The sequence below is a fragment of the Pseudomonas sp. P5_A2_2 genome, assembly GCF_054177685.1.
Map to the genome: position 1 here is coordinate 1 of NZ_JBGCUL010000002.1, position 57,671 is coordinate 57,671.

General features: G+C 60.6%; 46 protein-coding genes, 1 pseudogene and 1 riboswitch (1 of these 48 running past the window's edge). Of the genes and pseudogenes, 26 read left to right on the forward strand and 21 right to left on the reverse strand.

Annotated features, from left to right (window positions below):
- Positions 1-112 precede the first annotated feature (112 nt).
- Together gbdR and ACXRVY_RS00355 are read right to left on the reverse strand one after the other, a co-directional pair.
- A complete protein-coding gene (gene gbdR, locus ACXRVY_RS00350) occupies positions 113-1,216 on the reverse strand; it encodes a choline metabolism transcriptional regulator GbdR (RefSeq protein WP_458236946.1) in 1,104 nt (367 codons plus the stop codon).
- Between the two features lie 538 nt (positions 1,217-1,754).
- Positions 1,755-3,131 carry an L-serine ammonia-lyase gene (locus tag ACXRVY_RS00355; protein ID WP_458236947.1) on the reverse strand — a complete coding sequence of 459 codons (1,377 nt, stop codon included), beginning with the start codon at positions 3,129-3,131 and terminating at the stop codon, positions 1,755-1,757.
- 435 nt (positions 3,132-3,566) lie between these two features.
- Here ACXRVY_RS00355 and ACXRVY_RS00360 point away from each other — a divergent pair, with 435 nt between their 5' ends.
- The 3 genes from ACXRVY_RS00360 to choV all read left to right on the forward strand — a co-directional run bounded on the left by ACXRVY_RS00360 (position 3,567) and on the right by choV (position 6,598).
- On the forward strand, positions 3,567-4,511 hold the full coding sequence (locus tag ACXRVY_RS00360) for a choline ABC transporter substrate-binding protein (protein WP_046039346.1): 945 nt from the start codon (positions 3,567-3,569) through the stop codon (positions 4,509-4,511).
- Positions 4,512-4,577: 66 nt separating this feature from the next.
- The gene (gene choW / locus ACXRVY_RS00365; RefSeq protein ID WP_223456786.1) at positions 4,578-5,423 is read left to right on the forward strand and encodes a choline ABC transporter permease subunit; all 846 of its coding nucleotides are present in this window, start codon (positions 4,578-4,580) and stop codon (positions 5,421-5,423) included.
- Entirely contained in the window at positions 5,420-6,598 is a 1,179-nt protein-coding gene (choV, locus tag ACXRVY_RS00370; protein ID WP_223456784.1) for a choline ABC transporter ATP-binding protein, read from the forward strand. The genes choW and choV overlap by 4 nt, the downstream gene beginning before the upstream one ends.
- 256 nt (positions 6,599-6,854) lie before the next feature.
- On the opposite strand, the gene ACXRVY_RS00375 is transcribed toward choV, so the two are convergent.
- Positions 6,855-8,795: a BCCT family transporter gene (locus ACXRVY_RS00375; RefSeq protein ID WP_458236952.1), complete on the reverse strand. Its 1,941-nt coding sequence runs from the start codon at positions 8,793-8,795 to the stop codon at positions 6,855-6,857.
- A 381-nt stretch (positions 8,796-9,176) separates the two neighbouring features.
- Between ACXRVY_RS00375 and betI the strand changes: the two genes are divergently transcribed.
- The 9 genes from betI (at position 9,177) to yccS (ending at position 22,976) form a co-directional block, all read left to right on the forward strand.
- Positions 9,177-9,770, forward strand: coding sequence for a transcriptional regulator BetI (gene betI, locus ACXRVY_RS00380; protein ID WP_223456782.1), 594 nt, complete (start codon positions 9,177-9,179; stop codon positions 9,768-9,770).
- Positions 9,771-9,832: 62 nt separating this feature from the next.
- Entirely contained in the window at positions 9,833-11,305 is a 1,473-nt protein-coding gene (betB, locus tag ACXRVY_RS00385) for a betaine-aldehyde dehydrogenase (protein WP_223456780.1), read from the forward strand.
- A 153-nt stretch (positions 11,306-11,458) separates the two neighbouring features.
- Complete coding sequence (gene betA, locus ACXRVY_RS00390) at positions 11,459-13,159, forward strand: choline dehydrogenase (RefSeq protein ID WP_223456779.1); 1,701 nt, start codon at positions 11,459-11,461, stop codon at positions 13,157-13,159.
- 284 nt (positions 13,160-13,443) lie between these two features.
- Complete coding sequence (locus ACXRVY_RS00395) at positions 13,444-14,886, forward strand: TldD/PmbA family protein (protein WP_223456778.1); 1,443 nt, start codon at positions 13,444-13,446, stop codon at positions 14,884-14,886.
- Positions 14,886-16,223 carry a TldD/PmbA family protein gene (locus tag ACXRVY_RS00400; protein WP_223456777.1) on the forward strand — a complete coding sequence of 446 codons (1,338 nt, stop codon included), beginning with the start codon at positions 14,886-14,888 and terminating at the stop codon, positions 16,221-16,223. The genes ACXRVY_RS00395 and ACXRVY_RS00400 overlap by 1 nt, the downstream gene beginning before the upstream one ends.
- Positions 16,224-16,369: 146 nt before the next feature.
- The gene (gene mdtD / locus ACXRVY_RS00405) at positions 16,370-17,797 is read left to right on the forward strand and encodes a multidrug transporter subunit MdtD (RefSeq protein ID WP_223456776.1); all 1,428 of its coding nucleotides are present in this window, start codon (positions 16,370-16,372) and stop codon (positions 17,795-17,797) included.
- Between the two features lie 105 nt (positions 17,798-17,902).
- Positions 17,903-19,240 carry an ATP-dependent RNA helicase DbpA gene (gene dbpA / locus ACXRVY_RS00410; protein WP_256589093.1) on the forward strand — a complete coding sequence of 446 codons (1,338 nt, stop codon included), beginning with the start codon at positions 17,903-17,905 and terminating at the stop codon, positions 19,238-19,240.
- A 153-nt stretch (positions 19,241-19,393) separates the two neighbouring features.
- Positions 19,394-20,572, forward strand: a complete 1,179-nt coding sequence (locus ACXRVY_RS00415; RefSeq protein WP_223456775.1) for a BaiN/RdsA family NAD(P)/FAD-dependent oxidoreductase — start codon at positions 19,394-19,396, stop codon at positions 20,570-20,572.
- 220 nt (positions 20,573-20,792) lie between these two features.
- Positions 20,793-22,976: a YccS family putative transporter gene (yccS, locus tag ACXRVY_RS00420; protein WP_223456774.1), complete on the forward strand. Its 2,184-nt coding sequence runs from the start codon at positions 20,793-20,795 to the stop codon at positions 22,974-22,976.
- A 157-nt stretch (positions 22,977-23,133) separates the two neighbouring features.
- On the opposite strand, the gene ACXRVY_RS00425 is transcribed toward yccS, so the two are convergent.
- Positions 23,134-23,871, reverse strand: coding sequence for a substrate-binding periplasmic protein (locus ACXRVY_RS00425; protein ID WP_223456772.1), 738 nt, complete (start codon positions 23,869-23,871; stop codon positions 23,134-23,136).
- 256 nt (positions 23,872-24,127) lie between these two features.
- On the opposite strand from ACXRVY_RS00425, the gene ACXRVY_RS00430 reads away from it, so the two are divergent.
- Positions 24,128-24,580 (forward strand): GNAT family N-acetyltransferase, encoded by a 453-nt coding sequence (locus ACXRVY_RS00430; RefSeq protein ID WP_223456770.1) that lies wholly within the window; start codon positions 24,128-24,130, stop codon positions 24,578-24,580.
- Between the two features lie 108 nt (positions 24,581-24,688).
- On the opposite strand, the gene ACXRVY_RS00435 is transcribed toward ACXRVY_RS00430, so the two are convergent.
- The 3 genes from ACXRVY_RS00435 to ACXRVY_RS00445 are packed head-to-tail and all read right to left on the reverse strand — an operon-like array spanning position 24,689 to position 27,680.
- A complete protein-coding gene (locus tag ACXRVY_RS00435) occupies positions 24,689-24,985 on the reverse strand; it encodes a winged helix-turn-helix domain-containing protein (protein ID WP_007894945.1) in 297 nt (98 codons plus the stop codon).
- A 37-nt stretch (positions 24,986-25,022) separates the two neighbouring features.
- Complete coding sequence (locus tag ACXRVY_RS00440; protein WP_223456768.1) at positions 25,023-25,511, reverse strand: YgjP-like metallopeptidase domain-containing protein; 489 nt, start codon at positions 25,509-25,511, stop codon at positions 25,023-25,025.
- 45 nt (positions 25,512-25,556) lie between these two features.
- The gene (locus ACXRVY_RS00445; RefSeq protein ID WP_458236948.1) at positions 25,557-27,680 is read right to left on the reverse strand and encodes a putative bifunctional diguanylate cyclase/phosphodiesterase; all 2,124 of its coding nucleotides are present in this window, start codon (positions 27,678-27,680) and stop codon (positions 25,557-25,559) included.
- Positions 27,681-28,001: 321 nt separating this feature from the next.
- On the opposite strand from ACXRVY_RS00445, the gene ACXRVY_RS00450 reads away from it, so the two are divergent.
- Entirely contained in the window at positions 28,002-28,667 is a 666-nt protein-coding gene (locus ACXRVY_RS00450) for a polysaccharide lyase family 7 protein (protein ID WP_223456763.1), read from the forward strand.
- A 106-nt stretch (positions 28,668-28,773) separates the two neighbouring features.
- Here ACXRVY_RS00450 and fba read toward each other — a convergent pair whose 3' ends face one another.
- The 6 genes from fba to tkt all read right to left on the reverse strand — a co-directional run bounded on the left by fba (position 28,774) and on the right by tkt (position 35,124).
- A complete protein-coding gene (fba, locus tag ACXRVY_RS00455; RefSeq protein WP_007981624.1) occupies positions 28,774-29,838 on the reverse strand; it encodes a class II fructose-bisphosphate aldolase in 1,065 nt (354 codons plus the stop codon).
- A gap of 262 nt (positions 29,839-30,100) precedes the next feature.
- Positions 30,101-30,433 carry an MliC family protein gene (locus tag ACXRVY_RS00460; protein WP_223456762.1) on the reverse strand — a complete coding sequence of 111 codons (333 nt, stop codon included), beginning with the start codon at positions 30,431-30,433 and terminating at the stop codon, positions 30,101-30,103.
- 56 nt (positions 30,434-30,489) lie between these two features.
- Positions 30,490-30,711: a hypothetical protein gene (locus tag ACXRVY_RS00465; protein WP_223456761.1), complete on the reverse strand. Its 222-nt coding sequence runs from the start codon at positions 30,709-30,711 to the stop codon at positions 30,490-30,492.
- A gap of 35 nt (positions 30,712-30,746) precedes the next feature.
- A complete protein-coding gene (locus tag ACXRVY_RS00470; protein ID WP_223456760.1) occupies positions 30,747-31,910 on the reverse strand; it encodes a phosphoglycerate kinase in 1,164 nt (387 codons plus the stop codon).
- A 12-nt stretch (positions 31,911-31,922) separates the two neighbouring features.
- Positions 31,923-32,975, reverse strand: a complete 1,053-nt coding sequence (epd, locus tag ACXRVY_RS00475; RefSeq protein WP_223456759.1) for an erythrose-4-phosphate dehydrogenase — start codon at positions 32,973-32,975, stop codon at positions 31,923-31,925.
- Positions 32,976-33,126: 151 nt separating this feature from the next.
- Positions 33,127-35,124, reverse strand: coding sequence for a transketolase (gene tkt / locus ACXRVY_RS00480; protein ID WP_223456758.1), 1,998 nt, complete (start codon positions 35,122-35,124; stop codon positions 33,127-33,129).
- 272 nt (positions 35,125-35,396) lie between these two features.
- Here tkt and ACXRVY_RS00485 point away from each other — a divergent pair, with 272 nt between their 5' ends.
- From ACXRVY_RS00485 to ACXRVY_RS00500, 4 genes are all read left to right on the forward strand, one after another.
- Positions 35,397-36,392 carry an ArsR/SmtB family transcription factor gene (locus ACXRVY_RS00485; protein WP_223456757.1) on the forward strand — a complete coding sequence of 332 codons (996 nt, stop codon included), beginning with the start codon at positions 35,397-35,399 and terminating at the stop codon, positions 36,390-36,392.
- Between the two features lie 18 nt (positions 36,393-36,410).
- On the forward strand, positions 36,411-37,601 hold the full coding sequence (metK, locus tag ACXRVY_RS00490) for a methionine adenosyltransferase (RefSeq protein WP_223456756.1): 1,191 nt from the start codon (positions 36,411-36,413) through the stop codon (positions 37,599-37,601).
- A 294-nt stretch (positions 37,602-37,895) separates the two neighbouring features.
- Positions 37,896-39,575 (forward strand): NAD-dependent DNA ligase LigB, encoded by a 1,680-nt coding sequence (gene ligB / locus ACXRVY_RS00495; protein WP_223456755.1) that lies wholly within the window; start codon positions 37,896-37,898, stop codon positions 39,573-39,575.
- A gap of 96 nt (positions 39,576-39,671) precedes the next feature.
- Complete coding sequence (locus ACXRVY_RS00500) at positions 39,672-40,067, forward strand: DUF1090 domain-containing protein (RefSeq protein ID WP_108217011.1); 396 nt, start codon at positions 39,672-39,674, stop codon at positions 40,065-40,067.
- A 79-nt stretch (positions 40,068-40,146) separates the two neighbouring features.
- Here the strand turns inward: ACXRVY_RS00500 and ACXRVY_RS00505 are convergent.
- Positions 40,147-40,398: pseudogene (locus ACXRVY_RS00505) on the reverse strand (cytochrome c); the annotation flags it as partial.
- A 128-nt stretch (positions 40,399-40,526) separates the two neighbouring features.
- Here ACXRVY_RS00505 and mltA point away from each other — a divergent pair.
- A complete protein-coding gene (gene mltA, locus ACXRVY_RS00510) occupies positions 40,527-41,711 on the forward strand; it encodes a murein transglycosylase A (RefSeq protein WP_108217013.1) in 1,185 nt (394 codons plus the stop codon).
- A 154-nt stretch (positions 41,712-41,865) separates the two neighbouring features.
- On the opposite strand, the gene ACXRVY_RS00515 is transcribed toward mltA, so the two are convergent.
- Together ACXRVY_RS00515 and ACXRVY_RS00520 are read right to left on the reverse strand one after the other, a co-directional pair.
- Complete coding sequence (locus ACXRVY_RS00515; protein ID WP_223456753.1) at positions 41,866-42,249, reverse strand: MAPEG family protein; 384 nt, start codon at positions 42,247-42,249, stop codon at positions 41,866-41,868.
- A 57-nt stretch (positions 42,250-42,306) separates the two neighbouring features.
- Complete coding sequence (locus ACXRVY_RS00520; protein ID WP_223456751.1) at positions 42,307-43,140, reverse strand: EamA family transporter; 834 nt, start codon at positions 43,138-43,140, stop codon at positions 42,307-42,309.
- A gap of 220 nt (positions 43,141-43,360) precedes the next feature.
- On the opposite strand from ACXRVY_RS00520, the gene ACXRVY_RS00525 reads away from it, so the two are divergent.
- Positions 43,361-44,530 carry an MFS transporter gene (locus ACXRVY_RS00525; protein WP_108217016.1) on the forward strand — a complete coding sequence of 390 codons (1,170 nt, stop codon included), beginning with the start codon at positions 43,361-43,363 and terminating at the stop codon, positions 44,528-44,530.
- 43 nt (positions 44,531-44,573) lie between these two features.
- Here the strand turns inward: ACXRVY_RS00525 and ACXRVY_RS00530 are convergent, their stop codons facing one another.
- A complete protein-coding gene (locus ACXRVY_RS00530; protein WP_218431183.1) occupies positions 44,574-44,978 on the reverse strand; it encodes an acyl-CoA thioesterase in 405 nt (134 codons plus the stop codon).
- A 198-nt stretch (positions 44,979-45,176) separates the two neighbouring features.
- A riboswitch (S-adenosyl-L-homocysteine riboswitch) is annotated at positions 45,177-45,279 on the forward strand.
- A gap of 23 nt (positions 45,280-45,302) precedes the next feature.
- Between ACXRVY_RS00530 and ahcY the strand changes: the two genes are divergently transcribed.
- The 4 genes from ahcY (at position 45,303) to ACXRVY_RS00550 (ending at position 50,846) form a co-directional block, all read left to right on the forward strand.
- Entirely contained in the window at positions 45,303-46,712 is a 1,410-nt protein-coding gene (ahcY, locus tag ACXRVY_RS00535) for an adenosylhomocysteinase (RefSeq protein ID WP_223456749.1), read from the forward strand.
- Positions 46,713-46,869: 157 nt separating this feature from the next.
- Positions 46,870-47,715 carry a methylenetetrahydrofolate reductase [NAD(P)H] gene (gene metF / locus ACXRVY_RS00540; RefSeq protein WP_223456748.1) on the forward strand — a complete coding sequence of 282 codons (846 nt, stop codon included), beginning with the start codon at positions 46,870-46,872 and terminating at the stop codon, positions 47,713-47,715.
- 214 nt (positions 47,716-47,929) lie between these two features.
- Complete coding sequence (locus tag ACXRVY_RS00545; RefSeq protein ID WP_223456747.1) at positions 47,930-48,745, forward strand: substrate-binding periplasmic protein; 816 nt, start codon at positions 47,930-47,932, stop codon at positions 48,743-48,745.
- Positions 48,746-48,968: 223 nt separating this feature from the next.
- Positions 48,969-50,846: a DEAD/DEAH box helicase gene (locus tag ACXRVY_RS00550; RefSeq protein WP_223456746.1), complete on the forward strand. Its 1,878-nt coding sequence runs from the start codon at positions 48,969-48,971 to the stop codon at positions 50,844-50,846.
- A gap of 244 nt (positions 50,847-51,090) precedes the next feature.
- Here ACXRVY_RS00550 and ACXRVY_RS00555 read toward each other — a convergent pair whose 3' ends face one another.
- The 3 genes from ACXRVY_RS00555 to ACXRVY_RS00565 form a co-directional block, all read right to left on the reverse strand.
- Positions 51,091-51,684 (reverse strand): YceI family protein, encoded by a 594-nt coding sequence (locus tag ACXRVY_RS00555; RefSeq protein ID WP_223456745.1) that lies wholly within the window; start codon positions 51,682-51,684, stop codon positions 51,091-51,093.
- A 32-nt stretch (positions 51,685-51,716) separates the two neighbouring features.
- Positions 51,717-52,268 carry a cytochrome b gene (locus ACXRVY_RS00560; RefSeq protein WP_223456744.1) on the reverse strand — a complete coding sequence of 184 codons (552 nt, stop codon included), beginning with the start codon at positions 52,266-52,268 and terminating at the stop codon, positions 51,717-51,719.
- 266 nt (positions 52,269-52,534) lie between these two features.
- Positions 52,535-54,295, reverse strand: coding sequence for a flavin monoamine oxidase family protein (locus tag ACXRVY_RS00565; protein ID WP_223456743.1), 1,761 nt, complete (start codon positions 54,293-54,295; stop codon positions 52,535-52,537).
- 223 nt (positions 54,296-54,518) lie between these two features.
- Between ACXRVY_RS00565 and ACXRVY_RS00570 the strand changes: the two genes are divergently transcribed.
- Together ACXRVY_RS00570 and ACXRVY_RS00575 are read left to right on the forward strand one after the other, a co-directional pair.
- Positions 54,519-55,925, forward strand: coding sequence for an adenosylmethionine--8-amino-7-oxononanoate transaminase (locus ACXRVY_RS00570; protein WP_223456742.1), 1,407 nt, complete (start codon positions 54,519-54,521; stop codon positions 55,923-55,925).
- A gap of 148 nt (positions 55,926-56,073) precedes the next feature.
- Positions 56,074-56,793: a 16S rRNA (uracil(1498)-N(3))-methyltransferase gene (locus ACXRVY_RS00575; protein ID WP_223456741.1), complete on the forward strand. Its 720-nt coding sequence runs from the start codon at positions 56,074-56,076 to the stop codon at positions 56,791-56,793.
- Between the two features lie 122 nt (positions 56,794-56,915).
- Here the strand turns inward: ACXRVY_RS00575 and ACXRVY_RS00580 are convergent, their stop codons facing one another.
- Positions 56,916-57,671, reverse strand: the 3' portion of a protein-coding gene (locus tag ACXRVY_RS00580) for a transporter substrate-binding domain-containing protein (RefSeq protein WP_223456739.1). Its footprint extends 147 nt past the window's final position; 756 of the gene's 903 nt are visible here — the last part of the coding sequence; the start codon falls outside the window, past its right edge; it ends in the stop codon at positions 56,916-56,918.

The window sequence follows — 57,671 nt, forward strand, 5'->3', positions numbered from 1 at the left end:
AGATCCAATCGCGAGCAAGCTCGCTCCCACAGGGCTTTGTGTCGAACACAACATTGATGTTCTGGCACAGAACCTGTGGGAGCGAGCTTGCTCGCGATGAAGGCGCTGCGGTCTAGAGCCTTACGCTGGCAAACGTCGACTCATTACGCGCCTGGCTCAGCGCCGACAACGGCCCGGACAACGGCGACAGCACCAGCGCTTGCGGCAGCGGCATCATCGCCACCTGCTGGGTAGTGTTGGACCCTACGCGCTCGTCTCGCGGTGGAATGCCGAAGTATTCGCGGTAGCACTTGGAGAAGTGCGGCGTGGACACGAAACCGCACACCGACGCCACTTCGATGATCGACATCGGCGTTTGCTTGAGCAATTGCCGCGCGCGGATCAGACGCAGCTTCAGGTAATAGCGCGACGGTGAGCAGTGCAGGTACTTCTGGAATAGCCGCTCCAGCTGACGTCGCGAAACGGCGACGTACACCGCCAGTTCGTCGAGGTCGATCGGCTCTTCGAGGTTGGCCTCCATCAGCGCCACGATTTCCTGCAATTTCGGCTGGTTGGTGCCGAGCATGTGCTTGAGTGGCACACGCTGGTGATCCTGCTCGTTGCGGATGCGCTCGTAGACGAACATTTCCGAAATGGCGGCCGACAGTTCACGCCCGTGATCGCGGCTGATCAAGTGCAGCATCATGTCCAGCGGCGCGGTGCCGCCCGAGCTGGTGAAACGGTTACGGTCGAGGGTGAACAAGCGGGTGCTCATCGCTACACGGGGGAAAGCTTCCTGCATCGCCGCCAGGCATTCCCAGTGCACRCTGCAATCRAAWCCRTCSAGCARGCCGGCRCMGGCCAGSGCCCAGCTRCCGGTGCACACCGCGCCSARGCGKYKGGACTGRCGKGCCTGRCTYTGCAGCCACGACACGTGTKCGCGGGTAACCGTGCGCTGGATGCCGATGCCACCGCAAACAATCACGGTGTCCATTGGCGGGGCTTTGTGCATGGAGGCGTCGGGGGTGATCTGCAGGCCGTCACTGGCCCAGACCTGACCGCCATCGACAGTGAGGGTGGTCCAGCGATACAGCTCGCGRCCGGAYAAYTGRTTSGCCATGCGCAGGGGTTCCACTGCGGAGGCCAGAGAAATCAGCGTGAAATTGTCCAGCAGCAGAAAGCCGATGGATTGAGGCGCACGGTTCTGGGGTTGGGCCCCGGAGTTGAACGTCGTCATCGCGGTATCTCCTCACACAAAGCGGGTGATGGCCTCAGGCGGAGGCTCTTTTTATGGCCATCGTTCTCGCGTGGGAGACGGGCTTTGTAATGACAGAGCAATTGCCATGCCTATTTTTGAATGCGCGTTCAATAACTCCTGAAAACGACGTCGGAATGTGTCTATATATGTCTTGCAGAGCAGGGGGATTTAAATGGCCATCAGGACTGGCAAGCACCCCGGCCCACAAGCTGTGAGCAATTCGGTAGCACTTGTGGGAACGGCGTTGCGCCGCGATGGAAAGGAGTGTCACCGCAGGCACGGGTGACGAGCGGTCGAAGGCTGCTTGGTGCCCGATCACTGGCAAGGCGATTTATCTGTTAGCGACGCGCTAAAAGGTGGCGCGTTTTCGAGCTGATGTTCACTTAGCGCGCAGTTTTGACTGGTCTGGCGCTATCGCGAGCAAGCTCGCTCCCACAGGGATCGAGGTGAACACAATTTTTGTGACCGACGCAAAACCTGTGGGAGCGAGCTTGCTCGCGATGAAGGCGACTCGGTCTCAGCACTCCACCGCACTAACCGCCAACCCACCCCGCGATGTCTCTTTATATTTGTCATGCATATCGGCACCGGTATCGCGCATGGTGCGGATCACCCGGTCCAGCGAGATAAAGTGCTGGCCATCGCCCCGTAATGCCATTTGCGCCGCATTGATCGCCTTCACTGCGGCAATCGCGTTGCGCTCGATGCATGGCACCTGGACCAGTCCACCCACCGGGTCGCAGGTCAGGCCGAGGTTGTGCTCCAGACCGATCTCCGCCGCGTTGCACAGTTGCTCTGGTGTGGCGCCAAGAATTTCCGCCAGCCCGGCCGCCGCCATGGCGCAGGCCGAACCGACTTCGCCCTGGCAGCCAACTTCGGCACCGGAGATCGAGGCGTTCTTCTTGCACAGGATTCCCACTGCCGCCGCACTGAGGAAGTAGTCAACGACATTGGCGTCGGTCACCGCTTCGCTGAACTTCATGAAGTAGTGCAGTACCGCCGGAATGATCCCCGCCGCGCCGTTGGTCGGTGCCGTGACCATGCGCCCGCCGGCAGCGTTTTCTTCGTTGACCGCCAGGGCGAACAGGTTGACCCACTCCATGGCGCTCAAGGTCGAGCCGATCACGTTGGGTTTGTTCAGCTCCTGCAGGCTGCGGTGCAGCTTGGCCGCACGACGGCGCACGTTCAGCCCGCCGGGCAGGATGCCTTCGTGCTTCAGGCCTTGCTCGACGCAATCCTGCATGGCGCGCCAGAGTTTCATCAGGCCGCTGCGGATTTCGTCCTCGCTGCGCCACACCCTCTCGTTAGCCATCATTAATTCAGCTACGCGCAGCTTGTGCTTTTTACACAGTTCCAGCAGCTCGGCGGCACTGGAAAAGTCATAAGGCAATACGGTGCGGTCAAGATCGACGACACCGCTGGAGGCCTGAGCCTCATCGACGACAAAACCGCCGCCAACCGAATAGTAGGTGTCGCGATGCAACTMGCCGTCATCACCCTCGACTATCAAGGTCATGGCGTTGGGATGGAATGGCAGGTTCTCGTCGATCAGGCGCATGTCCCGGGCCCAGATGAAGGGCACCGGCAAGCGATTGTCGAGCAGCAGCGTATCGCTCTCGCGCAGGGTGGCGATGCGGATGCCGATTTGCGACGGATCGATCGCATCCGGCCACTCGCCCATCAGGCCCATGATCACGGYATTGTCGCTGCCGTGGCCGATACCGGTGGCCGACAACGAGCCGAACAGCTCGACTTCGACGCGCCGCACCTGCTCAAGCAGCCCGCGCTCGCGCAAGCCCTGCACAAACAACGCCGCCGCCCGCATGGGACCCACGGTATGTGAACTGGAAGGGCCAATGCCGATTTTGAACAGGTCGAAAACACTGATAGCCATTACTGCAGAACTCCTGGATGGGCCCACTGCGCACGCAAAAGCGCACGGTGACGGAGCTGCTACGCTCAAGCTGCAATCCGCCGGGATGACCGCATCATCAAGCTTTTATCCAGTTGTTCGACGTCTCTAACCGACGCACTCATGCCCACCAGCGCCGCGTGTCTTTTACGCTGTGTTTTCGCCGTTTTTTTGCGGTTCAGAGGGGGAAATCGGGCTGAAAAAATCTGTAAACGACGTCACCGACACTGGATGCGACCATCCCTGTACTGGATACGACGCACCCTGTAGGCGTCAGATTTTCACTGGTACATGATCATATCGACTCGATTGCAAGGCGACGTGGTAGAGCTGTCTCCAGAACGCCATCCAACCGCAACCTATAAGTGCGGTGGTCCAGTCGGAACACTGCCAAAAAAAACACCAAGGAGTCCATCCATGAAAGGTTCCCCGTCGTTGTTGTTGGCCGCCATGCTTAGTCTGCCGGTTCTGGCGCAAGCCGCAGAACCGGCGCAGTGCAGCACCGTAAACTTCTCCGATGTCGGCTGGACCGACATCACCGCGACCACCGCGACTACCAGCGTCGTGCTCAACGCCCTCGGCTACAAGACCAAGACCACCATGATTTCCGTGCCCGTGACCTACAAGTCCCTGGCCGACGGCAAGAACATGGACGTGTTCCTGGGCAACTGGATGCCGACCATGGAAAACGACATCAAGGCCTACCGCGATGCCGGCACCGTGGAAACCCTGCGCACCAACCTCAAGGGCGCCAAGTACACCCTCGCCGTCCCTCAGGCGCTGTACGACAAGGGCCTGCATGACTTCGCCGACATCGCCAAATTCAAGAAGGAGCTCGACGGTAAGATCTACGGCATCGAGCCTGGCAACGACGGCAATCGTCTGATCCAGAGCATGATCGACAAAGATGCCTTCGGCTTGAAGGCCGCCGGTTTCAAAGTCGTCGAATCCTCCGAAGCCGGCATGCTGTCGCAGGTCGACCGCGCGCAGAAACGCGACACCGCCGTGGTGTTCCTCGGCTGGGCGCCGCACCCGATGAACAAGCGCTTCAAGATTCAATACCTGACCGGTGGTGATGACTTCTTCGGCCCGGACTTCGGTGCCGCCACCGTAGCGACCAACACCCGCAAGGGTTACGCGCAGGAGTGCGGCAACGTTGGTCAGCTGCTGAAGAACCTGGAGTTCACCGTCGACATGGAAAGTGAACTGATGGGCAACATCCTGGACGACAAGATGAAGCCTGACGCGGCCGCCAAGGCCTGGCTGAAAAAGAATCCACAGGTGCTCGATACCTGGCTCGCTGGCGTGACCACCATTGACGGTAAACCTGGCCTGGAGGCCGTGAAAGCCAAACTGCAGTAATCGCTTATGCCGGGCAGGTTCGCCTGCCCGGGCTGTTTATTTCCTTGCATGCGGACGTTCACTACCATGCTGATTGATCAGAAAATACCCCTAGGCCAGTACATCGCGAGCTTCGTTGAATGGTTGACGCAACACGGCGCCAGCACCTTCGACGCCATCGCCGTGACACTGGAAACGATGATCCACGGCGTGACGTTTGCGCTGACCTGGTTCAACCCGCTGGCACTGATCGGCCTGATCGCACTACTGGCACACTTCATTCAACGCAAATGGGGCCTGACCGCGTTTGTCATTGCCTCCTTCCTGCTGATCCTCAATCTGGGGTACTGGCAGGAAACCATGGAAACCCTCGCCCAGGTGCTGTTCGCTACCCTGGTCTGTGTGGTCATCGGTGTGCCGCTGGGCATCGTCGCCGCGCACAAGCCGATGTTCTATACTTTAATGCGTCCGGTACTCGATCTGATGCAGACCGTACCGACCTTCGTGTACCTCATTCCTACCCTCACCCTCTTCGGGCTGGGTGTGGTCCCGGGCCTGATCTCCACGGTGGTGTTCGCGATTGCCGCGCCCATCCGCCTGACTTACCTGGGTATCCGCGATGTACCGGAAGAATTGATGGACGCCGGCAAGGCCTTTGGCTGCTCGCGACGTCAGCTGCTCTCGCGAATCGAACTGCCCCACGCCATGCCAAGCATCGCGGCAGGCATCACCCAGTGCATCATGCTGTCCCTTTCGATGGTGGTGATCGCGGCACTGGTGGGCGCCGATGGCCTGGGCAAACCGGTGGTCAACGCACTGAACACTGCTGATATCGCCCTGGGCTTCGAAGCTGGCCTGGCGATCGTACTGCTGGCGATCATGCTCGACCGTATCTGCAAACAACCCGACGCCAAAGTAGGGGGTGACGCATGAGCATTATTCGCTTCGAGAACGTTGACGTTATCTTCTCCAAGGATCCACGCGAGGCGCTCAAGCTGCTGGATCAAGGCATGACCCGTAACGAGATCCTGAAAAAGACCGGGCAGATCGTGGGGGTCGAAAAGGCCAGCCTGGATATCGAAAAAGGTGAAATCTGCGTACTGATGGGCCTGTCCGGCTCCGGCAAGTCCAGCCTGCTGCGCTGCATCAACGGCCTCAACACTGTCAGCCGTGGCAAGTTGTTCGTCGAGCACGAAGGCAAGCAGATCGACATCGCTTCCTGCAGCCCCGCCGAACTGAAAATGATGCGCACCAAGCGCATTGCGATGGTGTTCCAGAAGTTCGCCCTGATGCCTTGGCTGACCGTTCGCGAAAACATCAGCTTCGGCCTGGAAATGCAGGGTCGTCCCGAGAAAGAACGACGCAAACTGGTGGACGAAAAGCTTGAGCTGGTGGGCCTGGCCCAGTGGCGCAACAAGAAACCCGATGAGCTGTCCGGTGGTATGCAGCAACGCGTGGGCCTGGCCCGTGCCCTGGCGATGGACGCCGACATTCTGCTGATGGACGAACCGTTCTCGGCACTCGACCCGCTGATCCGCCAGGGCCTGCAAGACGAACTGCTGGAACTGCAACGCAAGCTGCACAAGACCATCGTCTTCGTGAGCCACGACCTTGATGAAGCGCTGAAACTCGGCAGCCGTATCGCGATCATGAAAGACGGCCGGATCATCCAGTACAGCAAGCCGGAAGAAATCGTCCTCAACCCCGCGGACGACTACGTGCGGACCTTCGTGGCTCACACCAACCCGCTGAACGTACTGTGCGGTCGCAGCCTGATGCGTACCCTGGACAACTGCAAACGCATCAACGGTTCGGTATGCCTCGATCCGGGCGGCGATTCGTGGCTGGACCTGGCCGAAGGCAACACTATCAAGGGCGCTCGCCAGAACGGGTCTGCGCTGGACTTGCAGAACTGGGTACCGGGTCAGGCCGTTGAAGGCCTGGGTCGTCGACCAACCCTGGTGGACTCGAACATCGGCATGCGCGATGCGTTGCAGATTCGTTATCAGACCGGCAACAAGCTGGTGCTGCACGACAACAACAAGGTGGTGGGGATTCTCGGCGACAGCGAGCTGTATCACGCGCTGCTCGGCAAGAACCTGGGGTAAGGCAACAGAAACGAAAACGCCGCGAGAGATCGCGGCGTTTTTGTTTATGGGATATCGGGTAATGCAGCTTTGATGCTGATGGCCCCTTCGCGAGCAGGCTCGCTCTCACATGGACGGAGAACGACCTGTGGGAGCGAGCTTGCTCGCGATAGCGGAGGGACAGTCAACACTCATGTTGAATGTTAAGCCCTCATCGCGAGCAAGCTCGCTCCCACAGGGGTTGCGGTGCATTCACTGCACCGCAGCTCCTCACAACTTAGCTATAAACCCGGCCAAGGAGCTGCCGATGGCTTTCAAACTGATCGAGCACGTCACGGGTGATCTGATCCTGAGTGAAGCCCATCAAGTCGTAGTCCTGGCTGCCGTTGTGCAGGTACACCTCGGCACGGTAGTAACGCTGACGCGCCTCGTCGGACTGAGCCGATTCGGTCGGTGTGGCCAGGTAACCGTCCAGGCTGACTTCGTAGACGAAAGGATTGCCCTCTTCCATCTCGACTCGCACGCCCATGCAGCGCTTGGACTTGCCCAGCAGCGTCTGCACTTGCAGACCTTGAGCACGCATTTGCACCGTCGCATCTTCCAGCGCCGGGCTGACGTGCTTGTCCATGAAACGCTGAACGACCGACTGGCTCGGTTGCAGGTCCAATTGGGTCAAGCGCTCGCTGAAACCACGGCGACCGCGTGCCGCCAGCTCCGCTTGCTCCTGTTCGATCTGCACGTCCTGGCGCATGGCCTTGTGCAAGCCAAACATGAAGAACACCAGCACCACCGAGAACGGCAGGCCGGCCAGCACCACCATGGTTTGCATGGCTTCGAAGTTGCCGGCGAACAGCAGGCCGATGGTCACCAGGGTGATCACCGCCGACCAGAAGATCCGCAGCCAGTGCGGCGCGTCTTCATCGACGGTGYCTCCCTTGCAAGACAGATTGGCCATCATCACCGCGCCGGAGTCCGCCGGGGTCAGGAACAGCACGAAACCGACAAAGATCGACACGCCGATCACAACCTTCGACGCCGGGTAATGCTCAAGCAACTGGTAGATCGCCATGGACGGCTGTTCCAGCGCCGTCTTCCCGAGTTCTACCGCCCCGTGGTTCATCACCAGGTCCAGGGCCGAGTTACCGAAGATCGACAGCCACGCCAGGGTGAAGCCCAGCGGAATCAGCAGCACGCCGGCGACCAGTTCGCGCACCGTGCGACCACGGGAAATACGCGCGATGAACATGCCCACGAATGGCGCCCAGGAAATCCACCAGGCCCAGTAGAACAGGGTCCACAGGCCCAGCCAGCGGTCGGACTTCTCACTGTCGCCTTCGTAGACATAGAGGTCGAAAGTCTTCAGCACCACGCCGTTCAGGTAGTCACCGACGTTCTGCACGAAGCCGTTGAGCAGGTGCAGGGTCGGGCCAAACAACAGGACGAAAATCAGCAGGCCGCTGAACAGCACGATGTTCAGGTTGGACAGACGACGGATGCCGTTTTCCACGCCAGACACGGCAGCGATGGTTGCCACGGTGCTCATCACGATGATCACGATCAGCAGGTTGGTGTTGTTGTGCYCCATGCCGAACAGGTTTTCCAGCCCCGACGACACTTGCAGCGAACCAATCCCCAGGTTGGTCACCAGACCCAGCAGGGTCACGAACATGCCAAAGCCRTCCACCGCATGCCCGGCCGCGCCCTTGACCCAACGCYCGCCCACCAGCGGATACAACGCCGAACGCAACGCCAGCGGTTGGTTATGACGGTAAGCAAAGTAGGCAACGGCCAGACCGACCAGCGCGTAAATCGCCCAGCCGTGCAGTCCCCAGTGCAGGAACGTCAGCTGAACCGCCTGACGGGCGGCAAGGTTGCTACCGGCCACGCCTTCCGGCGGATTGAAGTAGTGGTCCAGCGGCTCCGACGCGCCGAAGTACAGCAGCGAGATGCCGATACCCGACGAGAACAGCATCCCCGCCCAGGCACCGTAGCTGAAGTCCGGGGTGTCGTCCTTGCTGCCGAGCTTGAGTTTGCCGTAGGACGAAAACGCCAGGCCSACGACAAAAATCAGGTAGGCGRCAATCACCACCATGTAGTACCAGCCGAAGCTGCGGGACAACCAGGCTTGCGCCGTACCCAGCATTCTGCCGGCCTCTTGCGGGGCGATGATCAGAATGGCGGTCAACAACAGAATCAACGCGGTAGAGGTGTAGAACACCCAACCGTTGACCGTCACCTTCTCGGGTGGGGTCTTTATTAGCGAGGCAGAACTCATGGCACAGATGCTCCGGGCAGTGCGAGAGAAGAACGCAAGGCAAACGAGTTACCCGACCAATCGGTTAGTGGGCAGCCGACCGGCGGGTGATATAAAGACAGCCCGAAAAAAGCCCGAAACCCCTGGAGCGCCGCAGCGCGTAGGTTTCGAGCAGTTTCGGAAGTCGTTTTTTCCGCCGCTACATGTAGGAAAAATCTGTAGGCAGCGACGATTTGTCGCAGATCTTATTCTTTGTTGATTGAACGTTCAATCAAAACAAAATAGACTGGCCCTCAACCCGGTAGCCGTTTGACGTCTGCCGGAAGGCCTAAGGAGATGTGCAAGATGCCCAAGGTCGGTATGCAACCCATCCGCCGCCAGCAATTGATCGAAGCCACTTTGCAGGCCGTCGATCAGGTCGGAATGGGGGACGCCAGCATTGCGCTGATCGCCCGTTTGGCCGGTGTCTCGAACGGCATCATCAGTCACTACTTTCAGGACAAGAACGGCCTGATTGCCGCCACCATGGGGTACCTGATGACGGTCCTGAGCGAGAACGTCACCCTGCGTCGTCAGGCGCTGACAGATGACAGCCCCCGGGCGCATCTGCAGGTGATCATCGAAGGCAACTTCGACGCCAGCCAGGTCAATGGCCCGGCAATGAAAACCTGGCTGGCCTTCTGGGCCACCAGCATGCACCAGCCGTCTTTGCACAGGTTGCAGCGGATCAACGATCACCGTCTGTATTCCAACCTGTGCTGCCAGTTCCGCCGCGTGCTGCCGCTCAATGATGCGCGCAGTGCCGCCCGAGGCCTGGCAGCGTTGATCGACGGATTGTGGTTGCGCGGCGCGCTGTCGGGAGATGCTTTCGACACCGAGCAGGCGCAACGGATCGCTTACGAATACATGGATACCCAACTGGCCAAGCGGGTGAGTTAGAGCACACATAAACGCTCAACCACCGGACCGTGCCAACCACTTAATGCTCTTGCGAGGACTTTATGGCCCGTTTCGAACTGCAAAAACTCTACATCGATGGCGCTTACAGTGACGCCAGCAGCGACGCCACTTTCGAAGCCATCAACCCGGCTAACGGCGAAGTCCTCGCAAAAGTACAACGTGCGACCAAGGAAGACGTCGAGCGCGCTGTGGTCAGCGCCGAAAAGGGCCAGAAAATCTGGGCCGCGATGACCGCCATGGAGCGTTCGCGCATCCTGCGTCGCGCCGTGGAAATCCTGCGCGAGCGCAACGATGAGCTGGCCGCCCTGGAAACCCTGGACACCGGCAAGGCCTACTCCGAAACCCGCTACGTCGACATCGTCACCGGCGCTGACGTGCTGGAGTACTACGCAGGCCTGGTGCCGGCCATCGAAGGCGAGCAGATTCCGCTGCGCACCACTTCGTTCGTCTACACCCGTCGCGAGCCGCTGGGCATCGTTGCCGGTATCGGCGCGTGGAACTACCCGATCCAGATCGCCCTGTGGAAATCCGCACCCGCCCTGGCCGCCGGTAACGCGATGATCTTCAAACCAAGTGAAGTCACCTCGCTGACCACCCTGAAACTGGCCGAGATCTACACCGAGGCTGGCGTGCCAAACGGCGTGTTCAACGTCCTGACCGGCAGCGGCCGCGAAGTCGGCACCTGGCTGACCGAGCACCCGCGCATCGAGAAAGTCTCGTTCACCGGCGGCACCGACACCGGCAAGAAAGTCATGGCCAGCGCTTCGGCTTCGTCGCTCAAGGACGTGACCATGGAACTGGGCGGCAAGTCGCCGCTGATCATTTGCGACGACGCCGACCTCGATCGCGCCGCCGACACCGCGATGATGGCCAACTTCTACAGCTCCGGCCAGGTCTGCACCAACGGCACTCGCGTGTTCGTACCGGCCCATCTGAAAGCCGCTTTCGAAGCCAAGATCGTTGAGCGCGTTGCGCGCATCCGCGTCGGCAACCCGCAAGACGAGAACACCAACTTCGGCCCGCTGGTCAGCTTCGCCCACATGGAAAGCGTGCTGGGCTACATCGCCAAGGGCAAGGAAGAAGGCGCCCGCGTCCTGTGCGGCGGTGAGCGTCTGACCGACGGCGAATTCGCCAAAGGCGCGTTCGTGGCCCCGACCGTGTTCACCGACTGCACCGACGACATGACCATCGTCCGTGAAGAAATCTTTGGCCCGGTGATGGCGATCCTCACCTACGAAACCGAAGAAGAAGTGATCCGTCGCGCCAACGACACCGACTTCGGCCTGGCCGCCGGTATCGTCACCAAGGACCTGAACCGCGCCCACCGCGTGATCCATCAGCTGGAAGCCGGTATCTGCTGGATCAACGCCTGGGGCGAGTCCGACGCGAAGATGCCGGTCGGCGGCTACAAGCAGTCGGGTGTCGGCCGTGAGAACGGCATCAGCTCGCTGAACAACTTCACCCGCATCAAATCGGTACAGGTCGAGCTGGGCGATTACGTCTCGGTGTTCTAAGGCGCCTTTTCGCGTCGCCTGCGAGGCCGTCATCGCGAGCAAGCTCGCTCCCACATTGGAATGCGTACTCCTGTGGGAGCGAGCTTGCTCGCGATTCGAGTGCGCAGCACTCGCCAGGCCTGACCTGAACCAACTTCAAAGAGGGTGCATTCAATGTCCCAAGAATTCGACTACATCATCATCGGTGCCGGCTCGGCCGGTAACACCCTGGCGACCCGTCTGACCGAAGACGCAGGCGTCACCGTCCTGCTGCTCGAAGCGGGCGGCCCGGATTACCGTCTGGATTTCCGCACGCAAATGCCGGCCGCTTTGGCGTTCCCGCTACAAGGCCGTCGCTACAACTGGGCCTACGAAACCGATCCTGAGCCACACATGGACGGCCGTCGCATGGAATGCGGTCGCGGCAAGGGCCTGGGCGGTTCTTCGCTGATCAACGGCATGTGCTACATCCGCGGCAACGCCATGGACTACGACGGCTGGGCAAAACTGCCAGGCCTGGAAGACTGGTCGTACCTCGATTGCCTGCCGTATTTCCGCAAGGCCGAAACCCGCGACATCGGCCCGAACGACTACCACGGTGGCGACGGCCCGGTCAGCGTGACCACGCCGAAAGCCGGCAACAACCCGCTGTTCCACGCCATGGTTGAAGCGGGCGTGCAGGCCGGTTACCCGCGTACCGAAGACCTCAACGGCTACCAGCAGGAAGGCTTCGGCCCGATGGACCGCACCGTGACGCCCAAGGGTCGTCGTGCCTCCACCGCCCGTGGTTACCTGGACGTCGCCAAGAAGCGTTCGACCCTGACCATCGTCACTCATGCCCTGACCGACAAGATCCTGTTCGAAGGCAAGCGTGCGGTCGGCGTGCGTTACCTGGTCGGTGCGGCCGAAGAGCGTGTTGAAGTCAAAGCCCGCAAGGAAGTGCTGCTGTGCTCCGGCGCCATCGCTTCGCCGCAGATCCTGCAACGCTCCGGCGTCGGCCCGGCCGAACTGCTGAACAAGCTCGACATTCCGGTGGTCCACGACCTGCCGGGCGTTGGTGAAAACCTGCAGGATCACCTTGAGCTGTACCTGCAATACGCTTGCACCCAACCGGTCTCGTTGTACCCGTCGCTGCTCTTGCACAACCAGCCGGCCATCGGTGCCGAATGGCTGTTCAACGGCACCGGCATCGGCGCCAGCAACCAGTTCGAAGCCGGCGGTTTCATTCGCACCCGTCCGGAATTCGAATGGCCGAACATCCAGTACCACTTCCTGCCGGTAGCGATTAACTACAACGGCAGTAACGGTGTGAAAGAACACGGCTTCCAGGCGCACATGGGCTCCATGCGTTCGCCAAGCCGTGGTCGCATCCAGGCCAAGTCCAAGGACCCGCGCCAGCACCCGAGCATCCTGTTCAACTACATGGCCACCGAGCAGGACTGGCAGGAATTCCGCGACGGCATCCGCCTGACCCGTGAAATCATGCAACAGCCAGCGCTGGATGCCTTCCGCGGTCGTGAGATCAGCCCGGGCATCGAGGTGCAAACCGACGAGCAACTGGACAAGTTCATCCGCGAACACGCCGAAACCGCGTTCCACCCGTCCTGCTCGTGCAAGATGGGCACCGACGAGATGGCCGTGGTCGATGGCGAAGGTCGCGTGCATGGCATGCAGGGTCTGCGTGTGGTCGATGCCTCGATCATGCCGATCATCACCACCGGCAATCTCAACGCACCAACGATCATGATGGCCGAGAAAATCGCCGACAAGATCCGTGGCCGCAAGCCGTTGCCGCGCAGCTCCGCCACTTACTATGTGGCGGGTGAAGCGCCGGTGAAGGGCAAGCCGATGCGGGAATTGAGCCAGATCGCTTAAGGCACTGCACCGCGTCACGGCCAATCGCGAGCAGGCTCGCTCCTACAGGTTTCAGGTTGGATTGCAGATTTGTGATCCACCCTCAACCACTGTAGGAGCGAGCCTGCTCGCGATGAGGCCCTGACAACCTGCACACATCTTCCGGACAAACCCAGCAATCCCTCTCTCCACAGATCCAAACTTGATCCTCCCCCCGCGCAAGCCTAATCTAGCGCCACGCAATCGTTTCACCCCTCCCTTCGCAACACCGCGCCATCGCCACTCCATACCCAGGAGGTTCACGAATGTTCGATTTCCATCCCCAGCTCAAGCAGCGCTTCGCTGCCTTGCGCACGGGTGCCGAATTCTTTTCCCTGCGTTATGTGCGCGAATCCGGGCAGTACCTGTCGGTGCGCAAGAACGTCGCCGAACCGCCAAGCCTGAGCCGTGACGAAGGGGCGATGCTGACCGTGCGGGTCAATGGCGTCGAGGCCTATGCGGCCACCAACGACCTGTCGCAACAGGGCCTGCAAGCTGCCCTCGAACGCGCCGAACTCCAGGCCCGCCGACTCAAGCCCCACGCCTTGCTGGACCTGCGCGAGCAGGCTGTTTCCAGCGACCGCGCCGATTACTTTTCGCCCAACCTCGACCAGGCCTTCCCGCCCCTGAGCGACTGCTACCAACTGCTTGGCACCGAGTCGGCCGCCGTACCCAAGGACGAGCGCCTGGTGAATTGGCAGGTCAGCCTCGGCATGACCCACGTCGAGCAGATTTACCTCAACAGCGCCGGTGCCGAACTGCGCCAGGCCCAACGCTTTGTCTACCCTGGCCTGGACGTCACGGCCTACGACGGCAACGACAGCCAGACCCGTAGCCTGGGCCGCGAGAACTTCGGCCAGCAAGGCGCGGCGGACGTCATCAGCCGCTGCGGCCTGATCGGTGCCGGTGCCCAGGTGGCCGATCAGGCCCTGCAATTGCTCCTGGCGCCGAACACCCCGCAAGGCAAGCGCGACCTGCTGCTGATGCCCGACCAGATGATGCTGCAAATCCACGAATCCATCGGCCACCCGCTGGAACTGGACCGCATCCTCGGCGACGAGCGCAATTACGCTGGCACCAGTTTCGTCAAAGCCTGCGATTTCGGCCGCCTGCAATACGGTTCCGGCCTGCTCAACGTGACCTTCGACCCGGACATTCCCGAGGAACTCGCCAGCTACGGCCATGACGACGACGGCACGCCCGCCAGCAAACAGTTCCTGATCCGTGAAGGCCTGTTGCTGCGCCCGCTGGGTGGTGCGTTGTCGCAATTCCGTGCCGGCATGGACGGCGTCGCCAACAGCCGTGCGTGCGGCTGGAACCGCCCGCCCATCGACCGCATGGCCAACCTCAACATCGAGCCAGGCGATCAGTCCATCGAGCAGTTGATCGGCGGTATCGAACACGGCGTGCTGATGTCGACCAACCGCTCATGGTCGATCGACGATGCGCGCAACAAATTCCAGTTCGGCTGCGAATGGGGCCAACTGATCGAAAACGGCGAACTCAAGGACGTGGTGAAGAATCCCAATTACAGGGGCATCTCCGCGCAATTCTGGAAGAGCCTCAGCGCCGTCGGCGATGCCAGTACCTTCAAGGTCCTCGGCACACCGAACTGCGGCAAGGGCGAACCGAACCAGGTGATCCGCGTCGGCCACGCATCACCGGCCTGTGTGTTCAGCAACGTTGATGTATTCGGAGGAGACGCCTGATGAATCCTTCAAACAGCCAGTCCGCGTCGTTCAAGGCGCTGGTCAACAGCCTGCGTGCAGCCCTGCGCGAGCCCGAGCAGTTCACCCTCAGCTACGCCGCCGAATCGTCGGCCTTCGTGCGTTTCAACCACGCCAAGGTGCGTCAGGCCGGTCAGGTGCAGCAGGCGAGTATCGGCCTGAAGCTGATCAACGAAGGCCGCCATGCCGACCTGCACATCACCCTGGCCGGCGATCCGCAGGTGGATGCACAGCGCCTGAACGAAGGCCTGCAACAGTTGCGTGAAACCCTGCCACTGCTGCCTGCGGACCCGTACTTGCTGCTCAACCACAACGGCTGGCAGAGCAACAACGTGCAGTCGCACCCGCTGCCGGACACCGAGCAGGTAGTCGCGCAAATCACCCAGGCCGCCGAAGGCCTGGATCTGGTCGGATTCTATGCTGCAGGGCCTATCAGTCGTGGCTTTGCCAGTTCTTCGGGCGCCTTCGGCTGGCATCAGGCCAACAGTTTCAATTTCGACTTCAGCCTGTTCCACGAGAATGGCCAGGCCGTGAAAGCCAGCTACGCCGGGCACGACTGGAGCAGCGAAGGCTTTGCCAAACGCTTCCAGCAAGCCCGCGAACAGCTTGAGTTTCTGGGCCGGCCACTGCGCACCTTGGCGCCCGGCCAGTACCGCGCCTACCTGGCACCGGCGGCGCTGGAAGAAATCATGGGCATGCTGTGCTGGGGTGGTTTCTCGGCACAGTCGATTGCCAGCAAAAGCAGCCCGCTGCAAAAGCTCTACGGGGGTGACAGCGCCTTCAGCCCGCTGGTCTCGCTGGATGAAAAAGTCAGCGGCTCGCTGAGCCCGGCGTTTTCCGATGAGGGTTATCCGCGCAGCGACCTGGAGTTGATCGTCGACGGCAAGGCCCGGGCGCAACTGGTCGGCTCGCGCAGCGCCGCTGAATACGGTTTGACTGCCAATGGCGCCAGCGGCGGTGAATCACCGAGCGCACTGAACATGAAAGCCGGGACATTGCCTGACGCGGACATCCTCAAGCAATTGGGCACGGGGCTGTACATCAGCAACCTGTGGTACCTGAACTTCTCTGATCAACCGGCCGCACGCCTGACCGGCATGACCCGGTTTGCCACGTTCTGGGTCGAGAACGGCGAAATTCAGGCACCAGTCAGCACCATGCGTTTTGATGACAGCGCCTTCAGCCTGCTCGGTTCGCAACTGGAAGCGTTGACCGAGGAGCGGGAGTTGTTGCTGTCGGCCAGTACCTACAGCCAGCGGGCGACGGCTTCGGCGTTGTTGCCGGGGGCGCTGGTCAGCCGATTGACCCTGACCCTGTAGACACATACCCCTGTAGGAGCGAGCTTGCTCGCGATGGTCGTGAACGATGACGCGTGCTGTCTGGAAAAATGCATCGCCTTCACATTCATCGCGAGCAAGCTCGCTCCTACAGGAATGGAGTAAAGCTCACACTGACAAGAGGCCCCATGCCCAACCGCCCACCTCTCGACGCTGTCACCGCCCGCTGGGTGCCGTGGGTCGTCGCCATTGCCTTCTTCATGCAGTCCCTCGACGGGACGATTCTCAACACCGCCCTGCCGGCCATGGCCCGCGACTTGGCCGAAGACCCATTGCGCATGCAGGGTGTGATCATCGCCTACATGCTCACGGTCGCGTTGCTGATTCCCGCGTCCGGCTGGATCGCCGATCGCTTCGGCACCCGAAAGATCTTCTTCAGCGCCATTCTGTTGTTCAGCTTCGGCTCGTTGCTCTGCGCATTGTCGAGCAGCCTGACCATGTTGATCGGCGCCCGGGTGATCCAGGGCCTGGGTGGCGCACTGATGTTGCCGGTCGGGCGGCTGGTGGTGTTGCGCGCCTATCCGCGTTCGGAACTGGTGCGGATCATGGGCTTCATCACCATTCCCGGGCTGCTCGGCCCCTTGATCGGCCCGACCATGGGCGGCTGGATGGTGCAATACCTGACCTGGCACTGGATCTTCCTGATCAACCTGCCCGTCGGTGTCGTCGGTTGCTACGCCGTGTGGAAATTCATCCCCGACCTTCGTGGCACCGAGCGCACCCGTTTCGATAGCCTGGGTTTCGTGCTGTTCGGCGCGGCGATGATTCTGATCACAATTGCCATGGAAGGCCTGGGCGAACTGCACCTGCCGCATTTGCGGGTGATGTTGCTGCTGTTCGGCGGCATGGCTTGCCTCGCCGCGTATTGGTTGCGCGCCGGGCATATCGAAAACCCGTTGTTCGCGCCGTCGCTGTTCAAGACCCGGACCTTTGCCGTGGGCATTCTCGGCAACCTGTTCGCCCGTCTCGGCAGCGGCGCCCTGCCCTTTCTGGTGCCATTGCTGTTGCAAGTGGCGCTGGGCTATTCGCCGTCCCAGGCCGGGATGAGCATGCTGCCGCTGGCGGCGGCGGCGATGATCGCCAAGTGGGTCGCGCGGCCGCTGATCGAGCGTTTGGGTTATCGCATCGTGCTCACCGGCAACACCCTGGCGCTGGGGATCATGCTGGCGAGCATGGGCCTGGTCAGCGAGCAAACACCGTACTGGCTGCTGCTGTGCATGTTGGCGATCCTTGGTGCGATCAACTCCTTGCAGTTCACCGCGATGAACACCGTGACCCTGATCGACCTCGACGATGCCAGCGCCAGCAGCGGCAACAGCCTGCTGTCGGTGGTCGCGCAGTTGTCCCTGAGCCTGGGGGTTGCGTGTGCGGGTGCGCTGCTCGGTGGCTTTACGGCGGAGATTGGCAATGACGGCGTGGACACGGTTTTGGGCGCCTTTCAACTAACGTTCGTGACGGTTGGAATCATGGCAATGCTCGCCGCAACCATCTTCTCCCAGCTCTCGAAGCAAGACGGACGGCGTGTCAAACGTCCGGAACAGCACATCGAACCTTAGGGCGAATGGCCATCGGACTGGTACACTGCGCGACATTTTGTTTTGCAGGCCAGTCCCGTGACCACCATCGCCACCGAATTTAATACTTTGCCGCTGTCCGCCGCCATGCTGGCTAACCTCGACTCCCTCGGTTATGCCCAGATGACGCCGATCCAGGCGCAAAGCTTGCCGGTGATCCTCAAGGGGATGGACCTGATCGCCCAGGCCAAGACCGGCAGCGGCAAGACCGCCGCGTTCGGCATCGGCCTGCTGAACCCGATCAATCCGCGCTACTTCGGTTGCCAGGCGCTGATCCTGTGCCCGACCCGCGAGCTGGCCGATCAGGTCGCCAAGGAAATCCGTCGCCTGGCCCGTGCCGAAGACAACATCAAGGTCCTGACCCTGTGCGGCGGTGTGTCCCTCGGCCCGCAGATCGCTTCGCTGGAACATGGCGCGCATATCATCGTCGGCACCCCGGGCCGTATTCAGCAGCACCTGCGCAAGGGCTCGCTGGTGCTCCACGGCCTGAACACCCTGATCCTCGACGAAGCCGACCGCATGCTCGACATGGGTTTCTACGACTCCATCGAAGAAATCATCATGCAGGCCCCGGAGCGTCGCCAGACCCTGCTGTTCTCCGCCACCTACCCGGTAGGCATCAAGCAGTTGGCCTCGAAGTTCATGCGCAATCCGCAGCAAGTGAAAGCCGAAGCTTTCCACGACGACACGCAGATCGAGCAGCGCTTCTACGAGATTTCCCCGGATGACCGCATGAGTGCGGTGACCAAGGTCCTTGGCCACTTCCGCCCGGCCTCCTGCGTGGCTTTCTGCTACACCAAGCAGCAGGTTCAGGAAACCGTCGACCACCTGACCGCCAAAGGCATTTCCGCCGTCGGCCTGCACGGCGATCTGGAACAGCGAGACCGCGACCAGGTGCTGGCGATGTTCGCCAACCGCAGTACTTCGGTACTGGTGGCGACTGACGTCGCCGCGCGCGGCCTCGATATCGACTCCCTGGACATGGTGATCAACGTCGAATTGGCCCGTGATTCGGAAATCCACATCCACCGCGTCGGCCGTACCGGTCGTGCCGGTGAGAAAGGCCTCGCGATCAGCCTTGTCGCGCCGTCCGAAGCACAGCGCGCACAAGCCATCGAGCAATTGCAGAAGACGCCGCTGACCTGGGATCAGGTCGACAACCTCACCTCCAAGGGCGGCGGCCCGCTGCTGCCGCAGATGAGCACCCTGTGCATCGCTGCCGGCCGCAAGGACAAGGTTCGTCCGGGCGACATTCTCGGCGCATTGACCGGCGACGCCGGCATCCCCGGTGCCCAGGTCGGCAAGATCGCGATTTTCGACTTCCAGGCCTATGTGGCCGTGGAGCGCGGCGTCGCCAAGCAGGCCTTGCAACGCCTGAACGACGGCAAGATCAAGGGCCGTTCGTTGCGCGTGCGTATCCTGTAAGAACAACGCACATCCCCTGTAGGAGCGAGCCTGCTCGCGAAAAACCTGAGCTCACCGCATTGAGCCAGGCTGCCGGCGTTATCGTTGACGTCCATCGCGAGCAGGCTCGCTCCTACAGTTAGTTTTGTGGTGAAACACCGTGAGGACACCGTTTTGCGCTCTACCGAAGTCGTGATCATTGGCGCTGGCGCCGCAGGGTTGATGTGTGCACTGACCGCCGCCGGGCGCGGGCGCAAGGTGCTGCTGCTCGACCATGCCAACAAGGCCGGCAAGAAAATCCTGATGTCGGGTGGTGGCCGCTGCAATTTCACCAACATGTACACGGAACCGGGCAATTTCCTCTCGCAGAACGAGCACTTCTGCAAATCCGCCCTGGCCCGCTACACCCAGTGGGATTTCATCGGCATGGTGGCCAAGCATGGCGTGCCGTACCACGAGAAAAAACTCGGCCAGTTGTTCTGCGATAACAAATCCAGCGACATCCTGGAAATGCTCCTGAATGAGTGCGACCAGGTCGGCGTCAGCCTGCACCTGGACACGTCGATCCAGACCATCGAGAAGCTCGAAAAGGGCTATTTGCTGGACACCACGCACGACCAAATCACCTGCGAATCCCTGGTGATCGCCACCGGCGGCCTGTCGATCCCGACCCTGGGTGCCACCGGTTTCGGTTACCAGGTGGCCAAACAGTTTGGCCACGAACTGCTGCCGACCCGCGCCGGTCTGGTGCCGTTCACCATCACCGATCAGCTCAAGGCCTTGTGCACCGAGTTGTCCGGTACGTCGGTGGATTGCCTGGTGAGCTGCAACGACCAGAGCTTTCGCGAGAACATCCTGTTCACCCACCGCGGCCTCAGTGGCCCGGCGATTTTGCAGATCTCGTCGTTCTGGGAATCCGGGGATACCGTCGAGATCAACCTGATGCCCGACCACGACGTACCGAGCTGGCTGCAACAGCAACAGGCCGAACGTCCCAATAGCGAGCTGAAAACCCTGCTCGGGGAAATCTTCACCAAGAAGATGGCCAACCTGCTGGCGGACAACTGGTTCGTGTCCAAACCGATGAAACAGTACACCCACGCCGAACTGGCCGATATCGCGGAAAAACTGGCGAGCTGGAAAGTCGTGCCGGCGGGCACCGAAGGCTATCGCACCGCCGAGGTGACCCTGGGTGGCGTCAACACCAATGAAGTGTCGTCCAAGACCATGGAATCGCTGAAAAGCCCGGGGCTGTACTTCATCGGCGAAGTACTCGACGTGACCGGGCATCTGGGTGGCTTCAACTTCCAGTGGGCGTGGGCTTCGGGCTACGCCGCTGCGCAGTACGTCTGATCCAACCCAAAACCTGTAGGAGCGAGCCTGCTCGCGATAGCGGCCTAACAGTCGACATCAATATTGAATGTACCGGCCTCATCGCGAGCAGGCTCACTCCTACATTGGATAGGTGTGGCGTCAAGGAACAGATTTTGCTGTCTGATGTGATCGACGCCATTGCGTCGGCGTCATTAGTGGCTCAATTTAGCGTCATTGCCTCGGAAGGCCTTCGCATTTCATGTCATCGACTTCGTTCCGCCAGTCTCTGCGTCGCCTTTGGGCGCTGGATAAATTCAGCTACAGCGTGCGGGTATTCATTGCCCTGACCGGCACCATGGCGCTGTGTTGGTATCAGGATGAAATGGGCCTGCTGATCCCGTTGTTCCTGGGGATTATCGCCAGTGCCCTGGCTGAGACCGACGACAGCTGGCAGGGCCGTCTCAACGCGCTGGCCGTAACACTGGTGTGTTTCGCGGTCGCCGCCCTGTCCGTCGAACTGCTCTTCCCCTACCCCTCGCTGTTTATCATCGCCTTCGCCCTGGCTGCGTTCTGCCTGACCATGCTCGGCGCCTTGGGCGAGCGCTATGGCGCGATTGCCTCGGCGACACTGATTCTGTCGGTCTACACCATGATCGGCGTGGACCAGCGCGGCGGTGCGGTCATCGATGTCTGGCACGAGCCGGTGCTGCTGGTGGCCGGTGCCGCCTGGTACGGCCTGCTCTCGGTGTTGTGGCAGGCGCTGTTTTCCAATCAGCCGGTGCAGCAGAGCCTGGCGCGCCTGTTCCGCGAGCTGGGCTTTTACCTGAAGCTCAAATCCTCGCTGTTCGAGCCAATCCGGCAGATGGACGTGGAGGCACGGCGCCTGGAACTGGCCCAGCAGAACGGTCGGGTGGTGGCGGCATTGAACGCTGCCAAGGAAATCATCCTGCACCGGGTCGGCAACGGTCGCCCGGGGTCGAAAGTCAGCCGCTACCTGAAACTGTACTTCCTCGCGCAGGACATCCACGAACGTGCCAGCTCATCGCACTATCCATACAACGCCCTGGCCGACGCCTTCTTCCACAGCGACGTAATGTTCCGCTGTCAGCGCCTGTTGCGTCAGCAAGGCAAAGCTTGCCGAGCCCTGGCCGAATCGATCCAGATGCGCCAGCCGTTCACCTATGACGCCAGTTTCGCCGAGGCCCTGAGCGACCTGGATGCCTCCCTCGAACACCTGCGCATCCAGAGCAACCCGGCCTGGCGCGGCTTGCTGCGTTCACTGCGGGCACTGGCGGCCAACCTTGGCACTCTCGACCGCTTGCTCAGCGATGCCAGCAACCCCGACGCTCTGGCCGACGCCACCGACAGCAGCTTGCTCGACCGTTCGCCGCGCAGCCTCAAGGACGTGTGGCTGCGCTTGCGCACGCAGCTGACGCCGACCTCGCTGCTGTTCCGCCATGCCCTGCGATTGCCCCTGGCCTTGAGCATCGGCTACGCCATGGTGCATTTGATTCACCCGTCCCAAGGCTACTGGATCATCCTCACTACGCTGTTCGTCTGCCAACCGAACTACGGCGCCACCCGCCGCAAACTCGGTCAACGGATCATCGGCACTGCCATCGGCCTGACCCTGGCCTGGGCGTTGTTCGACCTGTTCCCGAACCCGCTGATCCAGTCGTGTTTCGCCATCGCCGCCGGGGTGGTGTTCTTTACCAACCGCACCACCCGCTACACCCTGGCGACGGCGGCGATTACCCTGATGGTGCTGTTCTGCTTCAACCAGGTGGGTGACGGTTACGGGCTGTTCCTGCCACGGCTGTTCGATACCTTGCTCGGCAGCCTGATTGCCGGGCTGGCGGTGTTCCTGTTCCTGCCGGACTGGCAGGGTCGACGCCTGAACAAAGTGCTGGCCAACACCCTGGCCTGCAACAGCATTTACCTGCGCCAGATCATGCAGCAATACGCCGACGGCAAAAGCGACGACCTGGCTTACCGCCTGGCCCGCCGTAATGCGCACAACGCCGACGCGGCGCTGTCGACCACACTGGCCAATATGCTGATGGAGCCTGGGCATTTCCGTAAAGAAGCGGATGTCGGATTCCGCTTCCTGGTGCTGTCGCACACGCTACTCAGCTACCTGTCAGGCCTGGGCGCACACCGGGAAACCCAACTGCCAGCGCACGTGCATGACCATTTGATCGACGGGGCCGGGGTGAAACTGGCTGCGAGCATCGACGAAATCGCCCATGGGCTGGCGAGCAAATCCTCAATTGCGATTCAAAGCGATGAGGAAGAAGCACTGGCCAATGAACTGGAACAAATGCCCGATGAGATCGACGAGGGCCAGCGGTTGGTGCAGACGCAACTGGCGCTGATTTGTCGGCAGTTAGGGCCGCTGAGGACATTGGCGGCGCACCTGATCAAGGACACCAGTGAGGATTGAGATCAGTGGTGTCTGGGCTGGCCTCATCGCGAGCAAGCTCGCTCCCACAGTAGATCTTCAGTCGACACAAATTTTGTAAACACCAGAGAACCTCTGTGGGAGCGAGCTTGCTCGCGATGAGGCCATCAGCAACAACATAAAAACTGGCTGAACTCACTCACATCCCATGCTGCTTCATCAAATTGTCATAACTCCCGTCCACCTTCATCGCCGCAATTTCCCGGTCGAAACTGGCGACGATCTGCTCATGCTGCGGATTCTTCAGGCTGACCAGAATGTGCAGGCTGTTCTCGCTCAAAGCCTTGGGCAGGAATTCCACGGCGTTTCGTACCTTGGGTGACTCACGGGACAGGTAGTAGCGGGCGACGTACTCATCTTCCAGTGTCAGTTTGACCCGGTCGGCCGCGACCATGCGCACTGCCATGGCGAAGCTGTGCACCGGAATTTTCTGTAATGAGTCGTCGTTGTCGAACGCGGGCGAATAGGCGTAACCGCGCACGACGGCAATCGGATAGGTGTGCAATTGCTGCAGGTCGTTGAACTCGATGGGCGCGTCTTTACGCTTGAGAAACCGTACGCGATTGAGCAGGTATTCGCCGGAAAACTGGCCGAATTTTGTACGCTCGTCGTTGTACCAGGCGTTGACCAGCACGTCGTAGCGGCCCTCGCCCACACCCATCAAGGCCCGCGCCCAGGGCACTTGTTCAAACTCACTGGCATAGCCGGCCCTGGCGAGCGCGGTACTGACAATATCCGTGGCCAAACCACCGTTGACGAGCGTGGCATCGGTAAAGGGGGGCCAGGCATCAGCGACCAACCGCAGTTTTTCTGCCGCTGCTCCCTGAACCAGCAACAGCAATCCAATCAAAGCAAAAGCTCGATGCAATCGCGGCATGCCAGAAATCCTTAGCGGGCGGATTGCCCTACGTGTTTTCAGCCAAAACCCCAAGGCCTCGTACTGACAAGACCCGGGTACGAAACATTAGCTCATCGAAGCCACAGCACAGCGCTTCGATCCAGATTACACAAAGAAGACATCCGCGCGAGAAATGAATGATGGCATTTTGGCCTATGTCACAGATTCTTCCGCCATAAAGACTTCTGGAGCGACTGCGCTTAGTATCGGAACGACGTTTTCAGGGAATCAAAACATGACAGTCGATTGGATCTGCAAACACCACAGCGACCTGGGCAAGGAGCAGCTGTACGCCATTTTGCAGCTGCGCGCCGAGGTGTTCGTCGTCGAGCAGCAATGCGCTTATCAAGACGTGGATGGCCAGGACCTGGAAGGTGACACTTGCCACTTGATGGCCTGGGACGGCAATCAACTGGTGGCCTATCTGCGGCTGCTCGACCCGGAACTGCAAGGCGGGGACGTAGTGATCGGTCGGGTGATCATTGCTCCACACGCACGAGGCGCCGGGCTTGGACATGAGTTGATGGACCAGGCGTTGAAGCAGATTGAAGAACGCTGGCCGCAAACGCCGATCTACCTCTCGGCCCAGACGCATTTGCAGGGGTATTACGGGCGGTACGGGTTTGTCGTGACGGGCGAGGAGTTTATCGAAGATGGCATTCCACACATTGGCATGCGTCGTCCTTGAAGGCCCCATCGCGGGCAAGCCCGCTCCCACACTGAACTGTGTTCACAACTCCAATCAACTGTGGGAGCGAGCTTGCTCGCGATGGCGTCAGTTCAGTCACCGCTGGAGTCAGGGATACTCCAACACCGCCTTGATCTGCCGCAGATTACGCTCGATCCACCCGCGATCGATCGCACCCCACTCGCGAATCCGATAGCGCCCCGCATGGTTGCGCGCACCCTCTTCCTGCTCGAATTCACAGACAATATCCAGATCCGCCAGCGCCGCGATGGTGTCCTGCGCCGTGCGCCGGGGCATGCCGGTGACCTCGGTCAGCGCCGGGACACTGCTGGCCAGCCCGCTGTCGATCAGGTACGCCACGTACAACCGGCGGTAGAAGCTGCTCTTGGTCTTGCTCACGTCCATCCAATGCTCCTCAAAAGATCGCAGCCTGCGGCAGCTCCTACAGATCCCGCCACGTCAGATATACCCGCACATCGAATTCCACCTGGTGATAACCCGGCAGCATGTGCTCGCACAGTTTGTAGAAGGCCTTGTTGTGGTCCGACTCCTTGAAGTGCGCCAACTCATGCACCACGATCATTTTCAGGAACTCGCAAGGCGCTTCCTTGAACAGCGAAGCGATGCGGATTTCCTTCTTGGCCTTGAGCTTGCCACCCTGCACCCTGGAGATCGTGGTGTGCAGGCCGAGCGCGCGATGAGTCAGGTCCAGACGGTTGTCGAACAGCACCTTGTCAATTGCCGGAGCATTACGCAGGTACTCCTGCTTGAGGTCCAGGGCAAAGGTGTATAGCGCCTTGTCGCTCTGCACCCCGTGCTTTTCCGGGTAACGCTGGCTCAGGTAATCGCCCAGCCGACCGTCGGCGATCAGCTGGCGCACCTGATCCTGCAAGGTAGCGGGATAAGCCTGGAGATATTTCAACACGGTCATCGGGGCGGCAATACACGTCACTAAAAGGTCGCCAGTGTAGCGAATTCAGCGGGGCAGCGCGCTCCAGTCAAACGGCTGGACAAAGACCCCGGTGTCTTCGGCCATCATCGGCCGGGCCACCAGAAAGCCTTGCACATATTCACATCCGTTGGCCTGCAGCCATTCATACTGCGCGAYGGTTTCCACCCCTTCGGCGATCACCAGCATCCCGAACTGCTTGCACAGCTCGATGACACTGCGTACCAGCGCCGCATCCCTTGCCGACTCCGGCAACCGGGCGATCAAATGCCGGTCGAGCTTGAGGGTATCCAGATCCAGGTCGCGCAAGTGCGACAGGGCGCACGGTCCGGCCCCGAAGTCATCCAGTGCCACCCGTACGCCCAGATTGTGCAGCAGGCGCAATTGCTTGCGGGTTTCTTCGGGGTTGTGCATCAAGGCCTCTTCCGTGACCTCGACTTCTAGATAACGCGGTTGCAAGCCATGGCGCTCAAGCACCTGACGCAACTCAGTGACCAGGTTGGGCATGCCGAACTGCGTACTGCTCAAACTGACGCCGAGCACCAGGTCCTCGGTAAACAGGGACTCCCAGGCTTTGCGCTGCCCGGCGCTGCGATGGTAGATCCAGCTGCCCAGACGACTGATCAGCCGCGCCTCCTCCAGCAATGGCAAAAACAGCCCCGGGGGTACATCGCCAACGCTCGGATGCTGCCAGCGCAACAAGGCCTCGAAGCCACGGATCCGCCCGTCGGCAATCGCCACCTGAGGCTGATACACCAGATTGAAATCCCGATTCTCAATGGCGGTTCGCACACTTTCTTCCAGCATCAGCCGCGAGCGCGCCCGGCCGTTCATTTCGTGATCGTAGAAGCGATATTGCTGGCGACCGGCACGCTTGGCTTCGTACATGGCAATGTCGGCCGCCCGCAGCATCCCGTCGAGATTGGCACCACAATCCGGGAACGTGGCGATGCCGATACTGGCACCCAAGGCGATATCGAGGCCATCGATCTGCTGACAGATCGACACTCGCTCGATGAGTTTCTCGGCAATCTTCGCCGCTTGCTCGGGGAACTCCAGATCCAGCAGCGCGGTGAATTCGTCACCGCCCATCCGCGCCAGAATGTCGAAGGGCCGCAGGCAAGCCTTCAACTGTTCGCAGACCCAGCGCAGCACCCGATCGCCGGCATCGTGCCCGAGCGAATCATTGACGCGCTTGAAGCCGTCGAGGTCCAGGTACATCAAGACCCAGGAACTGTCGGAGTGCTCACCGCGCAACAGCAGGTTCTCTACGGTCTGGTAGAAACCCCGGCGGTTGAGCAATCCGGTCAGCGGATCGGTGACCGCCTGAAATTCCAGTTGCTTATGCAGATGGCGCACCACCGACATGTCCAGCACGGTGACCACCATCGCATGCTGCTCGGCAGGCAACGGCGCGCAGGACAAGGCCACCGGCACCTGCTGGCCGGGTGCCGTACGTAGCAGGGCATCGTGCAGGCGCAGGGTTTCTCCGCGTTTATATCCGGCCAGCAACTCGGAATCGGCCCAGATCGGGATATGCGGTTTTTGCAGGTAGTCCAGAAACTCCTTGCCTTGCAGTTCCTGCACCGTGGCATTGAGCAGCCGTGACATCGCCGGATTGGCAAAACGAATCAGACCGTCCTCACCCAATACCAGAATGCCTTCGGCAGCGTTGTCCAGCACCGACGCATTAAAGGCACGAGCGGATTCCAGATCATGACTCAGACGCTGCAAAGCCCGGCGGTTACGCTGGTGTTCGAGCAACGCCTGGACCTTGGGCGTGAAGATCTGTGGGTCGAACGGCTTGAACAGGTAATCCACCGCACCACTGGCATAGCCCTTGATCACCGCGTCCTGGGACTGTTCGTTGGCGGTCAGGAAAATGATCGGCGTGAGACGGGTCCGCTGGCTACCGCGCATCAGGCGCGCCACTTCATAGCCGTCCATGCCCGGCATCCGCACGTCCAGCAGCACCAGGTCGATATCGTGTTCAAGCAACACGCCGAGGGCCTCGAAGCCCGAGGCGGCAGTCATGACCCGCCAGCCCTGGCGCTGTAACAACGCGCGCATGCTGATCAGGTTTTCAGGGTAATCATCGACGACTAAAAGGGTTGAGCCGCCTTCTACTGGCGTGGGTTGCGCGCATTCCATGCTGCTTCTCTAATTGCGGGGCGTCAGACCGGCTTCTCGTGAAAACCGGACAAATACTGTGCCATCACTCTAGACCCGGTTCTGCAAAAGCAGAAGGTGTCAGTGAGCCATCACTCATCATTGTGTCTTTTTACCGACTAACGGTCGATGGTTCAGACTCATGAAACCGGGATAGATGGCATTCCGACAGGATGTTGACGTCAACCACCCGTCCGACGAGCGTTAACAAAATATCCCGCTACGCTTATAAAGGCTGCCCCAAAGGTGCGGCCTAGAGCTTCTGGCACACCTGTGCAGCATGAATCGAGCGGATGAACCGACATGATCGATCTCGCAACCTGGAACCTCAGCGTCCCCGTCGGCAGCCCGCCGTACACCGTCGAAACCGCCAAGCTGGTGGATGGTTTCAAGGATCAATACTTCCATTCCGACACCGGCACATTGTTTTTCTGGACGCCCGTGACCGGTTCCCGTACCGAAAACGCGATTTATCCGCGCACTGAATTGCGTGAAACCTACAGCAATGGCACGTTGCACAACTGGTATTACCCGGATGCCGACAATTTGTTACATGCCACGCTGGCAGTGAATCAGGTGCCCAGTTCCGGGAAGATCGTCATCGGCCAGATCCATACCTTTCAGAGCCAGAAACCTCTGGTGAAGGTCGAATACCAATACAAAACCAGTACAGCCACCGGCAATATCGTCGCCAAGGTCCGCATGCACCCCGACGACACCCCCCGAGTCATCACCATCGCCACCGGCGTGAAACTCAATCAGGAATTCTCCTACCTCATCCACCTCAGCCCCGGCGGTGCATTGGGCATCAGTGCGGCGGGCTATCAGTGGAATACCGATATCAGCACGATGTGGCGTGATAAGCCGCTGTACTTCAAGGCTGGGGTTTATGTACAGGACAACACGGGGTACACCACTGAAGGCGGGGAAGTGACGTTCAGCCATCTGGATATCGATCACAATCAATAGTATTTACCGTTGAAACGATCGCAGCCTTCGGACGATCTTTTGATCTTGCGCTCACAAAAAACCCGCATTTCTGCGGGTTTTTCATGCGACTAAAACGCTGACGGTCTTAGTTGACCTTGGCGTTCAACTCACCCTTCAGGTAACGCTGATACATCCCTTCCAACGAGATCGCCTTGATCTTCGAAGCGTTGCCGGCAGTACCGAAGGCTTCGTAGCGAGCGATGCACACATCGCGCATGGCGGTCACGGTGGCGCCGAAGAATTTACGCGGGTCGAACTCGCTCGGGTTGGTGGCCATCAGGCGACGCATTGCGCCAGTGGATGCCAGGCGCAGGTCGGTGTCGATGTTGACCTTGCGCACGCCGTGCTTGATACCTTCGACGATTTCTTCAACCGGTACGCCGTAGGTTTCCTTTATGTCGCCGCCGTACTGGTTGATGATCGCCAGCCATTCTTGCGGAACCGAAGACGAACCGTGCATCACCAGGTGAGTGTTCGGAATGCGCTTGTGGATTTCCTTGATGCGGTCGATGGCCAGCACGTCGCCGGTAGGCGGCTTGGTGAACTTGTAGGCGCCGTGGCTGGTGCCGATAGCGATGGCCAGGGCATCAACCTGAGTGCGTTTTACGAAGTCAGCGGCTTCTTCCGGGTCGGTCAGCATCTGGCTGTGATCCAGAACGCCTTCGGCGCCGATACCGTCTTCCTCACCGGCCATGCCGGTTTCCAGCGAACCCAGGCAGCCCAGCTCGCCTTCTACCGAAACGCCGCAGGCGTGAGCCATGGCCACGGTCTGTTGGGTCACACGCACGTTGTAGTCGTAGTCGGTCGGGGTCTTGCCGTCTTCGCCCAGGGAACCGTCCATCATCACCGAGCTGAAGCCCAGTTGAATGGAGCGCTGGCAGACGTCAGGGCTGGTGCCGTGGTCCTGGTGCATGCACACCGGGATGTGCGGGAACTCTTCGATGGCTGCCAGGATCAGGTGACGCAGGAACGGTGCGCCGGCGTATTTGCGAGCACCGGCCGAAGCCTGGACGATCACCGGGGAGTCAGTCTTGTCAGCGGCTTCCATGATGGCGCGCATCTGCTCAAGGTTGTTGACGTTGAAGGCTGGAACGCCGTAGCCGAACTCGGCTGCGTGGTCCAGCATCTGGCGCATGCTGATAAGTGCCATTGTGTATATCTCTCCCGGTTGAGGGTCGTTAATCGTGCCAGCCTGCCGTAGCGGCGGCGGCTATTCAAGTTATTGCAGATCGGGGGTTGGCCCGGGCTGCGGATTCGGGTGTTACCAAAATCTTAAATACGACACAGAAACCCTGTGGGAGCGAGCTTGCTCGCGATGGGGGCGGCACATTCAGCATTGATGTGACTGTGATACCGCTATCGCGAGCAAGCTCGCTCCCACAATTGAATCTCTGTACATCAAATGAATCGTGTTATTCAGCCTTGCAACCGCGGCCGATCAAATCATTGGTGGCGACCCAGTAAACCAGGCCTTCCTCACCTTTTATGTGAAACGCCAGCATGTCATTGCTGTAYAGCGAACCCGATGCACCCGGTTCCTGCTTCAGGCGGTAGACCTGATCGGCACCGCCCAGGCGCACGTCGACTTCCCTGCGGCTGTCGTCGGTGTAGCGCCACAGCACTTTGGCCTGGCTGTCGCAGGTCCAGGTGGTCCAGTTATCCACAGGCGCGGACGAATGGAACAGGTTCAACTGAGCACAACCGGCCAACAACGCCAATGCCGCAACTGCGATAAAACCTTTCATCCGTGTCCCTCGGCTGACGGCGCACGCTGCCAGCCCTGAGTAAAGAGTCTGACCCGTCAAGGGCAGCCATGTTCCTTGGCGGGTGCCTGGGTCTCGTATTTGTCCAGACCCTCGGGACCTGCGCGCTTGTTGAGCACCGGGTTGGTTTCGGCCTGCCAGTCAGCCTGGTAGCAGCCTTTTTCCGACTCGGACGGCGCAGGTTCCGGCGTGGCCTTCGGGTTACTCCCGCACGCCACCAGTGAACCCGCGACGATCAACAGCGCTAACGTCTTGACCATGTAAACACTCCCTTGCCTGGTCTAACGGGCGACCCTCAGGCCTTGGCCCGGCTTTCCAGGACTTCAACGGCTGGTAGAACCTTGCCTTCGACGAATTCGAGGAACGCGCCACCACCGGTAGAAATGTAGGAGATCTGCTCGGCCACGCCATACTTGTCGATGGCAGCCAGGGTGTCGCCACCGCCGGCAATGGAGAACGCCGCGCTGTCTGCGATGGCCTGGGCCAGCACTTTGGTGCCATTACCGAACTGATCGAACTCGAACACGCCGACCGGGCCGTTCCACAGGATAGTCTTGGACGACTTCAGCAGCTCGGCGAAATTCGCCGCGGTCTGCGGGCCGATGTCCAGGATCATGTCGTCGGCAGCGACGTCAGCGATCAGCTTGACGGTCGCAGCGGCGCTTTCAGCGAATTCCTTGGCAACCACCACGTCCACTGGCAACGGCACGCTGACTTTGGCGGCGATGGCGCGAGCGGTATCCAGCAGATCCGGCTCGTACAGCGACTTGCCGACTGGATGACCGGCAGCGGCCAGGAAGGTGTTGGCGATGCCGCCACCAACGATCAACTGGTTGCAGATCTGGCTCAGGCTGTTGAGTACATCGAGCTTGGTCGACACCTTGGAGCCGGCGACGATGGCCGCCATCGGCTGGGCCGGGGCGCCCAGGGCTTTGCCCAGTGCGTCCAGTTCAGCGGCCAGCAGCGGGCCGGCAGCAGCGACTTTGGCGAACTTGGCCACGCCGTGGGTCGAACCCTCGGCACGGTGAGCGGTGCCGAAAGCGTCCATCACGAACACGTCGCACAGGGCAGCGTATTGCCGGGCCAGTTCGTCAGCGTTCTTTTTCTCGCCTTTGTTGAAACGCACGTTTTCGAACAGCACGATGTCGCCGGCCTTGACGTCGACGCCGTCCAGGTAATCGGCCACCAGCGGCACTTCACGGCCCAGGGCACGGCTCAGGTAGTCGGCGACTGGCTTGAGGCTGTTCTCGGCCGAGAACTCGCCTTCGGTCGGACGGCCAAGGTGCGAGCAGACCATCACGGCCGCGCCTTTTTCCAGGGCCAGCTTGATGGTCGGCAGCGAGGCCAGGATACGCGCATCGCTGGTGACAACACCGTCCTTGACTGGGACGTTGAGGTCTTCGCGGATCAATACGCGCTTACCTTGCAGATCGAGGTCGGACATCTTCAACACGGTCATGGGTCGCACTTCCTACGGTTTTTTTGAAATTGCTGATTGCAGATAGTGTTCTGCAACGTCCAGCATTCGGTTGGCAAAACCCCATTCGTTGTCGAACCAGGCCAGGATGTTCACCAGCCGTGGGCCGGAAACGCGGGTCTGACTGGCATCGACGATCGCCGAATGTGGGTCATGGTTGAAATCACAGCTTGCGTGGGGTAGCTCGGTATAGGCCAGAAGGCCTTTGAGCGGGCCGCTGGTGGCGGCTTCGCGCAGGATCCGGTTAACCTCGGTGGCATCGGTCGCGGTAGCGGTCTGCATCGTGATATCGAGGCAGGACACGTTGACCGTTGGCACCCGCACGGCTTTGGCCTGAATTCGTCCGGCAAGTTCCGGCAACAGGCGTTCGATACCACGCGCCAGACCGGTGGACACTGGAATCACCGACTGGAACGCCGAACGGGTGCGGCGCAGGTCTTCGTGGTGATAGGCATCGATGACCGGCTGATCGTTCATGGCCGAGTGAATGGTGGTGATCGACACGTAATCCAGGCCAATGGCCTGATTCAGCAGGCGCAACAGCGGCACGCCGCAGTTGGTGGTGCAAGACGCGTTGGACACCAGCAGTTCGTCGCCGGTCAGGCAATCCTGGTTCACGCCATAGACGATGGTCGCGTCGACGTCCGTCTCGCTGGCCATCGGCTGGGAAAACAGCACACGCGGGGCGCCGGCATCGATAAAACGCTGGCCATCTTCGCGGGTGTGGTAAGCGCCGGAGCACTCCAGCACCAGATCGACGCCCAGAGACGCCCAATCGATGCCTTCGGGGGTGGCGCTGCGCAGGACCTTCACGCAGTCGCCATTGATATGCAGACAATCGCCGTCGACCTTCACTTCGCCGGGAAAACGCCCGTGGGTGGAGTCGAAGCGTGTCAGGTATTCGATGCTGGCCATGTCGGCCAGATCGTTGATCGCGACAATCTCGAACCCGGCCTTGTCGCCTCGCTCGAACAACGCACGCAAGACGCAACGACCAATCCGGCCGTAGCCGTTGAGTGCAACTTTGTAGGGACGCGGTTGAGGCATGGGGTTCTCGATTACCGTGGTGAATCCGTTAGTGCWGCGTCGCCTGATCGACCGCTATCGCGGGCAAGCCCGCTCCCACAGGGTACTCACCGTCCTTGTGGGAGCGGGCTTGCCCGCGATGGCGTCAGACCAGACAACACAACTGTCGGACTTAGTCTTCCAGCAGCTCTTCAGCCTGACCCAGGATGTTTTCCAGGGTGAAGCCGAACTCTTCGAACAAGGCTGGCGCAGGCGCCGACTCGCCGTAGGTGGTCATGCCGATCACGCGGCCTTCCAGGCCCACGTACTTGTACCAGTAGTCGGCATGGGAAGCCTCGATGGCGATACGGGCACTGACCTGCAACGGCAGGACCGCTTGCTTGTAGCCGGCGTCCTGGGCATCGAACACGCTGGTGCACGGCATGGAAACCACGCGCACCTTGCGGCCTTGTTCGGTCAGTTTGTCGAAGGCCTGAACGGCCAGACCGACTTCCGAACCGGTGGCGATCAGGATCAGCTCAGGCTCGCCAGAGCAGTCCTTCAACACGTAGCCGCCACGGCTGATGTCGGCGATCTGCAGGGCGCTGCGGGTCTGGTGCTGCAGGTTCTGACGGGAGAAGATCAGAGCCGAAGGACCGTCCTTGCGCTCCAGTGCGTACTTCCAGCTCACCGCCGATTCAACGGCGTCGGCTGGACGCCAGGTATCGAGGTTCGGCGTGCAGCGCAGGCTGGCCAGTTGCTCGATTGGCTGGTGAGTCGGGCCGTCTTCGCCCAGGCCGATGGAGTCGTGGGTGTAGACGTGGATCACGCGCTGCTTCATCAGGGCCGACATGCGTACCGCGTTACGGGCGTATTCCATGAACATCAGGAAGGTTGCGCCGTAAGGCACCAGGCCGCCGTGCAGGGCTACGCCGTTCATGATCGCGGTCATGCCGAATTCGCGCACGCCGTAGTACATGTAGTTGCCGCTGGCGTCTTCAGCGGTGACGCCTTTACAACCTTTCCACAGGGTCAGGTTGGAACCGGCCAGGTCAGCCGAGCCGCCAAGGAACTCGGGCAGCAGCGGGCCGAACGCGTTCAGGGCGTTCTGGCTGGCTTTACGGCTGGCAATGGTTTCGCCCTTGGCCGCCACTTCGGCGATGTAGGCATCGGCCTTCTCGGCGAAGTCGGCTGGCAGGTCACCGCTCAGACGACGCACCAATTCGTTGGCTTCGGTCGGGAAAGCGGCAGAGTAGGCAGCGAAACGCTGATCCCACTCGGCTTCCACGGCGCAACCGGTTTCCTTGGCGTCCCACTCGGCGTAGATGTCGGCCGGGATTTCGAACGGGCCGTGATTCCATTTCAGCGCCGCACGGGTCAGGGCGATTTCCGCGTCACCCAGCGGGGCGCCGTGGCAATCTTCCTTGCCTTGCTTGTTCGGTGAACCGAAACCGATGGTGGTCTTGCAGCAGATCAGGGTTGGCTGCTCGCTTTTGCGCGCAGTGTCGATCGCCGTCTTGATCTCTTCCGGGTCGTGACCGTCGACATTGCGGATCACTTGCCAGTTGTAGGACTCAAAGCGCTTCGGCGTGTCGTCGGTGAACCAGCCTTCGACTTCGCCATCGATGGAAATGCCGTTGTCATCGTAGAAGGCGATCAGTTTGCCCAGGCCCAGGGTACCGGCCAGGGAAGCGACTTCGTGGGAAATGCCTTCCATCATGCAGCCATCACCCAGGAAAACATAGGTGTGGTGGTCGACAATGTTGTGGCCAGGACGGTTGAACTGCGCTGCCATGACTTTCTCAGCCAGGGCAAAACCCACGGCGTTGGCCAGGCCCTGACCCAGTGGACCGGTGGTGGTTTCAACGCCCGGGGTGTAGCCGAGTTCCGGGTGGCCCGGGGTACGGCTGTGCAGTTGGCGGAACTGCTTCAGATCATCGATCGACAGGTCATAGCCGGTCAGGTGCAGCAGCGAGTAGATCAGCATCGAGCCATGGCCGTTGGACAGTACGAAGCGGTCACGGTCGGCGAATGATGGATTGCTCGGGTTGTGCTTGAGGTAGTCGCGCCAAAGTACCTCGGCGATATCTGCCATACCCATAGGGGCACCGGGATGGCCGCTGTTGGCTTTTTGCACGGCATCCATGCTGAGGGCACGAATGGCGTTGGCACGCTCACGACGGCTAGGCATCGCTGTTCTCCTGGGATTCTGAAACAAGAGTGAGTAAATCGAAACGGAAAAAAGGCGAGCATTTTCCCTCACCGGGCCGCCTCGGGGCAATGACAGATAGTCATCTGGAGGCGTTTTTCCAAAGGATAACGACGTATTAACGTGATGAAACCTTTCTGCTCTGGCTTTGTTGACTGAACCTAACGCCAAGAAGTGCCATCCATCGAGCAATATCAAAACTTTTTGATATTGCTCTTGCGATGCCTTCGACCCGTGACTAGACTGCCGGCCTTATGAATTTACGTGTGCCCTCCATTCAACATGACGATTGCGATGAGCTGGCGGCCTTGTGCAAGGCTGGCGGTGATCCCCTGCGTTTGAATGTTTTGCGCGCACTGGCCAACGACTCGTTCGGTGTGCTGGAACTGGCGCAGATCTTCGGCATCGGCCAGTCAGGCATGAGCCACCACCTCAAGGTACTGGCCCAGGCCGGCCTGGTGGCGACGCGCCGCGAAGGCAACGCGATTTTCTACCGTCGCGCCCTGCCCCACACCGAACTGCCGGGCGGCAAACTGCACGCAGCCCTGCTCGAAGAAGTGGACAACCTGACGCTGCCAACCGACGTACAGTCGCGCATCGCCCAGGTCCATGGGCAACGCGCGGCCGCCAGCCAGGACTTTTTCTCACGGGTTGCGGAAAAGTTTCGCGCCCAGCAAGACTTGATCGCCGGCCTGCCGCAATACCGCGAAAGCGTGGTGGCCCTGCTCGACAAGTTGAGCTTCGACAAAGACGCCACGGCCATTGAAGTCGGCCCCGGCGATGGCGCATTCCTGCCGGAACTGGCGCGCCGCTTCTCGCAAGTCACGGCGCTGGATAACAGCACCGCGATGCTCGAACTGGCGCGCCAGGTCTGCGAACGCGACAAACTGACTAACGTTAGCCTGCAACTGGCCGATGCATTGAACGGCGTCAGCCTCAAGGCCGATTGCGTGGTACTGAACATGGTGCTGCACCATTTTGCCGCACCGGCCGATGCGCTCAAGCACATGGCCCACTTGCTGCAACCAGGCGGTAGCCTGTTAGTGACAGAGTTATGTAGCCACAACCAGAGTTGGGCCAGGGAGGCCTGCGGTGATCTCTGGCTGGGGTTTGAACAGGACGATTTGGCCCGTTGGGCCACCGCTGCGGGACTCGCTCCCGGGGAAAGCCTCTATGTAGGCTTACGCAATGGTTTCCAGATCCAGGTCCGCCATTTTCAGCGACCGGCTGGCGACACTCACCATCGGTAAATTCAGGAAAACATCGAGATGAGCGAATACTCCCTTTTCACCTCCGAGTCCGTGTCTGAAGGGCATCCGGACAAAATCGCCGACCAGATTTCTGATGCGGTGCTGGACGCCATCATTGCTGAAGACAAGTTCGCCCGTGTGGCGTGCGAGACTCTGGTGAAAACGGGCGTGGCGATCATCGCCGGCGAAGTCACCACCTCGGCCTGGGTCGACCTGGAACAGATCGTTCGTGACGTGATCACCGACATCGGCTACACCAGCTCCAACGTCGGCTTCGACGGTGCGACCTGCGGCGTGATGAACATCATCGGCAAGCAGTCCCCTGACATCAACCAGGGTGTCGACCGTGCCAAGCCTGAAGATCAGGGTGCCGGCGACCAGGGCCTGATGTTCGGCTACGCCAGCAACGAAACCGACGTGCTGATGCCAGCACCGATCACCTTCTCGCACCAGCTGGTGCAGCGCCAGGCCGAAGCCCGCAAATCCGGCCTGCTGCCTTGGCTGCGTCCGGACGCCAAGTCGCAAGTGACCTGCCGCTACGAAAACGGCAAGGTTGTCGGCATCGACGCCGTTGTCCTGTCGACCCAGCACAACCCTGAAGTGTCGTACAACGACCTGCGCGAAGGCGTGATGGAGCTGATCGTCAAGCACGTGCTGCCTGCCGAACTGCTGAGCAAGGACACCCAGTTCCACATCAACCCGACCGGCCAGTTCATCATCGGCGGCCCGGTGGGTGACTGCGGCCTGACCGGTCGCAAGATCATCGTCGACAGCTACGGCGGCATGGCCCGTCACGGTGGCGGCGCGTTCTCCGGTAAAGATCCATCGAAGGTTGACCGTTCGGCAGCCTACGCCGGTCGTTACGTGGCCAAGAACATCGTTGCTGCCGGCCTGGCCGAGCGTTGCGAAATTCAGGTTTCCTACGCCATCGGCGTTGCCCAGCCGACTTCGATCTCGCTGAACACCTTCGGCACCGGCAAGATCAGCGATGACAAGATCGTCAAACTGGTCCGCGAAGTGTTCGACCTGCGTCCATACGCGATCACCACCATGCTCGACCTGCTGCACCCGATGTATCAGGAAACCGCTGCGTACGGCCACTTCGGTCGCACCCCGGCAACCAAGACCGTTGGTAACGACACCTTCACCACGTTCACCTGGGAAAAAACCGACCGCGCCGACGCTCTGCGTTCCGCTGCCGGCCTGTAAGATTTCCCCGCAACACCCGAAGCCCCGCATGGTTCGCGCCTTGCGGGGCTTTTTATTGCCATTCGCTTTACACCGTGTTGCGACTATCGCGGGCAAGTCGAATCGTCGCACCGCCGCTCCCACAGGGTTATGAGTTGGTCAGATGATTTGTGAACACCACCGTCAACTGTGGGAGCGAGCTTGCTCGCGATGAGGCCAGCACATCCACCGGAAATACCCGGCAAAACACCCCCTCGCTATGCCAACTGATACTGACCTAGCCTTCACACACCTCACCGAGCAAGGACGCTCAAGATGCTTCCCGACCTGCGCCTGTTTCTCGCCTTTCTACTGACCTTTGCCCACCTGACCGCCAATGCCACCGAGTGCCCGGACTGGCCATCCGAACGCGCCCTGAACGAAGTCAACAAACTGCAACAGCAGATCGACTTCTGGGACGACAGCTATCACCGCCAGGGACGCTCACTGGTAGCCGATGAACTCTACGACCAGTCCCGCGTACGACTCACCCAATGGCGCCACTGCTTCAATCTGAGCCCGTCCGCAGACCCCTTGCGCACTGCACGCGGCACACTGCCCCACCCCATCGCCCACACCGGCCTGGACAAACTGCACGATCGGCCCGCCGTGGAAAACTGGCTGCGTGGCCGGGTGGACGTCTGGGTCCAGCCTAAAATCGATGGAGTGGCGGTGACCCTGGTTTACCGTAACGGCCTGTTGGCCCAGGCAGTCAGCCGTGGTGACGGCCAGAGCGGTCAGGACTGGACGGTTCCTGCACGGCAGATTCAGGCCATCCCGCAACGGCTATCGCAAGCCCGGGACTTGATCGTGCAAGGCGAACTGTATTGGCGCCTGACCGATCATGTGCAGGCCCGGGCCGGTAGCCTCAATGCCCGTGGCTCGGTGGCCGGCCTGATGGCGCGCAAGGTCTTGAGCGCCGAACAGGCCGCCAACATCGACTTGTTTGTCTGGGACTGGCCCCAAGGGCCGGCGAGCGTGCCCGCGCGTGCCGCGGCGCTGACTGCGCTGGGCTTCCCGAGTACCACGGCATACAGCCAGCCAGTCACCTCCGTCATCGATGCCGAACGCTGGCGCGAACACTGGTATCGCTCCCCCCTGCCCTTTGCCAGCGACGGCATTGTCCTGCGCCAGAACCAACGCCCGGCCGCCGAACGCTGGCAGGCCAGGTCACCTTACTGGGCCATCGCCTGGAAATACCCCTTCGCCCAGGCACTGGCCGAAGTCCGCCAGGTTCACTTCAAAATCGGCCGGACCGGGCGGATCACTCCGGTACTTGAACTGACCCCGGTGAAGCTCGATGACCGGCAGATCAAACTCGTCAGCGTCGGGTCGTTGCAACGCTGGCAGGCGCTGGACATACGTCCGGGTGACCAGGTCGCCATCAGCCTGGCCGGGCTGACCATTCCCAGGCTCGATAGCGTTGTATTGCGCAGCAGCGCACGCGCCGAATTGAACGTGCCGCTGGCAGAGGACTTTAATTCATTGAGTTGCTGGCGACCGACTCCGGGCTGTGAGAGCCAGTTTCTCGCGCGCCTGACCTGGCTCAGCAGCAAACAGGGTCTCGCGCTGCCCAATGTGGGTCCGGGCACTTGGGAAAAACTTCTTGCAACAGGTCGCCTGAACGGTCTGCTGGATTGGTTGCCCCTCGATGCTCAAGAGCTTGCTACCATTGACGGTTTCGGCGAGCGCAGCGCGGTTCGCCTCGCAGACAGCTTCAACCGGGCCCGGCAACGCCCGTTCGCGCACTGGCTGAAAGCCCTGGGATTACCGCCGACAGGTCAGGTGCACCTCGGCAATTCATGGCAGGCACTGGCGCAGCGAGACATCGAACAATGGCGGGCCGAGACCGGTATCGGTCCGGGACGCGCGGCGCAACTGAACGCTTTTTTCCGCGATCCGCAGGTCCTGGCCTTGAGTGAAACGTTACGTGATGCGGGGATTGACGGCTTTTAGCGGTCAGCCTTGCGCCCAGCGGGAACCCCAGGGGACCGCAGGGCTCCAACAAGCCATTGCCACACCGGCCCGCCTGTCTTCTTACATGGAGCTTTTATGAAATTTCTTTCACCGCTCGTCCTGTTGGCCCTTTGCAGCGTGCTGGCCACTCCGTTGATGGCGGACGAGGAAGCGCCGGGGCTGACCGGTTGCGCGGCCAGGAAGCAAGGTATCGTCAACCAGATCGAATTGGCCAAGGTCCACGGCAACGCCGACCAGCAGGCCGGCCTGGAAAAAGCCCTGAGCGAAGTCGAGGCGAACTGCACCGATGCCTCACTGAAGAAGGAACGGGAAAACAAGGTGCTTGACGCCAGGCACGAGGTCAGCAAGCGTCAGGCGGACCTCGACAAGGCCATGAGCAAAGGCGACTCTGACAAGATCAACAAGCGCAAAGACAAACTTGCCGATGCCCGCAAGGAATTGCAGGACGCACTCGATGAGCTGGATAAATAAGAACAGATAACGAGCAAAGATCTTTGGTGTTGCCGAAGCAGTCTTCGCGAGCAAGCTCGCTCCCACAGGGTCATGCGCCTTCTTCGCGGACCTGCGGAAAGTGTTGCCACGGCTCACGGGACAGCGCATCGAGTTTCACCGAGCCCTCGGCGAACTTCGGGCCATCGAACGCAATGCGCCCACGCAGCATGCCGCCCAGGTCTTCGCCAGTCTTGAGCATTTGCTTGAAAATGGCCTTGCGCTGGCCGAGCGGCGAGTTGGGGTCGACTCCGCCACAAGCGGACAACGTCAGGCAGGCCAGCAATACAACAGAAAGTCTTTTAAGAGTCATGGTGGCTTCAGGTCACGGGAAACGGCGGCCAGTATCCTCGCGTCATCGGCAAAGACCAATAGCCCTATTATCAATAAGGGTTGCTTGAGCGCATGGAGCACTCAAGCAACCGGCAAAGGAATCACTCCATGAACAGCCGTATCAAGGCATGGCGTCACAGTCTGGCCTGGACCCTGCCGATGGTGGCCCTGCTCGCAGGCTGCACCGGTGGCGACAACCAACAACCGAAGACCCATGCTCTGGCGACCTATTCCAGTGCCACATGGGAAGCGCTGCCGACGGTGTCCGACATCGACCTGGTCGCCGGCTTCGGCTCATGGCGTAGCGCCTGCACCCGACTCAAGGCCGACCCGGTCTGGGGTGGCACCTGCGCAGCGGCTGCCAACGTGCCGCAAACCGCCAGCGACATTCGCGGTTTTCTCAAACAGAACCTCGATGTCTATGGCTTGCGCGCCGCCAACGACAACCCCAGCGGTCTGATCACCGGCTACTACGAACCGGTCTATCCCGGGAGCCTGACCCAGACCGGCGCTGCCAATGTCCCGGTCTATGGCGTCCCCGAAGACATGATCATCGTCGCCCTCGACAGCATTTACCCGGAACTCAAGGGCAAACGCCTGCGCGGTCGGCTCGAAGGTCGCGTGCTCAAGCCGTACGACGATGCGGCAACCATTGATAGCAAAGGGGTCAAGGCGCCGGTCGTGGCCTGGCTGACCGATCCGATGAACCTGCAGTTCCTGCAAATCCAGGGTTCGGGTCGTATCCAGCTCGACAATGGCCGCCAGTTGCGCATTGCTTACGCCGATCAGAACGGCCATCCGTATCGACCGATCGGCCGCTGGCTGGTGGAACAGGGCGAGTTGAAAAAAGAAGACGTGACCATGGGCGCCATCAGCACCTGGGCCAAGGCCAATCCGTCGCGGATTCCCGAACTGCTCGGCAGCAACCCCAGCTACGTGTTCTTCACCCGTAACCCGGACAGCAACGAAGGCCCCCGCGGCTCGCTGAACGTACCGCTGACCGCCGGTTACAGCGCGGCAGTGGATCGCAAGGTCATTCCGCTGGGCAGCCTGTTGTGGCTGTCCACCACCAAACCGGACGGTACCGCCCTGGTTCGCCCGGTGGCCGCACAGGACACCGGCGGCGCCATTGCCGGCGAGGTCCGGGCGGATCTGTTCTGGGGCACCGGCGATGCGGCCGGGCAATTGGCCGGGGACATGAAGCAGCAGGGACAGATCTGGATGCTCTGGCCCAAAGGTGCGGCGCTGCCGCAAGTGCCGCAGGTGGCGGATGCGGTGAAGGCTAATCCTTGAAATCAGCATCGCCAGCTAGATAGTTATCGCGGGCAAGTCGAATCGTCGCACCGCCGCTCCCACAGGGTTTTCGGTGTACACAGAATCCATATTCACTATAGAAACCTGTGGGAGCGGGTTTGCCCGCGATAAGGCCATCAGCATCACCCGAGATTCAGACCGACACCACAAAGAAACTCACGATCAACGCCATCCCCACGAACCACACCAGCGACCGCAGCGTCGCCCAGTCCGCCAGGTAGCAAATGATGTAGAGCAGGCGGCTGGTAATGAACAACACCGACAGCACATTGACCGTTACCAGTTCGGCATTGCCGACCAGGTGCGCTACGATCACCGCCGCGGCGAACGCCGGGGTCACTTCGTAACTATTCAACTGCGCCGAGTGTGCCCGCCTGCCCAAGCCTTCCAGAGAGTCGAGAAAATCCCGAGGGTCATGATTGTCTTTCAGCCGGAACCCGCCACTGATCTTGGCGATCCACGTACACATATACGGCAGTAAAATCGCAATCAAAATGCACCACAGAGCCACCGTCATAACGTCGTCCTTTCTTCTGGTTGTCTAGTTGTGGAGAGTTGAATTCCATCCGGGCGATCAAAACTTCATCACCAGTATGCCGATCATCACAAGGCTACAGGCGAGCAACCGTGGCCCGCCAAGCGGTTCTTTCAGGTAACGCATGCCAAACAGCACCACCAGAATCACGCTGATCTCGCGCAACGCTGCCGCCTCGGCTATCGAACCCAACTGCATCGCCCACAGCACCAAAGCGTAGCTGAACAACACGCAGAACCCGACCGCCAGGCCCAGCCGCCACTGCTCGCGCCAGAACAGCAAGAACGCGGGTCGTTTACGCACCAACGCCAATAGAGGAAACGGCCAGGCGCTGAGCAGAGTGACCCAGACCAGGTAATCCAGTGGATGGGACCAGCGCCGCAATGCCTGCCCGTCGATGTAGGTGTAGCAACCGATGCACAGGCCGATCAGCGCCACCACCGGTAGCATCGACCATGGAAGGCGCGTTCCGCCGCCGCCCTGCCAGAGCAGGCACAGCATGCCGAACGGGATCAGCAGGATTCCGAAAATCTGTTGGTGGGTCAGCTCTTCCCCGGCAAAGATCAGCGTCAGCGCCAGCACCACCAACGGCGACAGGCCGCGCATCAACGGGTAAACCAGCCCGAGGTCGCCGACCCGATAGGCCTGGATCAACAAATAGCGATAGAGCAACTCGAACGCCGCCGATGCCAGGATCCACGGCCAGATCTCCAGCGGCGGCACGCTCAGCAATGGCAACATCAGCGCGACAAATAGCAGCGCCACGCTGTCCATGCAGGCCACMACCAACAACCGCTCCGCACTGAACTTGATCAGGGTATTCCACGCCGCATGCAACAGCGCCGCCACCAACACCAACGCCGTCGCAAGCACGGCCTACTCCTTTTGTTGTCTCCACGATCCTGCAAAACTCGCGCAGAGAATTGGTTCGCCATATGTCAGTGGCTGTTTATACTGCAAGCGACCACGCCGCACTCAGTTGCGCACAGACTAATTCCTATAAAAATTCTGCCCGGCCCGCACTCCTCGAGAACGGTCGTCGGCCTGCGTATGCCTGATCACAGCGTCAAGACTACCGACAGAGACCTTGCGCATGCCACTCGCTTTGCTTGCCCTCGCTGTTGCCGCGTTCGGCATCGGCACCACCGAATTCGTCATCATGGGTCTTTTGCCCGATGTCGCCCGCGACCTCGGCGTGAGCATTCCCGATGCCGGATTGCTGATCACCGGCTACGCCCTGGGCGTGGTGTTCGGTGCACCGATCCTCGCCGTCGGCACCGCCAACATGCCGCGCAAAGCCACGCTATTGGGCATGACGCTGATGTTCATCCTCGGCAACATGCTCTGCGCGCTGGCGCCGAACTACGCCACGCTGATGGCCGCGCGCGTGATCACGGCACTGTGCCATGGCGCATTTTTCGGCATCGGTTCGGTGGTCGCCGCCGGGCTGGTGGCACCCAACAAACGGGCCCAGGCGATTGCCATGATGTTCACCGGCCTGACCCTGGCCAACGTGCTCGGCGTACCGCTGGGCACCGCACTCGGGCAATACGCAGGTTGGCGCTCGACCTTCTGGGCGGTGTCGGTGATCGGCGTACTGGCGGCGATTGCGCAATGGGTCTGGTTGCCGAAGAACATCGCGATGGATAAAGCCAACCTGGCCAGCGAGTTCAAGGTGCTGGGCAAGGCCAACGTACTGCTGGCGCTGGGCATGAGTGTGCTGGCCTCGACCAGCCTGTTCAGTGTGTTCACTTACATTGCGCCGATCCTGCAGGACATCACTGGCGTCAGCCCGCACGGTGTCACCATCATGCTGCTGTTGTTCGGCGTTGGCTTGACCGCCGGCAGCATGCTCGGTGGTCGTCTGGCGGACAGCCGCTTGCTGCCTTCACTGGTAGGCATGGCGCTGGCGGTACTGGTGGTGCTGGCGGCGTTCACGCAAACCAGCCATTCGGCCATTCCGGCAGCGATCACGCTGGTGCTGTGGGGTACGTTCGCCTTTGCGCTGTGCCCGATCCTGCAACTGCTGATCATCGATCAGGCCATTGAGGCGCCAAACCTGGGTTCGACCTTGAACCAGAGCGCCTTCAACCTCGGCAACGCCGCCGGAGCCTGGATCGGCGGCCTGGTGGTGGCCAGCGGCGCGGACCTGGCGGACTTGCCGTGGACCGGCGCGTTGGTCAGCGGGCTGACCGTGTTGACTGCATTGTTCTTCATCTATCGCCAGCGTCGCGTTGCGGCTGCGCTTGATGTGGCGGGTTGAGCATCAACTTGATTGCATGCTCGCGATGGGAACACCACCGATCTCACTGAGCGGCATCATCATCCTTGAACTGGTCTTTGACGTACTTGATCTCGGTTCGGCCATGGGGCGCGGGCAAGCCGTCTTCACCCAGGTTGACGAAGACCATTCTCTCCACCGTCAGGATGCTTTTGCGGGTGATCTTGTTGCGCACTTCGCATGTCAGGGTGATCGAGGTGCGGCCGAATTCGGTCGCCGTGATGCCCAGTTCGATGATGTCGCCCTGGCGCGAGGCGCTGACGAAGTTGATTTCGGAAATGTACTTGGTGACCACACGCTGGTTGCCCAACTGGACGATGGCGTAGATCGCCGCCTCTTCGTCGATCCAGCGCAGCAGGCTACCGCCGAACAGCGTGCCGTTGGGGTTGAGGTCTTCGGGTTTTACCCATTTGCGGGTGTGGAAATTCATGTTCACTCCTGACCATCTTGCCGATTGATGCCTGGCATCATGGCAGAGCCCGGGCTAGAGCTCTATCAAGCTTCGACTATGGTCTCGATTACCGTTCGGACATTGACCAACAGAAACGCTTTGGAAGATCAGCATAGCCCGCTATAATCGCCACCGTTTCAAAACGGTCATCATCGCTTGATACCGTTTTCCCGCCACCTGTCCGAGGGGCGCTGCAGCAGGTTCGACCTGTCAGGCTCGGATGGGGCGTTGCCAGGCCTTGATCGGCCCGACACTAAACGCACAACGGCGCCCATTCGCATACATTACGAATGGAGGCTCTTCATGAGCGCTGTTATCACGCCTGCAGATTTTACCGATTACAAAGTCGCCGACATGTCCCTGGCTGCCTGGGGCCGTCGCGAAACCATCATCGCTGAATCTGAAATGCCAGCCCTGATGGGTCTGCGTCGCAAGTACTCCGAAGAGCAACCGCTCAAGGGCGCGAAGATTCTCGGCTGCATCCACATGACCATTCAGACTGCCGTGCTGATCGAAACCCTGGTTGCCCTGGGTGCCGAAGTACGCTGGTCGTCCTGCAACATTTTCTCGACTCAGGACCAGGCCGCCGCTTCCATCGCCGCTGCCGGCATCCCGGTTTTCGCCTGGAAAGGCGAAACCGAACAAGAGTACGAGTGGTGCCTGGAGCAGACCATCCTGAAAGATGGCCAGCCATGGGACGCCAACATGATCCTCGACGACGGCGGCGACCTGACCGAGCTGCTGCACAAGAAGTACCCGCAGGTTCTGGATCGCGTCCACGGCGTGACCGAAGAAACCACCACCGGCGTTCACCGCCTGCTGGACATGCTGGCCAAGGGCGAGCTGAAAATTCCGGCCATCAACGTCAACGACTCGGTGACCAAGAGCAAGAACGACAACAAGTACGGCTGCCGTCACAGCCTGAACGATGCCATCAAGCGCGGCACCGACCACCTGCTGTCCGGCAAGCAAGCGCTGGTCATCGGCTACGGCGACGTGGGCAAGGGTTCCGCTCAGTCCCTGCGTCAGGAAGGCATGATCGTCAAGGTTTCCGAAGTCGACCCGATCTGCGCCATGCAAGCCTGCATGGACGGTTTCGAAGTGGTTTCGCCATTCATCGACGGTATCAACAACGGTACTGAAGCAAGCATCGACAAGTCACTGCTGGGCAAGATCGACCTGATCGTGACCACCACCGGCAACGTCAATGTTTGCGATTCGAACATGCTCAAAGCCCTGAAGAAGCGTGCCGTTGTCTGCAACATCGGTCACTTCGACAACGAAATCGACACCGCTTTCATGCGCAAGAACTGGGCATGGGAAGAAGTGAAGCCGCAGGTTCACAAGATCCACCGTACCGGCGCTGGCGATTTCGACCCACAGAACGACGACTACCTGATCCTGCTGGCCGAAGGCCGTCTGGTTAACCTGGGCAACGCCACCGGCCACCCGAGCCGCATCATGGACGGTTCGTTCGCCAACCAGGTTCTGGCGCAGATCTTCCTGTTCGGCCAGAAGTACGCCGACCTGTCGCCAGCCCAGCAAGCCGAGCGCCTGACCGTTGAAGTACTGCCGAAGAAACTCGACGAAGAAGTGGCCCTGGAAATGGTCCGTGGCTTCGGCGGCGTCGTGACTCAACTGACCAAGACCCAGGCCGACTACATCGGCGTGACCGTCGAAGGCCCGTTCAAGCCGCACGCTTACCGCTACTGATCGGCCGGATCTTCCTGTGTAGGAGCGAGCTTGCTCGCGATGGACGTTAACGAAAACGCGCGCTATCTGGCTAAACGCGTTGCCCTGACGTTTTTCGCGAGCAAGCTCGCTCCTACAGGGGCCAGCGTCCGCCTTACGCGTTTTCAAGGGTATTCCCATGTCCCAAGATCGTCGCTACAGCTTCGAGTTCTTCCCTACGAAGACCGATGCCGGGCAAGAAAAGCTGCTCGCCACTGCTCGCCAGTTGGCTACCTACAACCCCGATTTCTTCTCCTGCACCTACGGCGCCGGCGGTTCGACCCGTGATCGCACGCTGAACACCGTGTTGCAGCTCGAAAGCGAAGTCAAAATCCCTGCCGCTCCGCACCTGTCCTGCGTGGGCGACAGCAAAGCTGACCTGCGCGGCCTGCTGGCCGAGTACAAGGCTGCCGGCATCAAGCGTATCGTCGCTCTGCGCGGTGACCTGCCTTCAGGCATGGGCATGGCCAGCGGTGAATTGCGCCACGCCAACGACCTGGTTGAATTCATTCGTGAAGAAACCGGTGATCACTTCCACATCGAAGTCGCCGCTTACCCGGAAATGCATCCGCAAGCGCGCAATTTCGAAGACGATGTTGCCAACTTCGTGCGCAAGGCCAACGCTGGCGCCGACAGTGCGATCACCCAGTACTTCTTCAACGCCGACTGCTACTTCTACTTCGTGGAACGTGTGCGGGCGCTGGGTGTGGACATCCCGATCGTGCCGGGCATCATGCCGATCACCAACTACAGCAAGCTGGCGCGCTTCTCCGATGCCTGCGGTGCAGAAATCCCGCGCTGGATCCGCAAGCAACTGGAAGCCTACGGCGACGACACCCAGAGCATTCAGCGCTTTGGTGAACAGGTCATCACCGAAATGTGCGAACAATTGCTGCAGGGCGGCGCTCCAGGGCTGCACTTCTACACATTGAACCAGGCTGAAGCGAGCCTGGCGGTGTGGAGAAACCTGAAATTGCCGCGTTGAGGCAGCTACAAGCTGCAAGTTGAAAGCTACAAGCAAGATCAAAAGATCGCAGCCTGCGGCAGCTCCTACCCCGGAATGTGTATTCCCTGCAGGAGCTGTCGCAGGCTGCGATCTTTTGCTTTCAGCGCACTATTAATGTGCAGCAATCCACGGAGTTAGAGCATCTGCGGTCAGTTTCTGGCTCTTTCCGGTTTCTCGTCGTAATCTCAAACCCATGCCTTTGATCACGCAGTTAATCGCCATGCTTGTCTTCGCTTGCCTGAGCTTCGCCGCTCGGGGCGAGAAGCTGCGCATTGTCACGGAACCGTGGGCGCCTTATGTGTACGAAGACAACGGCAAAGCGCTGGGCCTGGACTACGAAACCACCGCCATTGTCTTCAAGCGCCTGGGCATCGAAGTGGAGTGGCAGTTCCTGCCATGGAAACGCTGCCTGTCGATGCTTGAAACCGGGCAGGCCGACGGCGCGCTGGACATCTTTCACAGCGACGAACGCGATGCGACCCTGCTCTACCCCAGCGAACCACTGTCTGAAGTCCAGTTCGTGATGTTCTACGCCAATGACCGACCCCATCCGTTTCGCACCCTTGATGACTTGCGCGGCCTGACCATCGGCACCTCGCCGGGTTACCTGTACAGCAAGGACTTCAGCGATTCGACGCTGTTCACCCGCGAGCCGGCTCCCACCCATGAAGCCAACTTCGGCAAACTGGTGCGCGGGCGCATTGACCTGCTGATTACCGACCGCCGGGTCGGCCAGCATTTGCTCGATGAACTGGGCATCCGCGGCAAGATCACCGAAAACCCCACCGTCATCAGCCAGCAAAGCCAGTTTCTCGCGGTACGTCGCAATGCGGGCATGGATCTGCTGGTGCAGCGTTTCGGCGCCGAACTCAAACGCTTCAAGCGCGAGCCCGCCTATGCTGAACTGAGTGCCCGCTACGGCGCGGAACCGGCCGCCAGCGTGAAGACTGAAAAAACCACGGCTGCCACGGAAAAAACCGTTGAGCAGCAGGAAAGCGGCGCGCAGTGATTGCTCTGTTATACTCCGGCCTTCCCGCCAGGCTCACGCCCGGACGCTCGGAATCGTTAAAGGCATCTCAACCCCGCTACTGCGCAGCTTTCAGCCCGCGCGAGCGCTTGCAGACGAGCCTTCGAGACCCAGCAGGACCGGACGGGATTGCGTCCTCTTAAACGCCATTCGCGCCAGGCAAGACTCCCATTGGGCCAAGCCCTAACTTAAAACAGGATTACTCATGTCCTTTGCTTCCCTCGGTCTCTCCGAGGCTTTAGTCCGCGCCATCGAGGCAGCGGGCTATACCGAGCCTACTCCGGTGCAACAGCGGGCCATTCCCGCCGTGTTGCAAGGTCGCGACCTGATGGTCGCGGCACAGACAGGTACTGGTAAAACCGGCGGTTTCGCCCTTCCGATCCTGGAGCGGTTGTTTCCCAACGGTCACCCGGACAAATCCCAGCGTCACGGCCCGCGCCAGCCGCGCGTACTGGTCCTGACCCCGACTCGCGAACTCGCCGCGCAAGTGCATGAAAGCTTCAAGGTCTATGCCCGTGACCTGAAGTTCGTCAGCGCCTGCATCTTCGGCGGTGTCGGCATGAACCCGCAGGTTCAGGCCATGTCCCGTGGCGTGGATGTGCTGGTGGCCTGCCCTGGCCGCCTGCTCGACCTCGCCGGCCAAGGCAGCGTCGATCTGTCCCACGTGGAAATCCTCGTGCTGGACGAAGCCGACCGCATGCTCGACATGGGCTTCGTCCATGACGTGAAAAAGGTCCTGGCCCGTCTGCCGGCCAAACGCCAGAACCTGTTGTTTTCGGCGACCTTCTCCAAGGACATCACCGACCTCGCCGGCAAGCTGCTGCACAACCCGGAGCGCATCGAAGTCACGCCGCCGAACACCACGGTCGAGCGTATCGAACAGCGTGTGTTCCGTCTGGCCGCCAGCCACAAGCGTTCGCTGCTGGCGCACCTGATCACCGCCGGCGCCTGGGAACAGGTGCTGGTGTTCACCCGCACCAAGCACGGCGCCAACCGCCTGGCCGAGTACCTGGACAAGCATGGCCTGAGCGCCGTCGCGATCCACGGCAACAAGAGCCAGAACGCCCGCACCAAAGCCCTGGCCGACTTCAAGGCCGGCGAAGTGCGCATCCTGGTCGCCACCGACATCGCCGCTCGCGGTCTGGACATCGACCAGTTGCCTCACGTGGTCAACTTCGAACTGCCGAACGTCGATGAAGACTACGTGCACCGCATCGGCCGTACCGGCCGTGCCGGTCGTTCGGGCGAGGCGATTTCGCTGGTAGCCCCGGACGAAGAAAAACTGCTGAAAAGCATCGAACGCATGACCCGACAGAAAATCGCCGACGGCGACCTGATGGGCTTCGATGCCAGCGCCGTGGAAGCCGAGAAACCGGAAGTGCGCGAGCGTCCGGACATGCGTAACCCGCGCAATCCACGTGGCCCGCGCGGCGACGGTCCGAACGGCAGCGGTGGCGGCGGCGGCGGCGGTCGCAAGGACAAAGGCAAAGACAAGGGCAAGGAAAAACCGGCCGGCGAACGCGGCGAGCGCCCTGCCCGTCAGCAAAAGCCCCGCGAAGGTACTCCGGCCCGTGAACAGCGTCAGCCGAGCCAACAACCCCGTGCCGCCGCTGACCGTGCCCCGGACGAGTTCCTGGACGACGATATCGATAACTTCGGTAACCGCGTCGACTACGTGCCGCAGCAGAAACCTGCTCAAGGCCGTGGTCGCCGTCCGGGTGCTCCGGCACAAGGCACCGCCGCCGGTTCGGGCGCTCCACGCTCCGGCAAACCACAAGGTCGCCAGAGCGGTCCGCGCAGCAGCGATGGCGCCAGCACCGGCACCCCACCGGCCAAGCGTAGCGGTCCTCGCAGCGGCGCACCGCGCGACGGCCAGGCTCGCCGCGAAGACTCACGCAACCGTCGCCCGGCCCGTGACGACCAGCCTCTTTCGGAACCGGCCGTGCAGAACCCGCGTGGCCCCGCGCCGAAGATCATGCACAAGGAGTCGAAGGCCGACCGCTTCCCGACACCTGAGCAGCTGGATCAACTGCCAAGCCGTCCTCGCGGTGAGAAACCAGCGTTGCTGACTCGTAATCGCTGAGTTATCGCTGCAATGAAAATGCCCCGAACCAAAAGGTCCGGGGCATTTTTTATGGCTGATGAAATCCTGTAGGAGCGAGCCTGCTCGCGATGGCGTCTGTTCAGCCAACATGGATATCGACTGATACACCGCTATCGCGAGCAAGCTCGCTCCCACAGTGAATTTGTAGTGTTGATAAAATTTCGCCAGCCAAAAAAACGCCCCAGACCTTTCGATCAGGGGCGTTTTTATGTCAGAGCGAAAATTACTTCGCCTTGACACCTTCAAACGAGATGTACAGATCAACCGCGTCGGACTGTGGACCCAGGTCCATCATCTTGCCGAAATCGGAACGCTTGATGCTGGTAGTACCCTCGAAGCCTGCACGGTAGCCGCCCCATGGATCCTTGCCTTCACCCAGGAAAGTGGCCTTGATCACGACTGGCTTGGTTACGCCAGCAATAGTCAGGTCGCCGGCCACGTCGGCTGTGTCTTTGCCAGCAGCGTTCTTACCGGTGGCTTTAACGCTGGTGGACACGAACGTGGACTTAGGGAAATCAGCCACTTTCAGGAAGTCTTTGCTGGAGACGTGCTTGTCACGTTCGGCGTTGTTGGTGAAGACGCTGGCAGGGTTCACGTTGAACTCGATCTTGCTGTCTTCAGGCTTGGCAGCGTCGAAGCTGAACTTGCCGTCCATGGTCTTAAAGGTACCGGTGATGAAGCTGTAGCCCAGGTGGCTGATCTTGAAGTTGACGAAGGCGTGCTGGCCTGTTGTGTCTACAACGTAGTCAGCCGCCATCACGTTGGCGGACAGCAGAGCGGAACCGATTGCCAGAGCGGCGAGAGTCTTTTTCAACATGCTTTGTTTTCCTTGGGAGTCGAGGTTGAACTTCAGGCTTTGCGACCCAGCATTCGCTTGAGGGTCGCATCACGGTCGATAAAGTGGTGCTTCAATGCTGCCAATGCATGGAGGCCGGAAAAAATTACCAGCACCCACGCCAGGTAGAGGTGAATCGCACCGGCGTTATCTGCCTGGTCCGGTAGTCCGGAAACCAGGGCAGGCACTTCAAACCAGTCAAACACCGGAATCCCGGCACCTTCTGCGGTGGAAATCAGGTAACCGGCAATCATCACGGCGAACAGACAGAAATACAGAAAGGCATGACCGAACATGGCGCCAAGACGCGTCATGCGGCTGTAACTGGCCAAGGCCGGTGGTGGCGGGCTGATGAAACGCCACAATACCCGCAGCACCATGACGCCCAGCAAGATCAAGCCAATGCTCTTGTGCAGATCCGGCCCGGTCTTGCGCCAAGGGTCGTAATAGCCGAGGCCGACCATCCACAGCCCGAGGGCGAACAAACCGAACACGGCCAGTGCCACGCCCCAGTGCATGAAGATGCTGACCCAGCCGTAGCGGGAGGTAGAGTTACGTAGCTGCATTGCCTAGATCCCTGTAAGTGCTGGCCCAAGACTATCGAGTTATCTATCGAATTAAAGCGGAAAATTTCGCTTTGAAATATCGAAAAATGCGATCAAGAGTCTGAAGCCGACGAGTTAAGGAAAGATTAAAGTCGAAAAGTGTTAGAAAAAATGAATACAAACCGGAGAACACCTGTACCAAATGTTTTATTCGATTTTTGATCTCGGCCTTCTTCAGGCAAAAAAAACGCGGCATTTACGCCGCGTTCTTTTTGTCCCAGGGCTTACTACGCCTTGGCATCCATTGCCGGAGTCGCCGCAGGTTTAGCTGCTGGCTTCTTCACCGCCTCGGTTTTCTTGGCCGGTGCCTTGACCGGGGCTTTTTTCGCCTCGGTCTTGGCAGCCGGTTTTGCCGGAGCCTTTTTGGCCGGTTCGGGTTTTACCGGGGTCGCAGGCTTCGGTGCTTCCACCGGGGCTGGCGCGATGGCCGGGGCTGGCGCCGGAGCAGGCGCTGGCGCTGGCGGTGCAACCGGCTCGGATGCCTTGACCAGCTCTGGCTTCTTCTCGTCATCGGAGCCGCCAAACAGGTTGCTGAAGAAATTGCCTTTCTTCGCCGCCACCGCACCAGTGCCCGCCGCAGCGGCAGCGGCCGGGACCACTTTCGCCGGTTCGAACGACTTGCCCGCCGCCAGGTCTTCAACCTGGCTGGCTGCACGCTGACCAGTGCGCAACGCGCCTTCCAGGGTGCCCGGGTACAGGGTGTCGGTGTGTTCGCCAGCGAAGGTTACGCGCTGAATCGGGCGTTCCCACAGGCGCCAGAACTTGCTGATCTGGCCCGGACCGAAGGCCAGGTAGGCGCCGCCAGTCGACGGATCGGTGCTGTAACGACGGATTTCATAACCGGTGAACGAACCGCGAGCCTGTGGATAGAACTCATGCAGGCGAATCAACACCTGATCGACCATCTGCTTGTCGCCGAACGCCTGCATCACTCGCGCATTGTCGCCGGACAGGTTGATCACCACATTGGCACCGCCCTTCAGGGCAGGCTCGATCCACAACATGCCCAGGCCGGTGTTGCTGTAGATCTCGCCGGACATGCGCGCCTTGGATTCCCACACCGGCGTCTTGAACTTCAGCATGATCTGGTCACGCCATCCGTAGTTGGTGCCCTTGATCGCCGCCAGGTGCTGGGCGTCCAGCGCCGGGATCATCTGGATCTTGTTCAGGGCGCGCAGTGGCACGGCCAGCACGACGTAGTCAGCCTGATAGCTGACGCTGTCGACTTTGACGGTCACACCGTCCTTGTCCTGAATGATCGACGAGACCCGGGAATTGGTCTTGATGGTTTTCAGCTGCTTGACCAGGGCCTGGGCCAGCACCGGGCTGCCACCGACCAGGCGCGAAGCCCGCAGGTCACGATCGGAAACACCACGGTAAACGCGGCTCTGCTGCGCGAAGTACAGCAGCGACAAGCGCGAAGGTTCGTCGTAGCGGGTACGGATCTGCTGGTTGATCAGCTGGCGGGCGGTGGCCGGCAGGTTCTGCTTGTCGAGCCAGCTCGACACGTTGATCTGATCCAGCGCGTACAGCGTGTTGTTGGCGGCCGGGTTCTGCGGGTCGTCGATCGAGCGCGCCAGATCGTCCACGGTCTTGTCGAAGCGCTTGAGCGCCTCGGCGGTGGCCGGCTGTTTGGTCGCAAGGTCGGCGGTGGAGAAATACTCACCATCGATCAGGTAACCTGGAGTCCGCACGAATTCAGGGGCCGGGGTGGTGCTCAGCTTGAAGTTCGATACGTATTTGTTCAGCACCGGTTGAGCCTTGTCGTTGCCGATCCATTCGCTGGTGGCCATGCCGGAACGGCCGCCCAGGCTCGACTTGGCTTCCAGCAGAGTGACCTGCCAGCCCTTGTTCTGCAGCTCGTACGCGGCAGTCAGGCCCGACAGGCCGCCGCCGATCACGATCGCGGTTTTATCCTTGGCCAGCGCAGACACGCTGAACAGCCCCAACATCACCAGCGCACAGGCGCGCAGCCAACCCACAGACATTCAGCGAACTCCGGAATTACACGAGGAAAACAGCGGTTTTTGCGAGCCAGACGGCTCAAGAACCGCGAAGGATACGTCAGCCTTCAAACACCCGCCAGCAACGTCTATCGGCCTGGATAAAGTAGCTCATTCGACACAATGGGTTGTCCCCGTGGCACGCATTGCATAGGCTTGCGCGATTGTTTGTCCGCGCTGGTCACGGACCGCCTCCAGGAGAGTGAAAATGGGCCTGAATAATCAGTGGATGCAACGCGATCTCGCCGTGTTGTGGCATCCCTGCACCCAGATGAAAGATCACGAACAACTACCGCTGATCCCGATCAAGCGCGGTGAAGGCGTGTGGCTGGAAGACTTCGAAGGCAAGCGCTACCTCGATGCGGTCAGCTCCTGGTGGGTCAATGTGTTCGGGCACGCCAACCCGCGGATCAACCAGCGCATCAAGGACCAGGTCGATCAGCTCGAACACGTGATCCTCGCCGGTTTCAGCCATCAACCGGTGATCGAACTGTCCGAGCGCCTGGTGAAGATGACGCCGGAAGGCCTGACCCGGTGCTTCTACGCCGATAACGGTTCGTCCTGCATCGAAGTCGCGCTGAAAATGAGCTTTCACTACTGGCTCAATCGCGGTACGCCTGCCAAGAAGCGCTTCGTCACCCTGACCAACAGCTACCACGGCGAGACCATGGCGGCGATGTCGGTGGGCGACGTGCCGCTGTTCACCGAGACCTACAAAGCGCTGTTGATGGACACCATCAAGGTGCCGAGCCCGGACTGTTACTTGCGTCCGGAGGGCATGAGCTGGGAAGAGCACTCGCGCAACATGTTCGCCGCGATGGAGCAGACCCTCGCGCAGAACCATGACAGCGTGGCGGCAGTCATTGTCGAGCCGCTGATCCAGGGCGCCGGTGGCATGCGCATGTACCACCCGGTGTATCTCAAGCTGCTGCGCGAAGCCTGCGACCGCTACGGCGTGCACCTGATCCATGACGAAATCGCTGTCGGCTTCGGCCGCACCGGGACGATGTTCGCCTGTGAACAGGCCGGCATCCGCCCGGACTTCCTGTGCCTGTCCAAAGCCCTGACCGGCGGTTACTTGCCCCTGGCCGCGTGCATGACCACCGACGAAGTCTACAGCGCCTTCTACGACGACTACCCGACCCTGCGCGCCTTCCTGCACTCCCACAGCTACACCGGCAACCCGCTGGCGTGCGCGGCGGCCCTGGCGACCCTGGACATCTTCGAAGAAGACAATGTCATCGAGAACAACAAGGCCCTGGCGCAGCGCATGGCTTCCTCCACCGCGCATCTGGTCGACCACCCGAACGTGTCCGAAGTGCGCCAGACCGGCATGGTGCTGGCCATCGAGATGGTCAAGGACAAGGCCAGCAAAGAGGCTTACCCATGGCAGGAACGTCGCGGCCTGAAGGTGTTCCAGCACGCCCTGGAGCGCGGTGCTTTACTGCGTCCACTGGGTAGCGTGGTGTACTTCCTGCCGCCGTATGTGATCACCCCGGAGCAGATCGATTTCCTTGCCGAAGTGGCCAGCGAAGGGATCGACATTGCGACCCGTGACAGCGTCAGCGTAGCGGTGCCGAAGGACTTCCACCCAGGGTTCCGTGATCCGGGTTGATGATGCGGTCAATGTGGGAGCGAGCTTGCTCGCGATAGCGGTTTTTCAGACACCATCAATGGTGAATGTCAGATCGTCATCGCGAGCAAGCTCGCTCCCACAGAAGTCCCACCGATCCATGACCAACACCCTTTTTCAGAGACCCAGCATGAGACTGTCCCGCTTCTTCATCGACGCCCCCCTGAGCACCGGCGAGCACGAGTTGCCCGAAGCCCAGGCCCATTACATCAGCCGTGTGCTGCGCATGGCCGAGGGTGATGCGTTGCAACTGTTCGACGGCTCGGGCCAGGAGTTTTGCGCCCGGCTGGTCGACGTCGGCAAAAAGCGCGTGGTAGTGCAGGTCGACGAAAGCTTCGCCGGGCAGGTCGAGTCGCCGCTGCAAATCCATCTCGGCCAGGGCCTGTCCCGGGGCGAGCGCATGGACTGGGCGATCCAGAAAGCCACGGAACTGGGCGTCACTGAAATCACCCCGATTTTCACCGAACGCTGCGAAGTCCGGCTCAAGGACGAGCGCGCCGACAAGCGCCTGCTGCATTGGCGCCAGGTGGCGATCAGCGCTTGCGAGCAATGCGGGCGTTCAAGGGTACCGGTGATTCATCCGCCGTTGTTGTTGGCCGATTGGTTGAAACAGACCCAGGCCGAGTTGAAACTGGTGCTGCACCCGGTGGCCGAACCGCTGGTGAGCCATGCCAAGCCTGCAAGCCTGGCATTCCTTATCGGTCCGGAGGGTGGTTTGTCCGATGCCGAAGTCGATCAGGCTAAGGCCAGCGACTTCCACGCCGCCCGCCTCGGTCCACGGGTGCTGCGCACCGAAACCGCGCCGGTTGTCGCACTGGCGGTGGCCCAGCAACTCTGGGGTGACTTCTAGGCCCTCATCGCGAGCAGGCTCGCTCCCACAGTAGATCTCCAGTGATCACAAAATTTGTGAGCACCACAGGTCCAAGGTGGGAGCGAGCCTGCTCGCGAATGGCCACGACACAGTCTGGATGACTACTGCACCGGATCACTCACCGGCTTGGCAATAATCGCCTTGAGTTCGCTGGTCATCGGGAACTCGAGGTTCAAACCCTTCGGCGGGATCGGCTGCTCGAACCAGCGTTTGTAGATGCCGTTGATCTCGCCCGAGCTGTACAGATCCGCCAACGCGCCGTTGACCAGCGCCAGGAACTGCGGGTCGTCCTTGCGCACCATGCAGCTGTAGATCTCCCGCGATTGCTCCTCCCCGACCACCACCCACTTGTGCGGGTCATTGGCCTTGGCGCGCTCGCCGTAGAGCAGCGCGTCGTCCATGTAGAACGCCACCGCCCGGCCCGATTGCAGCATCTGGAAGGCTTCGCCGTGGTCCTTGGCGCTGATCACGAACATGTCGATCTTGTGATCGACGTTGTAGCTTTTCAGGTAGCGCTCGTTGGTGGTGCCGGCAGTGGTCACCACGTTCTTGCCGCGCAAGTCTGCGAAGCTCTTGATCCCGCTGTCTTTCGCGGTCAGCAACTGGCCTTTGACGTAAATGAAGCCATAAGAGAACGCCACCTGCTTCTGCCGTTCGGCGGTCACGCCGGTGGAGCCGCACTCCAGGTCCACGGTGCCGTTCTGCACCAGTGGAATGCGGGTCTGCGAGGTCACCAGGTTGTACTTCACCTGCAAGTCCGGCAGCGCCAGTTGCTGCTGGATGCGCTCGACGATCTTGCCCGCCAGATCCACCGAGTAACCCATTGGCTTGCCGCTGTGATCACCCACGTAGGAGAA

Excerpts from the sequence above, each read along its gene's own strand:
- ACXRVY_RS00360 (WP_046039346.1), top strand. The coding sequence starts at position 3,567 with ATGAAAGGTTCCCCGTCGTTGTTGTTGGCCGCCATGCTTAGTCTGCCG.
- choW (WP_223456786.1), top strand. The coding sequence starts at position 4,578 with ATGCTGATTGATCAGAAAATACCCCTAGGCCAGTACATCGCGAGCTTC.
- choV (WP_223456784.1), top strand. The coding sequence starts at position 5,420 with ATGAGCATTATTCGCTTCGAGAACGTTGACGTTATCTTCTCCAAGGAT.
- betI (WP_223456782.1), top strand. The coding sequence starts at position 9,177 with ATGCCCAAGGTCGGTATGCAACCCATCCGCCGCCAGCAATTGATCGAA.
- betB (WP_223456780.1), top strand. The coding sequence starts at position 9,833 with ATGGCCCGTTTCGAACTGCAAAAACTCTACATCGATGGCGCTTACAGT.
- betA (WP_223456779.1), top strand. The coding sequence starts at position 11,459 with ATGTCCCAAGAATTCGACTACATCATCATCGGTGCCGGCTCGGCCGGT.
- ACXRVY_RS00395 (WP_223456778.1), top strand. The coding sequence starts at position 13,444 with ATGTTCGATTTCCATCCCCAGCTCAAGCAGCGCTTCGCTGCCTTGCGC.
- ACXRVY_RS00400 (WP_223456777.1), top strand. The coding sequence starts at position 14,886 with ATGAATCCTTCAAACAGCCAGTCCGCGTCGTTCAAGGCGCTGGTCAAC.
- mdtD (WP_223456776.1), top strand. The coding sequence starts at position 16,370 with ATGCCCAACCGCCCACCTCTCGACGCTGTCACCGCCCGCTGGGTGCCG.
- dbpA (WP_256589093.1), top strand. The coding sequence starts at position 17,903 with ATGCTGGCTAACCTCGACTCCCTCGGTTATGCCCAGATGACGCCGATC.
- yccS (WP_223456774.1), top strand. The coding sequence starts at position 20,793 with ATGTCATCGACTTCGTTCCGCCAGTCTCTGCGTCGCCTTTGGGCGCTG.
- ACXRVY_RS00425 (WP_223456772.1), bottom strand. The coding sequence starts at position 23,871 with ATGCCGCGATTGCATCGAGCTTTTGCTTTGATTGGATTGCTGTTGCTG.
- ACXRVY_RS00430 (WP_223456770.1), top strand. The coding sequence starts at position 24,128 with ATGACAGTCGATTGGATCTGCAAACACCACAGCGACCTGGGCAAGGAG.
- ACXRVY_RS00435 (WP_007894945.1), bottom strand. The coding sequence starts at position 24,985 with ATGGACGTGAGCAAGACCAAGAGCAGCTTCTACCGCCGGTTGTACGTG.
- ACXRVY_RS00440 (WP_223456768.1), bottom strand. The coding sequence starts at position 25,511 with ATGACCGTGTTGAAATATCTCCAGGCTTATCCCGCTACCTTGCAGGAT.
- ACXRVY_RS00450 (WP_223456763.1), top strand. The coding sequence starts at position 28,002 with ATGATCGATCTCGCAACCTGGAACCTCAGCGTCCCCGTCGGCAGCCCG.
- fba (WP_007981624.1), bottom strand. The coding sequence starts at position 29,838 with ATGGCACTTATCAGCATGCGCCAGATGCTGGACCACGCAGCCGAGTTC.
- ACXRVY_RS00465 (WP_223456761.1), bottom strand. The coding sequence starts at position 30,711 with ATGGTCAAGACGTTAGCGCTGTTGATCGTCGCGGGTTCACTGGTGGCG.
- ACXRVY_RS00470 (WP_223456760.1), bottom strand. The coding sequence starts at position 31,910 with ATGACCGTGTTGAAGATGTCCGACCTCGATCTGCAAGGTAAGCGCGTA.
- epd (WP_223456759.1), bottom strand. The coding sequence starts at position 32,975 with ATGCCTCAACCGCGTCCCTACAAAGTTGCACTCAACGGCTACGGCCGG.
- tkt (WP_223456758.1), bottom strand. The coding sequence starts at position 35,124 with ATGCCTAGCCGTCGTGAGCGTGCCAACGCCATTCGTGCCCTCAGCATG.
- ACXRVY_RS00485 (WP_223456757.1), top strand. The coding sequence starts at position 35,397 with ATGAATTTACGTGTGCCCTCCATTCAACATGACGATTGCGATGAGCTG.
- metK (WP_223456756.1), top strand. The coding sequence starts at position 36,411 with ATGAGCGAATACTCCCTTTTCACCTCCGAGTCCGTGTCTGAAGGGCAT.
- ligB (WP_223456755.1), top strand. The coding sequence starts at position 37,896 with ATGCTTCCCGACCTGCGCCTGTTTCTCGCCTTTCTACTGACCTTTGCC.
- ACXRVY_RS00500 (WP_108217011.1), top strand. The coding sequence starts at position 39,672 with ATGAAATTTCTTTCACCGCTCGTCCTGTTGGCCCTTTGCAGCGTGCTG.
- mltA (WP_108217013.1), top strand. The coding sequence starts at position 40,527 with ATGAACAGCCGTATCAAGGCATGGCGTCACAGTCTGGCCTGGACCCTG.
- ACXRVY_RS00515 (WP_223456753.1), bottom strand. The coding sequence starts at position 42,249 with ATGACGGTGGCTCTGTGGTGCATTTTGATTGCGATTTTACTGCCGTAT.
- ACXRVY_RS00525 (WP_108217016.1), top strand. The coding sequence starts at position 43,361 with ATGCCACTCGCTTTGCTTGCCCTCGCTGTTGCCGCGTTCGGCATCGGC.
- ACXRVY_RS00530 (WP_218431183.1), bottom strand. The coding sequence starts at position 44,978 with ATGAATTTCCACACCCGCAAATGGGTAAAACCCGAAGACCTCAACCCC.
- ahcY (WP_223456749.1), top strand. The coding sequence starts at position 45,303 with ATGAGCGCTGTTATCACGCCTGCAGATTTTACCGATTACAAAGTCGCC.
- metF (WP_223456748.1), top strand. The coding sequence starts at position 46,870 with ATGTCCCAAGATCGTCGCTACAGCTTCGAGTTCTTCCCTACGAAGACC.
- ACXRVY_RS00545 (WP_223456747.1), top strand. The coding sequence starts at position 47,930 with ATGCCTTTGATCACGCAGTTAATCGCCATGCTTGTCTTCGCTTGCCTG.
- ACXRVY_RS00550 (WP_223456746.1), top strand. The coding sequence starts at position 48,969 with ATGTCCTTTGCTTCCCTCGGTCTCTCCGAGGCTTTAGTCCGCGCCATC.
- ACXRVY_RS00555 (WP_223456745.1), bottom strand. The coding sequence starts at position 51,684 with ATGTTGAAAAAGACTCTCGCCGCTCTGGCAATCGGTTCCGCTCTGCTG.
- ACXRVY_RS00560 (WP_223456744.1), bottom strand. The coding sequence starts at position 52,268 with ATGCAGCTACGTAACTCTACCTCCCGCTACGGCTGGGTCAGCATCTTC.
- ACXRVY_RS00565 (WP_223456743.1), bottom strand. The coding sequence starts at position 54,295 with ATGTCTGTGGGTTGGCTGCGCGCCTGTGCGCTGGTGATGTTGGGGCTG.
- ACXRVY_RS00570 (WP_223456742.1), top strand. The coding sequence starts at position 54,519 with ATGGGCCTGAATAATCAGTGGATGCAACGCGATCTCGCCGTGTTGTGG.
- ACXRVY_RS00575 (WP_223456741.1), top strand. The coding sequence starts at position 56,074 with ATGAGACTGTCCCGCTTCTTCATCGACGCCCCCCTGAGCACCGGCGAG.